The organism is Proteus sp. LHD240705, from assembly GCF_047921555.1.
In the GTDB taxonomy this organism is placed as follows: domain Bacteria; phylum Pseudomonadota; class Gammaproteobacteria; order Enterobacterales; family Enterobacteriaceae; genus Proteus.
Map to the genome: position 1 here is coordinate 634387 of NZ_JBLRMI010000001.1, position 57671 is coordinate 692057.

Consider the following 57671-nt stretch of genomic DNA (forward strand, 5'->3'; position numbering starts at 1 on the left):
AGTAAGCGAAAGTGGCAATGCTCAAGAGGCTGTAACCGCTGCAAAACAGTTAAATCCAGACTTAATTATGATGGATTTAAATCTACAAGGGCGTTCAGGTATCGATATTATTCGAACACTTCGCCGCTCTGGTTTAACATCTTATGTTCTTGTTTTATCCGTTTCTGATTCACGTAATGATGTTTACGCTGCGTTGGATGCTGGCGCAAACGGTTATCTTTTAAAAGAGTGTGAGTTAGACATGCTATTACTTAGCCTACGCAAAGCAGCTGTTGGGCATCCTGTTTATAGTGAGCGAGTGTGGCAATATATTCAACTTAGGCAAAACTATTCTGATCCACTTTCAGCATTGACTAAAAGAGAGTTGGATGTTCTTCATGAAGTGTCTGCTGGAATGAAAAATAAACAAATTGCTGAGAATTTATTTATTTCTGAAGAAACAGTGAAAGTCCACATTCGTAATATTTTAAAGAAACTGCAAGTCACTTCTCGTTTAGCTGCCAGTCTTATTCTTATTAAGCATCAGTACTAAACGCTTTACCCCGACACAAGGTCGGGGTAATCAGAGCTATTATTGAATATTCTGCTTAGTGCTATATTAAATCATCTCTACTCAATAGGAACTGGATAACTTAATACTTTAAAATGGTTATCTGGTAATTTTTCGATATTTAACTGATACAGCTCTCGATTTATTCCATTAATCACAATATCAAGTTCGCTAAAAGCGGATTGTATTTCTTCATTGGTTGCCCATGAAGGAATACCTTTTACACCATAATAAAAATAAATTTTACTTTTGCCTGATCCTATCGGTTGGATCTCTTTAATTTGGCTAATGAACAGGTGACCATAACAGAAGTCTTGATAAGGTTGCCATGCTCTGCGCCCTTTTTCACTGAGATTGAACACCCATTCTTCTCCATTTGCGGTTTGTTCAATCAATCCTGCCTCAACTAATGCATGCATTCTTTCTAGCACCCAAGGTGCATCATCTTCATTGCTGTACACAGGCCATTTCCCTTCGCCCAAACACAATAAATAATCACTGTTAAAAAAAGCCTCTAAGGCTATTTTATACTCATCAACTTTTTGACTGTCATTTTCTTCATCTGCCCAGCTAAAAGAAGAAAGTAAAAGCAATATAAGACTCAGTGAAATACTTTTCATATTCTCTTTTACCAACGGAAATCTTTATTCGTATTTGTATTACTCTACGCTACACAATTCGTTACACTAACGTGACAGTTTAATATCCGATATATTTTATAATGTAAATAGGATTTTTCACTACAACAAAAGCTGTTATTTTGGAATTGTATAACACTCATTCTCATCAATACTAATATTACGTATTGTCATATAAGGAAAATATCATGTCCACGACAAACCTGACATATACCATGTACGGCATAAAAAATTGCGATACAATCAAAAAAGCACGTAAATGGCTAGATGATAATCATGTTCCCTACACGTTTCATGATTACCGCAAAGAGGGTTTGACGGAAGCATTATTACGCACCTTTACAGAAAATTTAGATTGGCAGACACTTGTGAATAAAAGAGGAACAACTTGGCGTCAATTATCTGATGAAGAAAAAAACGCAATCACTGATGTTACCTCTGCAATCTCACTTATGTTAGATAAACCCGCGATCATTAAACGCCCTATTCTTGTGTCATCAGACAACCGCTTTGTTGTTGGTTTTGATGTCAATGATTATTCGTCCTTTACAGGAGCCTAATTTTTATGTCCTGTCCTGTTATTGAGCTTGCACAACAACTGATTTCGCGTCCCTCAATCAGCCCTGATGATCAAGGTTGTCAGCAACTGATTATCGATAGGCTTGCCCCTCTTGGTTTTACGATTGAAAGAATGCCTTTTGGTGAAACTGAAAATCTCTGGGCTTGTCGTGGTGGTGAAGGCGAAACACTAGCTTTTGCTGGTCATACTGATGTTGTACCAACAGGTGATCTTGATTTGTGGGATAACCCGCCTTTTGAACCATCTATTCGTGATGGTATGTTATATGGACGCGGTGCGGCGGATATGAAAGGCTCGCTTGCCGCCATGATTGTCGCTGCTGAACGTTTTGTTCGCTCTTATCCTGATCACCGTGGACGACTAGCCTTTTTAATTACATCGGATGAAGAAGCCAAAGCCGCAGACGGCACAGTTAAAGTCGTACAATCGTTAATGTCACGTGGCGAACGTCTCGACTATTGCCTTGTGGGTGAGCCTTCAAGCCAACATCATTTAGGCGATATGGTAAAAAATGGTCGTCGAGGCTCAATAACAGCAAATTTAATTATTCAAGGTGTGCAAGGTCATGTCGCTTACCCTCACCTTGCAGAAAATCCTATTCATCTTGCCTCCCCTTTTATCCAAGAGCTCGTTAATACTGTTTGGGATGAAGGTAACGAGTTTTTCCCAGCAACCACAATGCAAATTGCTAATATCCATGCAGGTACAGGCAGCAATAATGTGATCCCTGGTGAGCTGTTTATTCAATTTAATTTCCGCTTTAGTACTGCCATTACAGATGAAGAAATTCGCCAACGTACAGAAGCGTTACTACAAAAGCATCAACTTCGCTATCAGTTGGAATGGTCTTTATCTGGTCAGCCTTTTATTACTGGGCAAGGTAAATTACTTGAAGCTGTCCGTTACTCCGTTAAGCATTACACCAATTTAGAGCCAGAGCTTTCCACCAGTGGAGGCACTTCTGATGGTCGATTTATTGCCCAAATGGGCGCGCAAGTTGTCGAATTAGGCCCTGTTAATGCAACAATTCATAAAGTTAATGAGTGTGTTAATGCGGCAGATTTACAACAGCTTAGCCGAATTTATCAGCGGGTTATGGAGCAACTTATTTTATGATAACGCCTTTAATGCTAACTGGCCGTTCTACTGATCATTTAGTCACTTTATCTGGTCAGCATCGCTTACAATTTAATGCCACTAAAGCTTTTTTAGCATTACAACAACAAGCCACAAAAGCAGGCTTTAAATTAATGCCAGCCAGCTCTTTTCGTGATTTTAATCGCCAATTAGCTATATGGAATGGAAAGTTTGAAGGTACTCGTCCTGTTTTAGATGCACAAAGCCAGCCAATAGATATTCATGCATTATCAGATGGTGAGCGCTGTATCGCTATTTTAAAATGGTCAGCATTGCCTGGTGCAAGTCGCCACCATTGGGGCACTGAGATTGATATTTACGATCCTTTTCGTTTACCTGAAGGGCAATCATTACAATTAGAACCTTGGGAATACGAAGATGGTGGCTATTTTGCAGAGCTTAATGAATGGTTAACAGAGAATATGTCAGCGTATGACTTTTATCGCCCTTTTACTCATAAAGAGAGCGATATTGCTTACGAGCCATGGCATATCAGTTATTGGCCTCTTTCCCATGAAGCTTCTCTTGCTTATACACCTGATATTCTAAAATCTGTGTTAGAAGAAGAGAATATTTATGGTAAACAGTGGCTATTAGCTAATCTTGACGAAATATTTGCACGTTACATTGTTTTGCCTGAATAACGTTATTTTTCACATGGGACTTCTTGTTGATCATTAACAGGAAGTCTCCACATAAATATCAACAAACACACTAAGATTATCAGCAATAATATTCTGACCCAAAGCATAGACACTAGCCACAGTGAAATCGCAAAGGTAATTAAGATCACTAAGATAGCTTTAGGTTTCGCCCCTTTAGGCATAGCGTGATAAGTTTGCCAATATCGTAAATAAGGACCAAACCAAGAGCGATAAAGTAACCAATAATGGAAACGCTTCGATGAACGAGAAAAACACCATGCAGCAAGCAATAAGAAAGGTGTAGTGGGTAACACAGGCAAAATAACACCTAATGTAGCTAATCCAACACATAACCAACCTGCTATAATCAATAATATCCGTTTCATGCTGTGCTTTTCCAACCTATGCTTTATTGTGTTATTTTATAGAGTAAATAAAAAAGATCCTCATTCTCAACAACAATTTTAAAATATAAGGCTTATTTATGCACTGGATTGCTGACTATTGGTGGGTAATTTTAATTCTTTTAGTTGGAATTATCATTAACGCTATTAAAGATATGAACAAAATCGATCCCAAGCAATTTCTTAAAAATAAGCGAAAGTTGCCTCCACATCGTGATTTTAATGATAAATGGGATGATGAAGATGATTGGCCTAAACAAAATCAAAACAAGAAGGATGAGAATAAGTAGCTAACCACTGTTGATAACGCGATGTTAATTGAGGATCTTTTTCAGCCATTAATTGCGCACATTGCTCTCTTAATTGCTTAGTTAAGATTTTTTTTCCTGATAAAGAAAACTCAGCCACACACTGCTCGACTGACTTATTGTCTACAAAAAAAGCCACTAATAACGGGTAGTGTTGCTCATAACCTGCTAAAAAATTAGCAACACTCTCATAAACAGTCAGTGCTGGACGATGAGCAAATGCAAAACCCGCCATCACTAACCAACGGTCTTGTGATGTAGCGATATGATTTGGTATTAAATTATCCGCTAAGCAGAGCTTGGTTTGCTGTTCTATCTGCGGATATTGCAAAGCAAAAGCACGTAAAGACGAGCGTAATAACTGTTCGCCTTTTTCTGTTAGTGGATAAATTGCCATTGCAGCGTAGCATCCACTGCTTGCCTCTTTATGTACCCCTAAGCGCACTATTTGAAAGCCACATTGCATCCAAAACTGTGCTAACACTTCGGTATAACCAAAGCTCACCGAAAGATAATCAATAGTCTGTTTTTGACTCTCTTTTACAATATTAGCAATTAAAGTTGCGGCAATTTTTTGGCGTCGATATTGAGGTAAAACAGCAATGCGGCTAATACGCAATGAGTTCAAACACATTGCATCGGGTGTTAAACCATAAGTTACTAATGATTGAGCAACCAGATTACCTCTTGGCCTACGAGTACCTAGCCAAACATCATAAGCAAGTTCGAAAGGTAATCCTCCTTCTTCGATACACCACACAGCACCCACGATTTTTTTATTGATTGATGCTGACCAATAACGCTGTTTTTGACCATCAAGTAAACGTCGTAGATCAAGTGGCGTTGTTCGATAATGCGCACTGGTAAGTAACTGATAAAAATCATGTAGTTGTGAAATATTGTTATGCCAATTTCCTTGAAGCTGGTGGATATCGACTCCACCTTGTTTCTGACGCTCGAAATCAGACTCAAGCTCATCAAGCAATAACAACTGATTAAGCCAATTTTCTAATGGACAATCTTTAGCCCAACGAATTGGTGTTTGTAATTGATAGGTATGCAAATTAGGAATGTTGTCTCCTAATTTCAGCATAAAACCTCGCCCTGTTCCTTCATAGCCTTGTACTGTAGTTGTCATTAAGACATTAGGGAAATAACCACACAGCACTTCTAGTTGTGCAATAGGCAAAGAAGCAGCCTCATCAATAATCAGCCAATCACTTTGGATTTCGTTATTTATACACAGCGCTAATAAATTATCAGGAGAGTAAAATGAAATAGCTTTATTGGTGTGTGAAGATAAAACATCTATACTATTTTTAGCAGGTGCACATACCAGTACATTTCCTTGATATTGATCGATAAACATTCCCGCCAGCGCTGACTTTCCTCTGCCTCTTGGTGCAATAACACTCCAAATACCCGATGTCGATAATAGCAAATTATCTAAAATTACTTGCTGTTCTGCGGTTGGTTTACCTTGTGGAAGTGCCCAAGGTTTAGCCTTTTCAATCAATTTGGGTAATTGAAATGGCGTTGATTGTTGCCAGACAATTGCTTTGTCATCACCTAAAGTGATGTTTTTTAGCCATGCCATAAAATTTGGTGTTGAAAGCACACCTTGAGCATCATTCCATCGCTGACTATCGTTATCGGTATAACTGTCCCAACGTTCAATATCAGGCAAGCACAAAATCAATACACTACCTGCTTTTAATGTGCCCGTTAACATGGCTAAAGCATCAGTATTAAATCCTTCATTAGCATCAAAAACCGCATGTAGGAACTCACGTCCCAATAGGCGAATAGCTTGTTCAGGTAAAATAGCATGGGGTTGATTGGAAGAAATAGTGACCCAATCACCTTGGCATAATTGAGTAATTTGCTGGATCTGTGCCGTTTGCCATACTGGTTCACCCGCTAATAGCAGTAACTGCCGTTGCCCTAATTGAGCTAATTTTTGCTGATATTGATGTAAATGAGACAATGGCACAGCTAGGATTTACCGATTAACAATGAAAGAATACCAGCTGCAATTAATGGTCCAACAGGCACACCTCGGAAAAGTGCGACACCAATGACTGTTCCCACTAATAAGCCAGCAACCGTTGAAGGCTGGTTATTCATTAGAGAAACGCCCCGTGCGCCTAACCAAGAAACCGCGATACCTATCGCAATTGCTAGTAATGATTTCCAGTTTAAAAATGAGTTAAGAACTTCTTGCCCTGAAATACGTCCTGTTGCTATGGGTGTCATTACCCCAATGGTCAAAATTAAGATCCCGATAGTCATGCCATATTTTTCAACAACAGGAAAATATTGATTTAGAGGTGTGATTTTAATCACTAGCAAAGCAAGCATTGCTAACGTTACAGTCATATTATGACTAATAATGCCAAGTCCTGCGAGAACCAGCAAAATTAATAGTGAGGGATCAACGTTACTCATGTTTGTTCCTAAGCCTTTCTCTTTATAGCGTTAATTATCTTTTATTTACCGACAAATGGTATTAGTTCAAAGACGAAGAAGCAAATGTATCGCAAGATTTAATACTGCCACTGTTATAGCCTCTCATAAACCAAGTCTTGCGCTGTTCTGCTGTGCCGTGTGTAAAACTATCGGGCACTACATAACCTTGCTGTTGTTTCTGTAACTTGTCATCACCTATCGCTTGCGCCGTTTTGATCGCAGTTAATAAATCGCTTTCATCAATACGACCTTCACCTGCAATAAAATGTCCCCACATTCCAGCAAAACAGTCTGCTTGCAACTCTAATTTTACAGATAAACGATTTGCCTCTGCTTTTGAACGCGCCATTTGTTGTTTTTCACGCATTTGATTAGTGATACCTAATAAATGCTGAACATGGTGCCCTACTTCATGTGAAATCACATAACCTTGAGCAAATTCACCGCCACCACCTAGGCTATGTTTCATTTCATTATAAAAAGAGAGATCGAGATAAATCTTTCTATCCGCGGGACAATAAAAAGGTCCCATTATTTTTGTACCTGTACCGCATTGCGTTGTGGTGCTGTTGGTATATAAAACAAGTTTAGGATAGCTATATTGTTTGCCTGCTTGTGCAAAAATAGTTTGCCAAAAATCTTCTGTACTGGCTAAAACGACGCTACTAAAATCTGCGGCTTCATTATAAAGGGCACTTTGTTGTTCGTTGCGTTGTGGCGATTGGTCGGTTTCACCCGTTAATGAGTTAAAGTCAAATCCCATAAAACTGGCTATCACTAAAACAATAATAACCACAAACCCATATTTAGTGCGTAACAAAAGTGCAATTAATCCTAATGGGAGATTGCCACCGCCTGATGCGGGAGAAGATTGCCCTCTTCTATCTTCAACATTGTCACTTCTTCGGCGATCATTCCAACGCATAACTTATCCCCACATTTTAAATAGACGACTTTAGATTTATTATGAACAAATTTATCACTTGATTTGAGATAATAACAAATAATTGCAATCTCTATTCCCTATTTTTTAAGAGCAAGATAATAGAGACTATCAGAGTAAGCTAGTACCCGTTGTCACAACGAAAAAAATAAGCATCATAAGGAATTAAAACTGCTTTTTTAACGATTTCATAATAGAATTCTTATTTCTTGCCTTTGTATTTTTTCTTCACTAATAAATAGATAATTTAATGACTCGAACTCAACGTTTACTCACTTTATTGCAGATTTTAAAAGAAAATCGCTATCCGATAACGGCAGAGGTATTAGCAGATAAATTACAAATTAGTGTTAGATCTATTTATCGTGATATTGAGTCTTTACGTAATCAAGGTGCTGAAATTACGGGTGAAGCAGGTATAGGTTATCAGCTAAAATCAGGTTTACTCCTACCGCCATTAACCTTTGATATTAATGAACTTGAAGCACTTATTTTAGGTTTACGTTGGGTAGAAAGTAATACAGATAAAGAGTTAAGTCACTCGGCGTTACGGGCAATTAATAAAATCAATGCTGTAATAACAACACAGCATCAAACATTGCTTGAACAAAATACATTGTTTGTTCCCACTAACCGAATTATTGAAGTTGATCATACCATTGCTAAAGATATGCGTTTTAGTTTACGCGAAGAAAAAAAAGCCAAAATAGATTATAAAGATGCTCAAAAACAATTAAGCACTCGAATTATTTGGCCTATTGCTGTGGGTTACTTTCAAGATTCACAAGTGATTGCTGCATGGTGTGAACTACGCCAAAGCTATCGCCATTTTAGGCTCGATAGAATTATCTCTTATGAAGTATTAAGTGAGAATTTGCCTTACCCTAAAAACTATTTACTCTCTCGATGGAAAAAAGAGATCCTCAAAGAGGCTCCTGACAAAAACTGACGCACCGTTTGCGTAATATCTTCCTTGCTGTTCGCTGTTCTTTGTTTAGCTATAGTTTCAGTTTAAACAACTTCATATTAATCAACACAGTAAGGAAACATTATGAGTGAACTTATTCTTTATACTAATACAATGTCTCGCGGTAACACCGTTGAACTTTTCTTAAAAATATTAGATGTGTCTTATCAGCGTGTTGAATTAGAATATGGCGAACCAATGCGCACCCCTGAATATCTTGCTATTAATCCGATGGCAAAAGTTCCTGCATTAGTCGATGGCGAAACCGTTGTTACAGAGACAGCGGCAATTTGTGCTTATTTAGCAGATAAGTTTATTGAAAAAGGATTTGCTCCTGCCCTTAATTCACCTGAGCGTGCTGCTTATTATCGTTGGTTCTTTTTTACAGCAGGCCCTATTGAATCTGCATTTACGGTGAAAGAGCTTGGTATTGAACTTAATGAAGAACAGCAAAAATCATCTGGTTTTGGTTCTTTTGAACGCGCTTTTCATTGCTTAGAAACGGGCTTAGCCAGCGCCAAACCTTATCTTTGTGGTAAAAATCTGACTGCCGCTGATATTTATGTGGGTTATTTCCTTATATTTTTGTGCAAGTATGCGCTTATCCAGCCTACACCTCTGATTAATCAATATATTGATAGCCTTGCGCTTAATAATGAGATTAAACAATTATTAGAAAGCTTAGGATTACGATAAATTTTCTTATTATTAAACATAATTCAATCAAGCTATCTGCATAGTTACTTAATTATGTTCTTTAATACATTTTCATTTAAAACGTGATATTTAAAACAAAAGGTCAGCTTTTAAGCTGACCTTTTCTAATTACATCTTGTTTAACTTGACGTAATCGTTTGCGTATTTAGTCTAAAGAAACACCGATTCGACGTGCAACTTCTTCGTATGCTTCAATTAATCCGCCTAAGCTTTGACGGAAACGGTCTTTATCCATTTTATCTAAGGTGTTTTTATCCCATAGACGGCTTCCATCAGGAGAGAATTCATCTCCTAATACAACTTTGCCATGAAATAGACCAAACTCAAGTTTAAAATCGACTAAAATAAGTCCTGCTTTATCAAAGAGTTCGCTAAGGACATCGTTTGCTTTATAACTCAAACGTTTCATTTCTGCGAGGTTTTCTTTAGACACCCAACCAAAAGTTTCACAATAAGATTCATTGACCATAGGATCATGACGAGCATCATCTTTCAAGAATAAATCAAAGATTGGTGGATTTAAAAGTGTACCTTCTTCGATACCTAAACGTTTGACTAATGATCCCGCTGCACGATTACGGATAACGCATTCAACAGGTACCATATCGAGTTTTTTTACTAGCACTTCATTATCAGAAAGCAAACGTTCCATCTGCGTTGGGATACCCGCTTCTTCCAGTTTATTCATAATGAAATGGTTAAATTTGTTATTTACCATTCCTTTACGATCAAACTGTTCAATACGTTGGCCATCTAACGCTGATGTATCATTTCTGAATTCAAGGATAAGAAAATCAGAAGATTCAGTGGCGTAGACCGTTTTGGCTTTTCCACGATACAACTCAGCTTTTTTCTGCATCTGACACACTCCAAAGATGTGATAGGTTTAACAAGAAATTTGCTTCCCATACTCTACTCTAGATTAGATAAAAAAGCTTTTAAAACGTGAGTACTATCACTAAAAAATCTCAGCGACAACGCATTGCTCACAACGTTTTTTTGTTGAAAACCACACCATAATTAGAAATCATATTTCAATTAATTCTATTGAATAACTGCGCTAATAACTAAAGTTATCATAATCAATATAAAGAGTGGTTTAGTAAAATTAGGATATATAAAATATAAAAAGTCAGAATAAGAATAATTATAGATTATATCACCTTATTATTTCTATTTTCAGATGATATTCTTAATAGACCTTAGATCTGTTTCAGATTACATCTATTTTGAGTAATCAATAATAAAAAAACCAGATTAATTTCTTTTTATTGAAAATTAATCTGGTTATCAATATTAGCATTAACAAGTTTTAATGATTTATCTCTTATCTATTTTTATATTAAAAAAATTCATGTTATCTCGTAATAACATAATGCTTTATTAAATAATAAAACAGTAGATCTCATAAGCAAACCAACCTAATAAAGCGCCGGCAGGTAAATCAATTAAGTAATGTTGTTTTGTAAACATGCAAGATAATGCAATAAATAATGGGAATAAGAAAACCCATGGTCCTAAAGTTGCATAAGCAAGACACGCTGTGAGTGTTGCAACAGAAACGTGCATACTTGGGAAGCAGTTTGAGGAATCATCAAAATACTGAACAAACTTAAGAAATTTCTCTGACGCTGTTTTTCCTGGGTTTAAGGTACGCCAATGTACTGGGGTTGCAACAGGGAACACAACAAAGAAAAACATTTGCATAACTAACAAAACAATATAACTAAAAACAATCATAATAAATTGTCTTGAGTCTTGAATGATCCAATTGAGATATAAAATTGCGGGATAATATAAAAAGCTATAGATCCATGACCACCATGGCCAGAAAGGGATCTTTTCATCAATCGGTGAATTAATAATTTTCACTTCTCTCAATGTATATCGTTGAGTAAAAAAATAAAATTGATAAACACCTACAATAAGTATCCCACTTAATATCAAGTGAATAATCATATCACCTGCACTCATAAATACTCCTTCATATAGTCAGAGAATGCTTTGTTATTTTTATTTAAGAATAAGAATTGACGCAATATTGCATAAAATTAAGCGTATTGCATTAAGATTAATATTATTAATAAATTTAAATTAAACCCTATCATTAAAAGAGCATTCAATTAATGATGTTTAATTTAAATTAATACAATTAAGTTAAGATCATAAAAAAGCCGCACAACATATATTGTGCGGCTTCTCATATTTTTAAAGAAGAATACTTATTTTACAGGCTTACTGAAAGCAGCTTTCAGTGCAGCAACCATTTGATCATTTTGTGATTGTGTTAATGGTTTACCTTTATCACTGATAAATTGTAAACTACTGCGGTTATTTAAATCGCCGACTTGTAATTTATAATCCGCTTCTTCAACAGTTGGTCTATCAACACCTAACGCACTCCAGTTTGCACTGCTCATTCCTTTATAGGTTACTTCAATTGAACCTTTAGAACGTGTGCGATCGCCCATCTTCATACCAACACTTTCTAATGCAATAGGTAATCTATCCCAAACCACATCAAATGGTGCACGAACGATGATCACTGGAAGGCCAGCATTATCACTGCCGCTTTGGACATCGATAATACCTTGTATGTTGCTGCTTGCCGTATTTTCGCTTAAATTACGCATACGGTTTAAGCCATCAACCAATTCGTTAAGCATTAAAATATTATAACGCTTCACTTCAGCCGGATCAGTCATTTCAGTTTCGCCTTGGCGTAAACCTTCATTAGTCACTGTTAACGAAATAACATTACCTGACTGAGCAATTACTAAACGCTGACGTGTTTGGAAAGGTACGTTTTCATCAGCACGTAACCATGTGATCCAATCAGTATGGAGCTCTTTTTGTCCAGCATCACTTTTAACAATCGCAATACCTTTCTCTTTTAAGATAGAGCTAACTTGTTCATATAGTGTTGTGTTTTCAGGTGAGTTTGGTAATAGCAAACGGCTGTTATCTGCATTATTTTCACTACGAGAACCACTTAATAGATTCAATGCTTGAGTTGGTGGACGAATATCAAGCGCTAAACCAACAGGTTCAGTTCTTTTAGGGGTTGGAATGTCATATTCCCCATTTTGCAAAGGCAACACCATACCCGCCGGAATCGCTAAATTCTTTAGCCCTGCTGTCTCTAAATAAGACTCATCACCACTGACCTGACGTTTATAGCGCTGATCACTTGAACAGGCTGCCAGTAAGACCACCAGCGACAGACCCGCGACTTTCATAATCTTTGATTTATGCAATAGTGTTGCCATTAAAATTCCCTAAGTTTTACAGTATTCCCGCTGTTAACAGCGCTTTCTCAACAATTTGCTGACCTGATGATGTCAACGGAGTCATAGGTAAGCGCAATGTGGCGTCTTCAATCAATCCAATACGTTGACACGCCCATTTAGCTGGGATTGGATTAGGTTCAACAAATAACTGATGATGTAAGTCCATCAGACGTCGGTTAAGTTCACGTGCTTTCGCAAACTCACCCGCATTTGCTAATCGACATAATTCTACCATCTCTGACGCAGCAACGTTAGCAGTAACCGAAATAACACCCTGACCGCCAAGTTGCATAAAGTCTAATGATGATGCGTCATCACCACTTAATAAGATAAAACTATCATCATTAACCAACTCTTGGATTTGACTAACACGACTTAAGTTCCCTGTCGCCTCTTTAATTGCCACAATATTATCCAACTTGGCTAAACGTGCAACAGTTACAGGCAATAAATCGCATCCAGTACGACCCGGTACATTATACAGGATTTGTGGTAACTCGGTGCTTTCAGAAATCGCTTTAAAGTGCTGATATAACCCTTCTTGTGAAGGTTTATTATAATATGGCGTTACACTTAAACAACCTGCAATACCTTTATTTTCAAACTGTTGTGTAAACCAGACTGCTTCAGATGTTGCATTAGCGCCCGTACCGGCAATGACAGGAATACGCCCATCAGCCATATCTAATGTCATTAAAACGACATCAACATGCTCGTCATGACCTAATGTTGCAGATTCTCCAGTTGTACCGACAGAAACAATTGCAGCACTGCCTGCCTTAACATGATAATCAACTAATTTACGTAAACTAACCCGGTCAACGTTGCCTTTTGCGTCCATTGGTGTCACCAATGCCACCATACTGCCTGTAAAATTAAATTCGTTATTCACCATAATCATTGCTCCGAGATAGACGTATACTCAATGGTACTCATTCATTGCTCTATTGAAAACTACTTAACTCTAGGTTTCTAATGAAATTTGCTAATATTCTTTGATATGAATTAAAGAGATATAATAATTGAAGATAGTGAGCAAGGGATCTTGGCAGAAATCGAAATTTGTGTTTACCTGTTAAGAATAAACTGAAAGTCAAAAGGAACCTTATTTTGCCCATACCTGATAAACATTTTCTCGTCATTACTGCATTAGGTGCTGACCGTCCTGGTATTGTTGATACCATTACACAATTAGTCAGCCAATGCGGATGTAATATCGAGGACAGCCGACTTGCGATGTTTGGTCAAGAGTTTACGTTTATCATGCTACTTTCAGGTGGCTGGAACGCTATTGCACAGTTAGAAGCGTTGTTGCCCATTAAAAGTGCGGAACTGGATTTATTGACCGTAATGAAAAGAACGACCAATGGTGCACCAATTACCTATCCTTCAACAATTGCAGCGAAAGTTGATATTGAAGATGCGCCCGGTATTGTAGAACGCTTTACTAATCTATTTAGCCAACATAATTTTAATCTTGCTGAATTAATATCTAAAACACATCCATCAGAAGATGGCTCACCTGCCCGTTTAGAAATACAGATTACGGCGCATAATCCATTAGATGATCATGGTATTGTTATTAATGAGAAATTTAATCAATTATGTACAGAGCTGAACGCTCAAGGCACAATAAGTATCGTAAATAGTCTGATGATGAAACAGTAAAAAATGGAGAATGACCTAATGAACCCATTAAAAGCCGGTGAAAAGGCGCCTCAATTCAGTCTGCCCGACCAAGATGGAGAAACGATTAATTTATCTGATTTCGCTGGCCAACGTGTGCTCGTTTATTTTTACCCTAAAGCAATGACACCAGGTTGTACAACCCAAGCTTGTGGCTTACGTGATGAAATGGATGCACTAAAAAAAGCCAAAGTTGAAGTATTAGGTATCAGTACAGATAAATCAGAAAAACTTTCCCGTTTCGCTGAAAAAGAGATGTTAAATTTTACGTTGCTTTCAGATGAAGATCATAAGATCGCAGAAGAGTTTGGTATCTGGGGAGAAAAGCAATTTATGGGAAAAACTTACGATGGTATTCATCGTACAACATTCTTAATTGATAAAAATGGTGTTATCGAACACGTATTTGATAACTTTAAAACCAGTAACCACCATCAAGTCGTTCTCGACTATCTCGCTCAACATCCATAATTAATACTTCGAATTGATAAGATAACAGACAGCTTACACTGTCTGTTTTTTTATCTGTTTTTTATTAATATATTCAATGAGGTACTTAGCTTTTCTTTATATTTTGCTCATTCGCAATTTCATCGGGTAATGCATGCAATACTGCTTTTATCAGCGTTGCTAATGGAATAGCAAAGAAAACGCCCCAAAATCCCCACATTCCACCGAATATAATCACTGATAATATAATGACTAACGGGTGCATATTTACGGCTTCAGAATACAGAATTGGTACTAATAAATTACTATCTAATCCTTGAACAACAAGATAAGCGATAAATAACGCCCAGAAATCAGAGCCTAATCCCCACTGCGATAATGCAATCACAATAACTGGGATCGTTGCTAAAACAGCACCAACGTAAGGAACTAAAACAGAAACACCGACAATAACAGCAAGTAATACAGAGTAGCGTAAGTCAAAGAAAGCAAATACAAAATAAGTGAAAATACCCACAATTATCATTTCAGTGACTTTACCGCGAATATAATTGGTAATTTGCTGATTAACTTCAATCCAAACTTGTGCTGCCAATATTCTGTTTTTCGGCAAAACACGACGAACCGCATTAAGCATCTGTTGCTTATCTTTAAGTAAGAAGAAAGTCATTAAAGGAACAAGAATAAGATAAATCGACAGTGTAATAATTCCGATTAACGAAGCTAAAGATACTTTTAATACAGATTCAGCCACCGTTGAGAACTTGCTGCGTAAATTTTCTGCCATCATATCAACGATGCCAGCATCCATTAATGCAGGGAAGCGATCGGGTAATTCATGTGCAAATGCATTGAACTTATTGATCATATTTGGGATATCTGAAATCAGTGTCATCCCTTGTTGCCACACCGTTGGCGCTAAAATCAAAATAACAATGGCACTAATACCGATAAAGAGTGTCAGAATTATCGATACTGCCCATATACGGGCACATCCTAATTTTTCAAGTAAATGAGTTGGCCACTCTAAAAGATAAGCAAGCACAATTGCCACCAATAAAGGAGCAAGTATGCCACTGAAAAAATACAGAATTGAAAAGCCGGCAATCAAAATGACCACAAGGGCGATAACTTGTGGATCAGCAAATCGGCGTTTGTACCATTGAACAAGCAAGTCCAGCATGAAAATAAAGATCCTTTATAATAATCAGAACAATAGAGCTATATGTATTCATTTACATAAGCAATAATCTTTTGACAGATTTTACGTTAGGTTTTGCTATCATACATCATTAATTATTAATTATTCGTTAAGATAGCCATCAGGATACAGTTGTATGAAACTCAGACTTAAAAAACCCTTAGTCGCGCTTCTTGTTTCTGCGTTGCTATCAACATCAGTAGTGCCAGCGAATGCTGCGATTGATATTGAAGACTCTTTACCTGATATGGGAACGACCGCAGGTTCAACATTAAGCATCAATCAAGAAATTGCTATGGGTGATTACTATACTCGCCAACTGCGAAATAGTGCACCATTAGTTTTTGACCCATTACTCTCTAACTATATTAATAATTTGGGACAAAAACTGGTTTCTAACGCCAGCTCAGTCAAAACCCCTTTTCACTTCTACTTAGTTAACAACCCCAATATTAACGCCTTTGCTTATTTTGGGGGAAACATTGTTTTGCATTCTGCCCTCTTTCGATATAGCCAAACAGAAAGTGAATTAGCTTCTGTTATGGCTCACGAAATCACACACGTTACTCAACGACATCTAGCGAGAATGCTTGAAGATCAGGCTAAAACAACACCTCTTGCTCTTGCAGGTGTATTAGGTTCTATTTTGATATTTATGGCAAACCCGAATGCAGGTCTTGCAACCTTTACGGGAAGTATGGCGGGTATGCAGCAAAATATGATCACATTTACACAAATGAACGAGCAAGAAGCAGACCGTATCGGAATACAGACACTCTATCGAGCAGGATTTGATCCCAAAGGGATGCCTGACTTTATGCAAATTCTTGCTGACCAAGTACGATATAGCTCTAAACCGCCTGAAATGTTATTAACGCACCCCTTACCTGATAGCCGTTTATCCGATGCAAGAAGCCGAGCCAGTCAATTTCCTGCTCGGCAGGTTCCACAGTCAGCTGACTTTCTGTTTGCTAAAATGCGTGTATTAACCATGCTGACGAAAAACCCAACATCAGAGAATGCATTACAAACGATACTTGATCAGTTTAAGCAAGGTACTGCTCTTGAAAAGTCAGCCGCAAATTATGCGCTAATACTGCTCTATTCTCGTGATCGCAAATTTGATGACGCAAGAAAATTGCTCACTCCGATGTTAGAAAAAGAACCTAACAATATTTGGCTTATTGATGCCATGACAGATATCGATTTAGAACAAAACCGTGCAGGTGATGCGGTTGCAAGATTACAACTCGCATTAAAGCAAAGGCCCAATAACAATGTCCTTATTGCCAACTTAGCGAACTCATATATGCATAATAAGCAATATAACGAAGCTAATCGCCTACTTTATCGTTATACCTTTGATAACCCAAACGATCCTATCGGCTGGCAATTAATGGCAGAAAATTCAGCCAAACAAGGTGATAGAGCTCATGAATTAGCTGCTTATGCGGAAGATTTAGCACTCAGAGGTGACTTTGAAACAGCGATCCGTTACTTAGGTGATGCAAGCAGACAAGTTAAGCTGGGTAGCAATGATCAAGCTCGCTTTGATGCTCGCATAGACCAATTAAGAAAAATTCAGCAAAGAGACAGCCAATTTAAATAAGGGACAATCATGACCAAAAAAGTGACGATTTATCATAATCCACGCTGTTCAAAAAGCCGTGAAACCTTACATTTACTCGAAGAAATGCAAATAACGCCTAATGTTATTCACTATCTAGATACAGCACCTTCAGTAACGGAGCTTAAAACACTGCTCAAAGCATTAGGTTTTAATGATGCAAGAGAGTTAATGCGCACAAAAGAAGAAATTTATAAAACGCTAAAACTGGCTGATGAAACATCACAAGATGCATTAATTCAAGCAATGCATGAAAACCCTAAACTTATTGAACGCCCTATTGTGGTTGTCGGTAATAAAGCCCGTTTAGGCCGTCCACCAGAGCAAGTAAAAGAACTGTTTATTTAATTTTCAAAATTTAAAGCCCATATTTATGTTCTTACATATATGGGCTTCTCTCTATTTACTTCACTATTAATCCCGCAACCGTTTACTCTCTTTTCTCAATTAATAAATAAATTATTAAATGTTGTTAAATTGTAAACATTACAATTAGCAAAGTGTTTCTTATTTCCACAATAGAAAAAAACCAATCGTTTTATGCTTTCAAAATTTTTCATCTCAACCTCATATTTTTTATGAGTAAGAAATCGCCATTTTTGAAAACTTCTATCGAGATCACACGACATCGTATAAACTCACAATTATAAGAAAAAAATAATCATGTGTTTCATTTATATTGTGACTCAAGTCTCTTTACACAAATGCATTCCTACATATCATGGATATCAGAAAATATGATAGCAGAATTGATAAACAATAAATTCTCGCCAAAATATTTTTTCATTATCATCCAAGAAAGAAATTAACAAAAAATACACATTTAAAACAATACTGCAACACAGCAATAAGCTTTCAATTTGTTATTTACTCTATCTCTTCTTTTATTGTTGTTTTTTTAACTTGATAACAATTAGTCAGTGTGAAACGAAGTTGTAGATGTATATGAAATAAACAACGTTATAGCCAACATTATGGGCAATTAAAACTAACCAATCGCCATTATTGGTGTCGGGTGATTGCTAGGCTAATAGGAAAACAGATGAATATCGTACTTAGATTAAAACTTGTCTCATTCCTCCAGTTCTTTATATGGGGATCTTGGCTTGTAACATTTGCCTCGTATCTCTTTGGAGAGCTGCATTTTAAAGGTAGTGATGTTGGGCTTATTTTCAGTGCTCTTGGACTTGCCTCACTTATCGCACCCGTCATCATGGGATTTATTGCAGATAAAATAAACAACCGCAAATTGGTGTTTATTACCCTGCATATTTTTTCTGCATTAGCATTAGTGTTAATGTCGCAAATGACGACAGTAACCACACTATTTTTTGCAACTTTATTACATTTATTGTTCTTTATGCCAAGTATCTCAATGGCAAACAGCATCATTTTCGAACTGTTAGAACAAAAACATTTAGAGCCTAATAACTATTTCCCTAAAATTCGTGTTTACGGCACTGTTGGTTTTATTGCAGCCATGTGGGTTATTAGCTTCTTAGGTTTAGGTAATAGTTACCACCAGCTCTTCGTTGCAGCGATCGCTTCTATTGTTTTAGCTGTATTTGCAATGTTCTTACCTGCAACTAAAGCAGCTGACAAAAATGAAACTAAAGCCGAAGAAGTGGCATTTAGTATCACTAATATCTTGCAAGTATTTAAAAAGAAAAATGTCGTTGTTTTCTTATTCTTCGCAACACTGTTAGGATCTGTACTGCAAATTACCAATACCTTTGGTGTGCCATTCCTACAAGATATCGCACAATCTCCAAATGCAGATGATTCATTCTTTGCACGTTATCCTTCTGTGTTCTTATCTATTTCACAGATTTCAGAAGTCGTATTTATTCTGTTTCTGCCACTGTTATTAAAACGTGTAAGAATCGAAACGATCGTTTTATTCAGTATGGTTGCTTGGATCTTACGTTTCGGCTTCTTTGCCTACGGTGACTACACATCACTAGGTCAAATCGTCTTATTGTTATCAATGATTGTGTATGGTTGTGCATTCGACTTCTTTAATATCTCTGGTTCACTGTTCTTAGAAAAAGAGATCCCTTTACAATATCGTTCAACAGCACAAGGTATGTTTATGACCTTAGTGAACGGTTTTGGTACTTATTTAGGTGCAATGTTAAGTGGCTGGGTCATTGATTTATATACCACCAATGGTGCGGTTGATTGGAAATCATTCTGGTTAATCTTCACTGGCTACACGGTTGCAATCACTGCACTTTATCTGATTTTCTTACTGGTTCCTCAGAAGAAAGCCAAAGTAGTAGAAGCAAACTAATTATTTAACCCTCCTCCTTTATTGTTTGTGTCTCTCGCCGCTTGCCTTGTATAAAGACAAGCGGTTTTTTTATCTTGTGTTTTTATTAGAAAAGACAAAAATAGAAAATTCATCCTTAATAAATAACAAATATTTGTTACCTTCAATGGGTGTTGAATTTGAAAAAGAGAGGTAGGATTGAGATTATTCGCCTCACCTAACGAGATGAGTGAGGCTATTTAAAGTTTGAGTATATCTTTCACAAATGGGATGGTCAGTTTACGTTGAGCAACAATAGAAGCGTGATCAAGTTCATCAAGCATTTCAAATAAGGTGCGCATTTTTCTATCTAAACGTTTTAATACAAAACGACCCACATCTTCAGGTAATTCAAACCCACGAAGTTTTGCTCTTAATTGCAGCGCCTGAATTTTTTCTTCGTCACTTAAAGGTTGCAAACGGTAGATTTGCCCCCAATCAAGGCGAGATGCTAAATCAGGAAGTTGTAACTCTATTTGGCGAGGCGGTCTATCCCCTGTAATTAATAAACAGGTTCGTCCATGCTCTAAAACACGGTTATAAAGGTTAAATAAGGCGAGTTCCCACTCTTCATCACCAGCAATACACTGAACATTATCAATACAAACTAAGGATAAATGTTCCATGCCTTCAAGAACATCGGGAACAAAATAGGCACGTTTATCAAGGGGAACATACCCAACAGCATCACCTTTTAATGAAAGCTCAGCACAAGCGGCATGTAATAGATGGCTCTTTCCACCTCCGTCACGGGACCAGAAATAGATATAACTGCCATGAGATTGATGAATGGCGGTTCGAATTGCCGCGACTAACGACGCGTTTTCCCCTGCATAAAAGCTATCGAATGTCTCATCATCGGGCAGAGATAGTGGTAATGATAGCTGTGACGGCGTATTCAGAAGCACCTCACCTGAATAGTTTAATAAACGTGGTGATTCTAACACAAATTCTCACAAGGTCAGAACCAATATTAAAAAAGCACATTGCACTGATTAAGATAACAGCAAGATCACCGAGATAAGCCTATTTTATATACTCCTATCACCTCATTGAAGGGTTTCCTAACTGTACCTCGAGTTATTTAGAGCCAAATCAGAAAGCATTCCGTGTTTAATTAGTTTTACTTTATTATCTGAATTTTAATTTCGCAACATCATTACCAGAAGGTTGCTGATAAATGTCGAGCTTAAAATATTTGGCTGATGCATTTATATACTCAAAAATTTCAGATTGAGTTTCTTCATATTCAACCCAAGTGGTTGCACGAGTAAAACAATATAACTCTACAGGTAGTCCCATTGGTGTAGGTGGCATTGTTCTGATCACTAAATACATATCAGGCCGAACATCACCACGCATTTTTATCCAATTTAGCATGTACTTACGAAATAACTGTAAGTTAGTCACGCCTTTTGTTTCTAACCACTCATTAATATCACCAATTTCTTCTTCTTTTCCTTCAAGCATCGTTTCTATGCTTTTACGAAGCGGCGCTGTATTTTTTAATTTTAATACTAACTCTTGCGTTGCAAATGAAATCGAAGATTGGTCAATATAAAAACTACGTTTAATCCGACGCCCTCCCGATGAAAACATCGGTTGCCAGTTAGTATATTTTTCGGTCAAAAAGTCTTTGGTTGGAATACGGGAAATTGTATTATCCCAATTACGTACAGTGATCGTATGTAATGCGATATCAATAACCTCACCGCTGATATTACTACTGGGTAATTCAATCCAATCATAAAGCTTTAATACTTTTCCGTTAGAGATAAGAATATTGGCAACAAAAGAGATAAGTGTATGCTGAAAAACAAACATTAACACCGCAGCAATGGCACCAAAGCTTGAGATAATAATAAGTGGTGATTGCTCAGTAAATAACGCAATGATCAGGATAAAAGAGATAATCCAGACCACAATTTTGGCAATTTCAATATAGCCTTTGATGGAATTATTTCGATGCCACGCTTTTTTAGCGTGCCTAATATTGAAGATATCAAGAGCATTATTAAGTAATGAAGCGATATTGATGATAATAAAGGCGCGAGCAACCGTTTCAAAGATAATATTCATTTCAGCTGAAAAAGACGGTAGTAGCTGATTAATATAGAGAACAAGTGTAACTGCAACAATAGATGCGCTCTTTTTAGCAATATCTTCTATGGTTTCTTCATCTGAAAGCTCAGTAAATAAAAAAAGTAAACGCTTTGCTATTCGGCGGAAAATCATTTTGGCGAGAAACCACACCACCAGCAACACAATAACTAAAAATATTGTGGTAAAAATCTGCTTTGATGTAATGAAATCATAAATTTCAATCAGCTTTTCCATAAATTACGTTATACCTTTTTTGAAACACCCCAACCTTAAAACGAATATCACTTAAATAGCAGATAAAATGCCTATTTCGCATAAGAACAGACCCCCATTGTCTCATTTATTTTATTTAAATAAACATCATGATTGAATTAATCATGCTTTTCTAAGTTTTTAATACTTAAAATATCAAAAATCTTAGTTTTTAATATGACATAAAAATAAAACACAATAAAAAAGGTGGAGATCATCCACCTTTTTTATTAATTTCAGCATATTGCTTTAGATTTTCTTAATCGATTACTTTTTGTTTGCTGTACCACTAACCGATTCAATGGTGTTATCCACTAATTCTGTTTCAGGGCGAACAACACTCACTAATTTAAAGATCAAGCTTAAAACAATACCCACGATGGTTGCTAATGCCATGCCTTTTAATTCAGCAGCACCAATTTGAATGGAAGCACCACTCACACCGACAATCAGAATAATGGCAGTTAATATCAAGTTTTGCGGTTTATTATAATCCACTTTTGAATCTAACAAGACACGAATACCTGATGCACCAATAACACCGTAAAGCAGTAATGAAACCCCACCCATAACAGGAACAGGTACAGCAGCGATAGCCGCAGCCAGTTTACCGACACAAGATAATAAGATAGCGAGAATTGCCGCACCACCAATAACCCATGAGCTGTAAACCTTAGTGATAGCCATAACACCAATGTTTTCACCATAAGTGGTATTAGGTGTTGAACCAAAGAAACCCGAAATAATGGTAGAGAAACCGTTTGCGAACATAGAACGATGTAAACCTGGGTTTTTCATTAAATCGCGTTGTACAATATTTGCTGTAACAACAAGGTGCCCAACGTGCTCAGCAATAACAACTAATGCGGCAGGTAGAATAATAAAAATAGCACTCCATTCAAAACGCGGTGAATAGAATGTCGGTAGTGCAAACCAGTTAGCTTCTTTAATTGGTGTAATATCAACAACGCCCAAGAAGAAAGAGAGTGCATAACCTGCTAATACCCCAATAAGAATAGGAATAATAGCAAGGAATCCTCTAAACATCACAGAGCCTAAGATAGTCACACCTAAAGTCACCATAGAAATAAGCAGTGTCTGACTATCAACTGGTGCATCTGCACTTGGTAATAATCCTGCCATTCCCGCCGCGGTTCCTGCTAATTCAAGCCCGATGACGGCAACGATTGCGCCCATTGCCGCAGGCGGGAACATCACATTAATCCAGCCTCGCCCTGCTATTTTGACAATACCAGCAACGATACAAAATAACACACCACAGACGATGAATCCCCCAAGTGCTAATTCATACCCTAAAGGTAACAACAAAAGCACAGGTGAGATAAACGCAAAACTTGAACCTAAATAAGCAGGAATGCGTCCTTTACAAATAAAGAGATAAAGCAGGGTTCCGATCCCGTTAAATAACAATATTGTTGCCGGATTAACTTTAAATAAAATTGGCACAAGTACGGTGGCGCCAAACATTGCAAACAGATGCTGAAGACTCAACGGGATTGTTTGTAATAATGGTGGGCGCTCTTCTACCCCGATTGCACGACGAGTCATGCTTACGACCTCTCTTTAATATGAATGTGAAATTGGTTTGTATATTTCTAACTATAGAACAAGATAATTAGGTTCAAAAAAAAGCCGACTATCAAAGTCGGCTTAATTATTATTTTGTACCAAATATCTTATCACCAGCATCGCCAAGACCTGGAACGATGTACCCGTGCTCATTAAGATGGCTATCAATAGATGCAGTATATAATTCCACATCTGGATGAGCTTCTTCTAATGCCTTAATACCTTCTGGAGCAGCAACCAGTACTAATACTTTAATTGAAGTACAACCCGCATTTTTTAATAAATCAATTGTGGCAATCATAGAGCCGCCTGTTGCTAACATAGGGTCAACAACAAGAGCCATACGCTCTTCAATATTGGATGCTAATTTCTGGAAGTAAGGGACAGGTTTTAATGTTTCTTCATCGCGGTAAACGCCAACTACACTGATTCGGGCACTAGGAATATTTTCTAATACTCCGTCCATCATCCCGATACCTGCACGGAGGATAGGAACTACTGTGATTTTTTTTCCTTTAATCTGTTCTATCTCTACCGAACCACACCAACCTTCTATTGTTACCGTCTCTGTTTCTAAATCGGCGGTAGCTTCATACGTCAGTAGACTGGAAACTTCTGAAGCCAGTTCACGAAAGCGTTTAGTGCTTATATCATGATCTCGCATCAGCCCCAATTTATGTTGAATGAGTGGGTGTTTTACCTCAACGATCTTCATAATTTCTCCTAATGTACGACGCAGCCTGACAAAAAAATCGCGAGATTATACCGCTTTTTTGCCAACATTCCATCGTTTTTCTATTGATATTGATCAAGCGCACAGCTTTTAACCACACCAACATGAATAATTGTGACCTATAAAGAAGATCCTCGCAAACGTTTGCTTTGCCTGTTAGAATAGCGCTCGCACACATTTTTTCTTAACAGCAACTTGCCGTGAGGGCTCTACGTGACTAACAAATCCTCTCTCAGCTATAAAGATGCCGGTGTCGATATTGATGCAGGTAATGCTTTAGTCGATCGTATCAAAGGTGTAGTAAAAGAAACCCGCCGTCCTGAAGTTATGGGGGGTTTAGGTGGCTTTGGCGCACTTTGTGCAATTCCATCTAAATACCGCGAACCTATTTTAGTTTCAGGCACAGATGGCGTAGGAACTAAACTTCGCCTTGCGATGGATTTAAATCGCCATGATGACATCGGGATTGATTTAGTCGCAATGTGTGTCAACGATTTAATTGTTCAAGGTGCAGAACCCCTTTTCTTCCTTGACTACTATGCCACAGGAAAATTAGATGTCGATACCGCAACACGCGTAGTAACAGGTATTGCAGAAGGTTGTAAGCAATCTGGTTGTGCATTAGTCGGTGGTGAAACTGCTGAAATGCCAGGAATGTATCACGGTAATGATTATGATATCGCAGGCTTTTGTGTCGGCGTGGTTGAAAAATCAGAAATTATCGATGGCAGCAAAGTTAAAGCTGGCGATGCTCTAATCGCTTTAGCATCAAGTGGTCCTCATTCTAATGGTTATTCATTAGTCAGAAAAATTCTTGAAGTCAGCAATACACAAGCTGAAAACACATCCTTAGGCAATAAATCATTAGCTGATCACCTATTAGCCCCTACTCGTATTTATGTAAAGTCACTACTTTCATTAATTGAAAATGTGGATATCCATGCTGTGGCACATATTACAGGTGGCGGATTCTGGGAAAATATTCCTCGTGTATTACCTGAAAATACGCAAGCGCGTATTGATAGTAAAAGCTGGGAATGGCCACTGGTTTTTAAATGGTTACAAGATGCGGGACAAGTCAGCACACATGAAATGTATCGCACCTTTAACTGTGGTGTTGGATTGTTAATTGCCGTTAACCCAAATGACGTTGAAAAAACATTAGCACATCTTGCTGAGTGTGGTGAAAACGCATGGTTAATTGGTGAAATTGCGCCACAAGCTGCGGGTGAAGCACAAGTTATTATTAACTAATGAAAACATGTGAATGAAAAATATTGTCGTCCTCATCTCAGGAAACGGCAGCAACCTACAGGCGATTATTGACGCCTGTAGGGCAAATAAAATCACGGGTAATGTGGTTGCTGTCTTAAGTAATAAAGCTAATGCGTATGGTCTTGAACGGGCAAAACTTGCTGATATTCCAGCATATTTTGTTGATCCAACTCTATATAATGACAGAGCTGATTACGATAAAGCATTAATTGAAAAAATCGATGCTTATCAGCCCGACATTGTGGTTTTAGCCGGTTTTATGCGTATTTTATCGCCTGATTTTGTGACTCATTATCAGCATAAATTATTAAATATTCATCCTTCTTTACTTCCTAAATATCCCGGATTACACACTCATCGCCAAGTTTTAGCGAATAAAGACTCTTTTCATGGCGTTACCGTCCATTTTGTTACAGAAGAACTTGATGGTGGTCCCATGATTATTCAAGCTCGCATTCCTGTTTTACCAGATGATACTGAACAATCATTACAAACAAGAATACAAGCAGAAGAGTATCGTATTTATCCATTAGCGATCGGTTGGTTAGCTGACGAGCGATTAAAAATGCAGAATAATCAAGCCGTTCTCGATGATATTGCGCTTTTCGACAACCTTGATTGACTATTTCGTTTAAGATAAAAAGTCACATTGTGCTACACTGTAGCCCGCGTGACTTTTTTTATGTCACCCTTTTCTCTTTTTATTCAATGCATTCACCGAGGTGCTTATGTCCGGTGGTAAGAAAGTTCCACCTATAAAATTACGTCCTCTCGAACGAGAAGATCTCTCTTTTGTCCATCAACTTGATAATAACGCCAGCGTTATGCGCTATTGGTTTGAAGAGCCTTATGAGGCTTTTATCGAGTTAAGCGACCTTTATGAAAAACATATTCACGACCAAAGTGAACGCCGTTTTATTGCCGAAAGTGACGGCACTAAAGTTGGACTTGTCGAGTTGGTTGAAATTGATTATGTTCACCGTCGTGCTGAATTCCAAATTATCATCGCTCCTGCGCACCAAGGCCATGGATATGCTGCACGCGCGGCGAAACTTGCGATGGATTATGCATTTTCTGTACTTAATTTATACAAACTCTATTTAATCGTCGATAAAGAGAATGCTAAAGCGATTCATATTTATGAAAAGCTTGGCTTTAAAAAAGAAGGTGATTTAATAGATGAGTTTTTTGTTAACGGTGCCTACCGTTCTGCGATTAGAATGTGTACTTTCCAAGCACCTTATTTTGAACAAAAAGCCAAAGAGGCAAAACCCGAGAATTTTGTTAAACCGGGTGCGACTATTAAGCAACACGTCTGATTTATTCAGATATTAAGTTTTAACTTTAACCCTTGTTGGAGTTCAGATGTCCCAGGAACGACTCTATATTGATAAAGAGATCAGTTGGCTTGCGTTTAATGAACGTGTATTACAAGAAGCGGCTGATAAAAGAAACCCGTTAATTGAAAGAGTCAGGTTTCTGGGGATCTATTCAAATAATCTTGATGAGTTTTACAAGGTTCGTTTTGCCGATGTAAAACGCCGTATTTTGATTAATGAAGAACGTGGCTCACGCTCTGCGTCAAGCCATGCTCGTCATCTTATAAAGAAAATTCAATCAAAAGTAGCTAAAGCCGACCAAGAGTTTGATGCTTTATATAATGATTTGTTACTTGAAATGGCGCGAAACCAAATCTTTTTAATTAATGAACGCCAAATCTCGCCTAATCAACAAATCTGGTTACGCCAATATTTTCGTCAAAATTTAAGAAAACACATCACGCCTATTTTAATTAATCCTGAAACAGACTTGGTTGAGTTTCTTAAAGATGACTACACCTATTTAGCGGTTGAAATTGTGCAAGGGCAAATTATTCATTATGCCCTGTTAGAAATTCCGTCAGATAAAGTACCTCGTTTTGTTATTCTGCCGACAGACCAAGGGCGTAGTAAGAAAAAATCCATGATTTTATTGGATAATATTTTACGCTACTGTCTTGATGAGGTGTTTAAAGGCTTCTTTGATTATGACTCATTAAGTGCTTATTCCATGAAAATGACGCGAGATGCAGAATACGATCTTGCAACAGAAATGGAATCAAGTTTACTTGAAATGATGTCATCAACATTAAAACAACGCCTTACCGCAGAGCCTGTCCGTTTTGTTTATCAACGTGATATGCCTGATGAAATGGTGGCGTTGCTGCGCAGTAAATTAGGTTTATCGAATAATGACTCCGTCATTGCTGGTGGTCGTTATCATAATTTTAAAGATTTTATTAACTTCCCAAATGAGGGGAGTAAATTTCTATTAAATAAGCCTATTCCACGTTTACGCCATATTTGGTTTGATAACTTCCGTAATGGCTTTGATGCGATACGTGAGCGTGATGTTTTGCTCTATTATCCTTATCATACCTTTGAGCATGTGTTGGAATTGTTGCGCCAAGCCTCTTTTGACCCAAGTGTTATCTCAATCAAAATCAATATTTACCGTGTTGCTAAAGACTCTCGAATTATTGATTCGATGATCCACGCTGCGCATAACGGCAAACGTGTCACGGTAGTTGTTGAGTTACAAGCACGTTTTGATGAAGCAGCGAATATCCACTGGGCAAAACGCCTGACTGAAGCGGGCGTTCACGTTATTTTCTCTGCACCGGGTTTAAAAATTCACGCGAAGTTATTTATCATTTCACGTTTAGAAAATGGTGAAATCATTCGCTATGCTCATATCGGTACGGGGAACTTTAACGAAAAAACAGCGCGTCTTTATACTGACTATTCACTATTAACGGCTAACACTGAAATTACCAATGAAGTACGTCGCGTTTTTAGCTTTATTGAAAACCCTTATCGCCCTGTCACCTTTGAGCATTTAATGGTTTCGCCACAAAACTCGCGCACCCTTTTAAATCAATTAATCACCAATGAAATTCACAGTGCACAAGCAGGGCATCCTGCGGGTATTACATTAAAAGTGAATAATTTAGTTGATGAAGAATTAGTTAATCGCCTTTATGACGCTTCAGAAGCAGGCGTAAAAGTACGACTGTTAGTTCGAGGAATGTGTTCTTTAGTGCCTAATCAGCCGGGATTTAGTGAAAACATTCAAGTAACCAGTATTGTTGACCGCTTTTTAGAGCATGATCGTGTTTATGTTTTCACCAATAAAGGGGATGAAAAAATCTTTCTCTCCTCTGCCGATTGGATGACGCGAAATCTTGATTATCGCATTGAAGTTGCAGTAGCTTTGCTTGATCCTCAACTTAAACAGCGCGTTCTTGATATACTGGATATTCAATTTAATGACACCGTAAAAGCGCGTTATATCGATAAAGATTTAACAAATAGCTATGTTCCTCGTGGAAATAAACGTAAAATCCGTTCCCAGCTTGCTGTCTATGAGTATATTAAATTGTTAGAACAACCCGGTTCACGAGCGTAATTTTATGCCTTTATCACAAGATGACTCTTCACCACGTCCTTTAGAAATTGCGGCTATTGACCTCGGTTCTAATAGTTTTCATATGATAATTGCGCGTGTTGTTAATGGCGCATTACAAGTCTTAAGTCGTTTAAAACAGCGAGTTTATCTTGCTGATGGACTTGATGATGATAACGAATTAAGCGAAGAGGCTATGTTACGTGGGCTCTCCGCCCTTTCCCTTTTTGCTGAAAGGTTACAGGGTTTTCCCGCAGAAAATGTCACCGTCGTGGGAACACACACTTTGCGTGTCGCCACTAATGCGAAAGTCTTTCTTCAACGAGCCAAAGAAGTTATTCCTTATCCTATTGAAATTATTTCAGGGCATGAAGAAGCTCGACTTATTTTTATGGGAGTTGAGCACACTCAATCTGAAAAAGGTCGAAAGCTCGTTATCGATATCGGTGGTGGCTCAACAGAATTGGTTATTGGTGAAAATTTTGAGCCAATTTTAATCGAAAGCCAACGCATGGGTTGTGTTAGTTTTAGCCGTCAATTTTTCCCAGAACAAAAAATTAGCGAATCTGCTTTTCGCAAAGCGCGAGAAAAGGCAGCGCGTAAAATGGAAAAAATTGCATGGCAATACAAAATGACTGGCTGGGATGTGGCTTTAGGGGCATCAGGAACAATTAAAGCGGCTCATGAGATCTTAGTTGAGTTTGGTGAAAAAGACGGTGTTATTACTCCAGAACGCCTACTTATGCTCACTAAACAAGTTTTACGATTTAAGAAATTTAAAGATATCGCCCTTCCAGGTTTATCCGATGAACGTAAACATGTTTTTGTGCCAGGTTTGGCGATTTTATGCGGTATTTTTGATTCATTAGGATTAAAAGCTCTACACCTATCTGACGGTGCATTACGTGAAGGTGTGCTTTATGAAATGGAAGGCAGATTTCGCCATCAAGATATCCGCCAGCGCACAGCTAAAAGCCTTGCAGAACACTATAATATCGATAGAGAACAAGCAAAACGTGTTCTTGAAACTATGCAATCTCTTTACGCTCAGTGGGCACAGCAAAATCCTAAGCTAGTTCGCCCTGATTTAGAGGCTATTTTAGTTTGGGCTGTTATGTTACATGAAGTGGGATTAAGTATTAATTTAAGTGGATTACATCGCCATTCTGCTTATATTCTTTCAAATACTGATTTACCTGGCTTTAATCAAGAGCAACAACTGTTATTAACAACTCTCGTTCGCTATCACCGAAAGGGGATCAAGTTAGATGAGTTACCTAAATTTAATCTTTATAAAAAGAAACAGTATTTTCCACTCGTACAAATACTAAGATTAGCAACTTTACTTAATAATCAGCGACAATCGACGACAAAACCTGCATCTTTGCGTTTAGTTACAGATGAAAATCATTGGACGCTTTATTTTCCTGCAAATTATCTTTCTGATAACACATTGATGGAATTGGATTTAGAAAAAGAACAAGAACATTGGCAGTCAGTTCCGGGGTGGAAACTGGATATAAAAGAGGAATCTGCTTAACAATATGATATTATACAGAAAAAGACGCTAGTCAATGCGTCTTTTGTTGCATCTATCATACAACAACTATCACATAACAACATAGGTTTGATTTGTGACGATAATATGAACATCACCAACGCAATATTGTTCAAGATTCATATTTTTTATACGGAGAAGACCGATAATCATCCTAAAATGGAATAATTAGTGTCAATGGTTATCTCCCTCGTAAGAATTAAAAAGGAATAACATGTCTCAACCAGCTATCAACAATGATACTGCGGCTGCCATCAATCCGTATTCACAAAAAGTGGCACACCTGCGTCAGCAAATTTTGAGCATCTTTCTCGAAGATGATCATTTTGTTGAAACCGTTTTAGGTGAAGCAAGTGAAAATGATAGGCTGAGCCACCATGAACTTCATGAAAAAATCACCACTGTTAGAGAATTACTACAAGATCTACACGCGGCAGATATTGCAGATATTCTTGAAGCCCTTCCCTATGACGAACGTCTCGCATTGTGGCATTTGGTTGATAATAATGAACGTGGTGCTGTTTTAGTCGAAGCTTCTGTCGCCGTTTGGGACAGCTTAATTAAAGATATGACTGACCGTGAATTATTACGATCGGTCGCCACATTACATGTGGATGAGCAAGCGTACATCGCAGAGCACTTACCTCGCGATACGATGCGTCGACTTCTTACCTATTTAGAACCAAGTCTGCGTAATAGAATAAGAGAAGTTCTTCAATATCCAAAAGACAGCGTCGGCCAGATGATGGATTTTGAGTTCGTCACTGTGCGAGGTAATGTTACGTTAAAAACGGTACAGCGCTATCTACGCCAACGGGGTTCTATTCCTGAAGCAACGGATAAAATTTTCGTTATTGATAATAAAAATCATCTGTTGGGCGAGCTTCCATTAACCACTGTTTTGACGCAATCTCCTGATAAGCTTGTCTCTGATGTAATGAAAACAGACACCGTGAGCTTTATGCCAGAAGAAAAAGGCGAAGACGCGGCGGGTGCGTTCGAACGTTACGACTTAATTTCTGCGGCTGTTGTTGATAGTAATGGTCTTCTAATGGGGCGATTAACTGTTGAAGATATCGTTGATAACATGCATGAAGAGAGCGATACCAATCTTCGTCGTATGGGTGGTTTGAGCCCAGAAGAAGACGTCTTTGCACCAGTCGGACAAGCGGTTAAAACACGTTGGACTTGGCTTGCTATCAACTTATGTACTGCTTTCGTTGCCTCTCGTGTTATTGGCGTGTTTGAACACACCATTTCCCAATTAGTCGCTTTAGCAACACTGATGCCAATTGTTGCTGGTATTGGGGGAAATACAGGTAATCAGACTATCACAATGATTGTCCGTGCATTAGCTCTACACCAAATTCAAACTGGAAGCTTTTCTTTCTTAATTTTAAGAGAACTTGGTGTTGCCTTTATCAATGGTATTGTGTGGGGAGGGATCATGGGAATTGTCACCTTCCTTCTCTATGGTGACCTTGCAATGGGTGCCGTGATGACAATGGCAATGGTGCTCAACCTGTTAATGGCTGCCATTATGGGCGTATTAATACCAATGACGATGATAAAATTCGGTAAAGATCCTGCCATTGGTTCAAGCGTTATGATAACCGCTATTACGGATACAGGTGGTTTCTTTATCTTCTTAGGTTTAGCAACTATCTTCTTAGTTTAAGACATTTTCTCATTACACTAACGCCACTGATAATAAAATGCAGTGGCGTTTTTTATATCAATCAAACAAATATTAAGCCGTTGTTGATAGGTAATAATAGACAAGCAACAATGCAATAACCAATGAAGTAATAAAAGTCTTTTTAACAGAGGCACTTAATAGATAACTGCCATTTTGATTGGCGTCATTAAGCATGGCTTTTAGTACTAAACCACCACCTAATGCAACGATAGAAAGTGATGCGAACAAAATAATTGCAGCTAAAAGAACAGCACTCATTGAAATAGAGACCATAAATCCTCCGACAGTTCAATTTGACTTACTGATGTAATTATAACCAACAATCACTTTTTTGACGCTTATTTTTGTTTTTATTTCTAATTCGACAATAAAATTCAAAAAAATCACACAATGCATAAAAACACAAAAATATGATTATACACACAAGATTTATTGGCATTGAATTTCAATTTCATTGATATTTTTGAAATTTAAGTTTATCAAAAATATTTTTAACATATAGCAGAATATTCTAGTAATCTATTTTCTATCAGATCATATCTTTCATTATTGATGAGAATAACTTTCTTAATTATCTAATAATTACTTTATTAACGAAAAATAATAAATTAAATTATGACTGAATTTATTATTCAATTTATAATTTAAATCGTAATAAATATATTCAATATAATATCTATTTTATTTGATAATATCGAAATTTCACTTATTAATAAGCATTGTAATATTTTTACAATATATCAACAAAGAAAATAAAATAAGAGTTTAATATTAAGTATCCACAATTAAACCACATAAAAACACAAGAAATGATAATAATAAAGTTCATTTCGTTGTTTTAATTTCATCTATTTACATTATTAAGAGCTTCCTGTTATAACTTAAACCATCATCACAACATTATTCTTTCTCGCATAAATAGCCTATAAATAACCATTCGATGTTATTTATTTTCACCCTATTTTATTCGTTAATTTTCAAAGAATTTACTTGTGATCTTATTACGCATTATTTTTTTATCACGATGATTATTATAGGTTGTAATTATGACATCACAATCACACTCCACTCAGCCGTTGAGTCAACCTACGGCAAGACCATTGAACCGCAACGACTATAAAACGTTGGGTTTATCCTCGCTAGGGGGAACGTTGGAGTTCTATGATTTCGTGATCTTCGTATTCTTTACGAAAACATTGAGCCACTTGTTCTTTCCCGGTGATAACGCCTTTATTGCACAAATGCAGACATTAGGTATTTTTGCTGCTGGTTACCTTGCCCGCCCTTTGGGTGGCATTATTATGGCACACTACGGAGATATTATTGGACGTAAACGCATGTTTACCTTAAGTATCTTCTTAATGGCTGTACCAACATTAGTTATTGGTTTATTACCAACTTATGCCAGTATTGGTGTTGCTGCACCATTATTGTTGTTATTAATGCGCATTATGCAAGGTGCGGCTATTGGTGGTGAAATGCCAGGTGCTTGGGTGTTTATCGCAGAGCACACGCCAAAACAACGTTATGGCTTAGGTGTAGGAACATTAACCTCAGGCATTACAGGCGGTATTTTATTAGGTTCAATCGTGGCAATTATCGTTCAACGTAGCTATACCAGCCAAGAAGTAAATGACTTTGCATGGCGTATACCGTTTATTTTAGGTGGCGTATTCGGTTTGATTTCTGTCTACTTACGTCGCTTCTTACAAGAAACACCTATCTTTAAAGAGATGGCTGCAAAAAAAGCCTTAGCACAAGAAATGCCTGTGGTTTCAGTTATTAAAAATCACAAGCAAGCGTGCTTAATTACTGCTGCATTAACATGGTCTTTATCAACAGCTATTGTTGTCACCATTTTGATGACCCCCGGTGTCATTGTTGAAGGGATCTACAAAATTGATAGAACGACATCATTAGAAGCGAACTGCGTTGCAACATTAACCTTAACCTTAGGTTGCATATTCTGGGGTTGGATTAGTGACAAATTAGGAACACGCGCGTCAATGACATTATCATGGGGTGGTTTGATTGTTACTGCATTCCATTTCTATGGCAGTTTAGATGCAGCAATGTCAGGTTTTCAGTTAGCGTTTAACTATGGTTTGATGGGCTTTTTTGTCGGGGCGATTGCAACTACACCTATCGTTAGCACAAGAGCATTTCCACCATCAATTCGTTTTTCTGGTTTGTCTTTTGCTTACAATATGGCTTATGCCTTATTCGGTGGATTAACGCCGATGTTAACAGGAATATGGTTAGAAAAAACTGCAATGGCAGGTGCATATTATGTTGCAGGCGTATCATTATTAGCTATTGCAGTCGCTTTCTTACCTTTAGCTTATAAAGGTTGGACGGCTGTAAAACCCACCACAAGAGAAAAAGATGTTGCATTGCAGATTGATAAAGTGATCAGTTAAGCCTTTATCAATATCACAAAATCGTTCTACCAGTCCCCTTATACAATACCGCCCTTAATCAGGGCGGTATTTTTTTCTTAAAATTTTATTTTTAAGAGCACAAATTACTGTGTCATTTTACTTAGCATCGGTGCGGTGATCAGCATTAGAACTGCGATAACACCTGTTACAATACCAATTTGTAAGAAGACACTGCTATAAATTTCTAATGAAGCATGAGCACTTTGTACGTCTTCTGGTACTGCCATTAAACTCGCAACTTTACCTGCAATAATTGCAGCGGCTGCCGAAGTTAAGAACCAAGCGCCCATAATAAAGCCCATTAAACGCTGTGGTACAAGTTGAGCAACCATCGCAAGACCTAAGCCAGAAATCATCAGCTCACCAATACTTTGGAAACCATAACTTGCGACCAACCACCATGAAGACACAATACCTGCTTCATTTGCCATGCTAGCACCTAATGGCAGAACTAAGAATGCGGTCGCACTCAAGAACATACCCACAGTGAATTTATATGGCATAGGTAGTTTATCACCCATAAAGTTATATACAGCCGCTAGTAGCGGGCTTGCTAACATGATCCAGAATGGATTAAGTGATTGGAATTGTTCAGGTTCAACGCTGAAACCTAAGATTGAGTGCTCAACGTTATGGATCGCGAAGAAGTTTAAAGAAGTTGGCATTTGATCGTAAAGAACGAAGAATACAACCGCTTCAACCATCAGCAAGAATGCAACAATCATCTTACGGCGAGCCGCACCCTTCATCATGAACGTTTCACGCGCAAAAATCAGGATGATACCTAATGAGATGATTGCTAAAGACCAACTTGCCACTTCATTATTATGTAGCAACCAAGTGGATACAGCGACCAGTGCAACAATACCCACCAGCGTTAATAATAATTTTGAATAGTTAAGCGGTTCAAAGTCAGGTCTAGAACCTTTATCTTTTATCCAACCACGACAAACAACAAAGTTTGCTAGTGTGATCAGCATACCCACAACACTCAGTGCAAATGCAACATCCCAGCCATAATTAGCCGCCAACCACGGTGTCGCTAACATGGAGAAGAAAGAACCCACATTGATAGACATGTAGTACATGGTAAATGCACCGTCTAATTGCGGATCATCTTTCTCATAACAGGTTGCTAATAATGAAGATGGGTTAGCTTTAAATAAACCATTACCTACTGCAATCGTTGCAAGTCCCCAATAAATCACGTCTTTATCGTGATCAGAGAATGCCACCATTGCATAACCAATTGCCAGTACGATTGCACCAAGAATAATAACCCTTTTAGTACCAAGGACTTTATCCCCAAGCCATCCACCGATAGCAACAAAACCATAGACCAACGCGGTAAATGCAGCAAAAACAGTGATAGCTTCCGCTTCACCCATGCCCAGCATTTTAACCAAGTAAACGGCCATGATCCCTTGAAGACCGTAATAGCCGAAACGTTCCCATAACTCGATTGAGAAGATAAGATAAAACGCGCGAGGCTGTTTAAATGCATTCAGGCTCGGTTTTTGTCCATCGTCAGGTGTGTTTGCAGTTGACACTAAAAACCTCTAATTATTCTATTACGCCTTTATATTTAGGCTAATTTTTTACAAAAATTTCGTTATTTAAGACAGAGTTAAAGCTCGGTGAATTTCATACTGGATTGTTATTCTTTGAAAAGAGTTCAACGCAGAGAAAAACAAGGTTGGCATTCTATCACTGGAAAGCATAATTATCTAAGAATTATAACTAACTATTGCGTTTTATCATAGTTACAGGCATTTGTACAAAATAGTTATGCGATTAAAAAAACATCAAACAAAATAACTCACTGATAATCAATAATTTATTTTTCACTTAATTATCCCTATATAAACAATTAAGCTACGCTACTATTTACCTATATTTTGCTAAATTAGTTCTTATTGAATAACAACGGTAAAATAATGCCAGTAGCAATTTGTTTTAACTGATTAAAATAACGCCAACAAAACACATTCCTTGACTTAATTTCCATATTTCCTCCATTTTTAACTGTGAAGAAACAGGTAGAATGTCACCATTCCAGATTTTCATTTCAGTATTTCTGATTAGCTAGTTGCCAGTGGGATCACAAAAGTAATGAATAAAAACAAAAATGCTAAAAAAAGAGTTTCTCTCATTATCGCTTTAATCGTCGTAATCGCAGGTGGTTACGCCTATTGGCAATTTAATGCAGCAAAAACAGCATCGCCCGAAAATAAAGGGACTCAAGCAACAAACACCCAGAGTCGAGGTACATCTGGATCTCGTCGTCCTCCTTTGCCGCCTGTTCAAGTTGCAACATCAACACAAGAAGATGTCCCTCAATTTTTATCTGCTTTAGGTACAGTAAAAGCCACTAACAGCGTGACCGTCACTAGCCGTGTTGAAGGTCAATTAATGGCGCTACATTTCACCGAAGGCCAACAAGTTCAAAAAGGCGATCTCTTAGCTGAAATTGACTCGCGCCCTTTTGAAGTACAATTAGCCCAAGCCAAAGGACAGCTAGCAAAAGATCAAGCCACATTAGCAAATGCACGCCTTGATTTAGTGCGTTATCAGAAATTAGCGAAAACTAACTTAGTCTCACAACAAGAGTTAGATAACCAGCAAGCTTTAGTAAAACAATCTGAAGCCAGTATTCGTATTGATGAAGCCACTATCAGCAATGCACAACTGCAATTAACCTACAGCAAAATCACGGCACCTATTTCAGGCCGAGTGGGTTTAAAGCAAGTTGATGTAGGAAACTATATTTCTGGCGGTTCATCCACGCCTATCGTTGTTATCAATCAAATGGACCCTGTTGATGTGCTTTTTACTTTGCCAGAACAAGATTTAGCGAATGTTATTCAAGCACGTAAAAACAATGCAGATTTGCCTGTTACGGCGTTAGATAGAAATAATCAATTTGAATTAGCACAAGGCACACTATTTAGTGTTGATAATCAAATTGATGCAGCGACAGGCACCATAAAGTTAAAAGCCCGTTTCCCTCAACAAGAAAATACACTATTCCCTAATCAATTCGTGAATGTACGCCTTTACGTCACCACGTTAGAAAAGGCAGTGGTTATTCCTAATGCAGCATTGCAAATGGGGAATGAAGGTCACTTTGTCTGGGTTGTTGATAGCGAAGATAAAGTGAGCAAATTACGTGTTGAAGTTGCATTACAAAATGCAGAAAAAGTGGTTATCGCTTCGGGTTTATCAGCAAATCAACGTGTTGTAACCGATGGTGTGGATAGATTAACACAAGGTGCAAAAGTCGATATCGTGACACCAACAGCACCAAAAAATAAAGAAAATGACCGTGTTGTCGCGGAGAAAGCGTAATGACAGAAAAAACACACGGTACAGGTGGCGGTCCTTCTCGCTTATTTATTCTGCGCCCTGTTGCAACAACTTTATTTATGGTTGCCATACTGTTAGCGGGTATTGTTGGCTATCGTATGTTGCCAGTGTCTGCATTGCCAGAAGTCGATTACCCAACAATTCAAGTTGTTACACTCTATCCTGGTGCAAGCCCTGATGTAATGACATCCGCGGTTACCGCGCCATTAGAGCGTCAATTTGGGCAGATGTCTGGATTAAAACAGATGTCGTCACAAAGCTCTGGTGGTGCATCAGTGATCACACTGATGTTTCAACTCACATTACCATTAGATGTTGCAGAGCAAGAGGTACAAGCTGCGATAAATGCAGCGACTAATCTGCTACCATCCGATTTACCTTATCCTCCGATTTACAGCAAAGTCAATCCGGCTGATCCGCCTATTTTAACCTTGGCGGTTACTAGCTCAACATTACCAATGACACAGTTGCAAGATATGGTTGAAACCCGTATTTCGCAAAAAATCTCACAAGTTAATGGCGTGGGTTTGGTGGCACTAGCGGGTGGTCAGCGCCCCGCTGTTAGAGTCAAACTCAATGCACAAGCCGCAGCATCTTACGGTTTAGATAGCGAAAAAATTCGTGTAGCAATCAATAATGCGAACGTTAACTCAGCGAAAGGGAGCCTTGATGGGCCAACTCGCTCTGTGACGTTATCTGCTAATGATCAGATGAAATCATTAGAAGATTACCGCCAATTAATCGTTACCTATAAAAATGACGCACCAATCCGTTTATCTGATATTGCCACTATTGAACAAGCACCTGAAAACAATCAATTAGGGGCATGGGCGAATAATGAGCAAGCGATTATTATTAATGTTCAACGACAACCTGGTGTTAACGTTATTGATACCACTGATAATATTCGTAATTTATTGCCGGATTTAGTATCTAATTTACCAAAATCCGTTAATGTTGAGATCTTAACAGACAGAACGACAACGATCCGCGCTTCAGTTAAAGATGTGCAGTTTGAACTTGGTTTAGCTATCGCCCTTGTGGTAATGGTCATTTATCTCTTTTTACGTAATGGTGTCGCAACCTTAATCCCAAGTATTGCCGTACCGCTTTCATTAGTAGGTACGTTTGCGGTGATGTATTTTTGTGGATTCTCTGTCAACAACCTCACTTTAATGGCATTAACCATTGCCACAGGCTTTGTTGTCGATGATGCCATTGTTGTGATTGAAAATATTTCCCGTTATCTCGAACGTGGTGATAAACCGTTAACAGCCGCTTTAAAAGGAGCTGGCGAGATTGGCTTTACCATTATTTCACTCACTTTCTCTCTGATTGCCGTACTGATCCCCCTATTATTTATGGGAGATATTGTTGGTCGTCTATTTAGAGAGTTTGCAATCACCCTTGCTGTTGCCATTCTAATCTCTGCGGTGGTTTCGCTCACATTAACGCCAATGATGTGTGCTCGATTGCTAAAACCTGAAAATGAAATCAAACACAACCGTTTTGAAATGGCGTGCGAGCGTTTTTTTGAAAAAATGATTGCAGTGTATGCAGTTTGGCTCAAACGTGTTTTAAACCATCAATGGATAATGCTTGGCGTAGCACTTAGCACATTAGTACTAACCGTATTGCTATATATGTTTATTCCTAAAGGCTTCTTCCCATTACAAGATAACGGGCTATTGCAAGGCACCATTGAAACCTCACAATCTATTTCTTACCAAGCAATGGTAGAAAAACAGCAACAGGTCGTTGATAAATTAATTGATGATCCTGCTATTGATAATATTGCTAGTTTCGTGGGTATTGATGGAAGCAACGCAACCTTAAACACTGGTCGTTTACAAATTACGTTGAAGCCTCTTGATCAGCGTGAAGATCGGATAGATGTGATTATTCCTCGTTTACAAGAGCGTATTGCTTCTATTTCAGGAATGACTCTCTATCTACAACCAACTCAAGATTTAACGATTGATACGCAAGTTTCTCGTACTCAGTATCAATTTACGCTACAAGCAACATCATTAGATGAATTGGCCTCTTGGGTACCAAAACTCTCTCAAGCATTAAAAGATAGCCCTGAATTGACTGATATTAGCAGTGATTGGCAAGATAACGGCATGATGGCGTATATCAAAGTGGATAGAGACTCAGCAAGCCGTTTAGGTATTTCAATGAGTGATATTGATAATGCACTTTATAATGCGTTTGGTCAGCGTTTAATTTCCACTATCTACACTCAAGCAAATCAGTATCGCGTGGTATTAGAACAAAATATTCGCAACGGAGATGGATTACAGGCACTTTCAGCCGTGCATTTAACGGGTAAAGATGGTGCGATGGTACCTTTATTATCTATTGCATCCGTAGAGCAACGCTTGGCACCGCTCTCTATTAATCATCAAGAACAATTTCCTTCAGCCACATTCTCATTTAATGTCGCTGAACAATCCTCTCTTGAAGAAGCGGTGAATGCAGTGAAATTGGCTGAAGAGCAGATTTCTATGCCAAAAGATATTACCACCCAATTCCAAGGGGCGACACTGGCATTTGAAAGCGCGCTTTCGAGTACTTTGTGGCTGATTATCGCGGCAATTGTAGCAATGTATATTGTATTAGGCGTGCTATATGAGAGTTTTATTCACCCTATTACGATTTTATCTACACTGCCAACAGCGGGTGTTGGGGCATTACTTGCTTTAATGGCAGCAGGCAATGAGCTTGATATTATTGCGATTATTGGGATCATCTTGCTTATCGGGATCGTAAAGAAAAATGCAATCATGATGATAGACTTTGCCCTTGCCGCTGAACGAGAACAAGGTTTAACGCCTTACGAAGCTATTTATCAAGCGTGTTTATTACGTTTCCGCCCAATCTTAATGACCACAATGGCGGCGCTTTTAGGTGCTTTACCTTTAATGTTGAGTACAGGTGTAGGGGCAGAATTACGTCAACCATTAGGGGTTTGTATGGTTGGAGGCTTAATTATGAGCCAGATCTTAACCCTATTTACGACACCGGTAATTTATCTGTTATTTGATAAATTATCGCTCTATATCAACCGCAATAAACACGTTGAAAATAATAACGGGGCTGTATCATGAAGTTCTTCGCCCTCTTTATTCAACGACCTGTAGCAACCACGTTGCTCAGTTTAGCGATTTCACTTTGCGGTGTATTGGGCTTTATGTTACTTCCTGTGGCGCCTTTGCCACAGGTGGATTACCCCGTTATTAATATCAATGCCTCATTGCCTGGGGCATCTCCTGAAACGATGGCATCCTCTGTTGCTACGCCGCTTGAGCGCTCTTTAGGGCGTATCGCGGGGATTGATGAGATGACATCAAGCAGTTCGCTAGGGAGTACCAATATCACACTGGTTTTCGATTTAAATAAAGATATCAATACGGCGGCACGAGATGTACAGGCGGCATTAAATGCATCACAAAGCTTGCTACCTTCAGGGATGCCAAGCCGCCCACGTTATTATAAATCGAATCCTTCTGATGCACCGATTATGATTTTAACGCTCACCTCTGACACACAAAACACGGGTGAGCTTTACGATTTAGCATCAACACGATTGGCACAAAAAATCTCACAAATTGAAGGCGTCAGTGAAGTTTCTGTCGGTGGCGGTTCACTACCTGCGGTTCGTGTCGCCCTTAATCCTGATGCATTGTTCAATCAAAACGTAAGCCTAGATGATGTCAGAAAAGCCATAAACCAAGCTAATGTGCGACGACCTCAAGGCTTTGTGAATAATGATGATAATCGTTGGCAAATTCAAACCAATGATGAACTAAGCAAAGCCGCTGAATATCGCCCAATTATTGTGCATTACAATCAAGATGCGGTTGTGCGTCTAAGTGATGTGGCACAAGTGACTGATTCCGTACAAAACGCACGCGCTGCGGGTATGAGTGGCGGTGAGCCTGCTATCTTGTTGGTTATTCGCCGTGAAGCAGGTGCAAATATTATTGAAACCGTTAATCGTATTCGTGATGAACTTCCTGAATTGCGTGAGCTTATTCCTGCCAGTGTTGATTTAAAAGTTGCACAAGATAGAACACCGACTATTCGCGCATCCCTAGCTGAAGTTGAACGTGCGTTAGCCATTGCGGTGGCGTTAGTCATTTTAGTGGTGTTCTTATTTTTACGCTCAGGTCGCGCCACTCTGATCCCTGCTGTTGCTGTACCCGTTTCATTAATTGGTACTTTTTCAGCGATGTATCTCTGTGGCTTTAGCTTAAACAACCTTTCATTAATGGCATTAACGGTTGCTACAGGTTTTGTGGTTGATGATGCGATTGTCGTACTTGAAAACATCTCTCGTCATATCGAAAATGGTTTAAAGCCTAAACAAGCCGCACTAAAAGGTGTCGGTGAAGTGGGTTTTACCGTACTTTCGATGAGCATTTCTCTTGTTGCCGTTTTTATTCCATTACTGTTAATGGATGGTCTTGTTGGACGATTATTTAAAGAATTTGCCATTACGTTAACGACAGCAATCGCTATCTCTTTGTTTGTTTCGTTAACGCTAACCCCCATGATGTGCGCACATTTATTAAAAGGAATGAAACCGAAAGCACAGTCGCATTTACGAGGTTTTGGTAAGTTACTTTTCCGCGCCCAACAAGGTTACAGCGTCACATTACAAGCTGCATTGCGCCATAAACGCTGGGTTATGACGATTTTTCTCGCAACCTTAGGCTTAAATGTTTATTTATATATTAGCGCGCCCAAAACCTTTTTCCCCGATCAAGATACAGGTCGATTAATGGGATTTGTGCGAGCGGATCAGAGCATTTCATTCCAGTCGATGAAAGAAAAAATGGCTCGCTTTATGCAGGAAATTAATGCGGATAAAGACGTGGATAGCGTGACTGGTTTTACTGGTGGCGGTCGCATTAACAGTGGGTTTATGTTTATCTCCCTCAATCCGTTGTCAGAAAGAACTGACAGTGCGAATCAAGTTATTAATCGTTTACGCACAAAATTAGCGAATGAACCCGGAGCTAACCTCTTTTTAATGCCCGTACAGGATGTAAGAGCGGGTGGGCGTCAAGCCAATGCCAGTTATCAATTTACATTATTAGCCGATGATTTAAGCGAGTTGCGTAAATGGGAGCCTATTGTACGTAAAGCCTTAGGCGAATTACCTGAGCTTGTGGATGTTAACTCAGATAAAGAAGACAAAGGCGCTGAAATGGCTCTGACTTATGATCGCGATACGATGTCGCAATTAGGTATTAATGTCAGTGATGTGAATAATCTGCTTAACAATGCCTTTGGTCAACGCCAGATCTCCACCATTTATGCGCCATTAAATCAGTATAAAGTGGTGATGGAAGTGTCTGAACAATATACCCAAGATGTCTCTGCATTAGATAAAATGTATGTGGTCAATTCACAAGGTGAACGTATTCCATTATCCGCATTCGCCAGTTGGTATCCTGCTAACGCACCATTAAGTGTGAATCACCAAGGATTATCCGCAGCGTCAACTATTGCTTTTAATATACCTGAAGGCTATACGTTAGCTGATGCCATTAATTCTATTGAACGCACAATGACTGAATTGGGTGTACCCAATACGGTAAGAGGCACATTTGCGGGCACTGCACAGGTTTTCCAAGAAACCATAAAGTCACAGCTTATTCTTATCTTGGCAGCAATAGTCACGGTGTATTTAGTGTTAGGTGTGCTGTATGAAAGCTATATTCATCCGCTAACCATTTTATCTACCCTGCCGTCTGCGGGCGTAGGTGCGTTATTGGCGTTACAGCTTTTTAATACACCTTTTAGTCTGATTGCACTTATTGGCATTATGTTGCTTATTGGTATTGTGAAGAAAAACGCCATTATTATGGTGGATTTTGCAATTACCGCACAGCGTGAAGGTAAATTGTCTGCCAAAGAGGCGATTATTCAAGCCAGCTTATTGCGTTTTCGTCCTATTATTATGACGACACTTGCGGCGTTATTTGGTGCTTTGCCGTTAATGTTAGGCAGTGGTGATGGTGCAGAATTAAGACAACCTTTGGGTATTACCATCGTCGGTGGCTTATTAATGAGCCAGCTATTAACGCTCTATACCACCCCTGTTATTTATCTATTTTTTGATGGATTGCGTGAACGTTGGCAACAACGACGTATCAGCAAAAAAGAGGCAAATGCATGAAATTGAGAAGCAAGCTGTTTCTGGTGATTTTCGCAACGTGCATGGTGGTTGTCTTTGCTATGCATATTGGTATTCGTAGTAGCTTTCAACAAGGCTTTATTGGCTATATCAAGAAAAACAGTGAACAGCGAGCAACTCATATTGCAGAAGCCTTAACTGAACAATATGAATTAGCTGGTGATTGGCATTTTTTATACAAAGATGAACATTCTGTCTATCAAATATTAAGAACCATTGATCAGATAAGCCAAAGTGGTGATGGCCCTCCACCTCGCGGTTGGCGTACACAGTTTTGGATTGTAGATAAAGACATGAAGCGCTTATTTGGACATGACAATCAATTTCCCGCAGAGACATTTAAAAAGCCTATTACCTTTCACGATGAAATTGTTGGATGGGTGATTGTCAGTGCCGCAGATAAAATCAGTAGTGAAGCCGATATCAGTTTTGATAAGCAACAACTGCGTACCAGTTGGATTATTGCAGGTGCAACTGTTCTGTTTGCACTGCTAATCACATTGGTTCTTTCTCGCAGCATGATACGCCCTGTTAAGCGTTTGGTTGAAGCCACCCATAAACTGGCTGCTGGCGATTTCTCTGTTCGGGTTCATCCTACTAGTAAAGATGAAATCAGCCAACTCGCCACTGATTTTAACCAACTTGCCAGTACATTAGAAAAAAATGAGCAAATTCGCCGTGATTATATGGCCGACATCTCTCATGAATTGCGAACACCACTGGCTATCTTAAAAGGTGAGCTTGAAGCATTACAAGATGGTGTGAGAAAACCTACAGCCGAAACCTTAAATTCTCTGTTATTTGAAGTGACGAATCTGACTAAACTCGTCAATGATCTCCACCAGCTTTCATTATCAGATAGAGGCTCTTTAACCTATCGCAAAGACTTTGTTGATATTAATGAAGTAATTTTATTAGCGGTAGCCTCTTATCGTCACACTTACCAAACCAAAGATATTGCCCTATTCACCGAGTTAGATGATTTATCGTCGCTGATTGTACAAGCCGATCCAGATAGGCTTATCCAGCTTTTTCACAATCTGTTAGAAAATAGCGTTCGTTATACCTATTCTGGAGGTCAATTACATATCAGTACCAAGAAAGGCCATAATAGTGTGCTAATTTCATTAGAAGATAGCGCACCAGGGCTTGATGAATCGCAATATAAAGCGGTTTTTCAGCGTTTTTATCGTGCTGAAAGTTCACGAAATCGAGCAAGTGGTGGATCTGGATTAGGACTTGCGATTTGCGAAAATATTATTGAAGCTCATAATGGTAAGATAAGTTCCATGCCTTCCTCTTTAGGTGGTATGAAAATCCTTATAGAATTACCTGCATATTCTGATGATAATTAAGCCTTATCATTTTGCGCTAATAATTATTGAGCTGATAAATGACAACGACTGAATCACCCTATTCAATCCTAATTGTTGAAGATGAACCCAAACTTGCACAATTGCTCATTGATTATCTGCAAGCATCAGGTTATCAAACACATTGGTTAGCCGATGGCGCGGAAGTCAGCCATTGTGTAAAACAGCAGCACTATGATTTAGTTTTGTTAGATCTTATGTTACCTGTAAAAGATGGCATCACAATTTGTAAAGAGTTGCGCCAATTCTCCGACATTCCCATTATTATGGTCACTGCCAAAACAGAAGAAGTCGATAGATTATTAGGTCTTGAAATTGGTGCTGATGATTATATTTGCAAACCATATAGCCCAAGAGAAGTGGTCGCCAGAGTCAAAACGTTATTGCGTCGTTTTTATCGTCCTCAAGATATTGTTCAGAGCGATAAGTTAGTTGTGATTGATGAACAGGCTTATCAAATCCAATACAATAATAAAATTCTCGATTTAACCACCGCTGAATTTCGCCTATTAAAGGCCTTAGCCACACAACCAGGCAAGATATTAACGCGAGATCAGCTTATGGATCATCTTTATGATGATTACCGCATTGTGACGGATAGAACCATTGATAGTCATATTAAAAACTTACGACGTAAACTTGAGCAACTTAACGATCAAATTGAATTTATTCGCTCAATTTATGGTCAAGGTTATCGTTGGGAAACCCAAGCTTACCGTTTTCGATGATATTTTTTCAGGAATACATTGAACCTCGCTACACTTAAGCGCTAGAATCCACCCCTTTATGATATACCCCTACCCAATGTGTGGGGGGACTGACTTGAAATCAGAACCAGGAAATTAACCATGTTTACACCCGAATTGCTCTCTCCTGCTGGCTCATTAAAAAATATGCGCTATGCATTTGCTTATGGCGCAGACGCCGTTTATGCAGGTCAGCCACGTTATAGCTTACGTGTGCGTAATAATGAGTTTAACCACGAAAACCTTGCTAAAGGTATTCAAGAAGCCCACGAATTAGGTAAGCGCTTCTATGTTGTGGTTAATATCGCACCTCATAATGCTAAATTAAAAACCTTTATCCGTGACTTAAAACCCGTCATTGATATGGGCCCTGATGCGCTGATTATGTCTGATCCGGGTTTGATCATGATGGTACGAGAAGCCTTCCCTGAAATGGATATCCACCTTTCAGTGCAAGCCAATGCCGTTAACTGGGCAACCGTAAAATTTTGGCGTCAAATGGGATTAACTCGCGTGATCCTTTCTCGTGAACTCTCTATTGATGAAATTGCTGAAATTCGTAAGCAAGTTCCTGATATGGAATTAGAAGTTTTCGTTCACGGTGCATTATGTATGGCTTACTCAGGCCGTTGCCTGTTATCTGGTTACATCAATAAGCGTGACCCGAACCAAGGTACATGTACTAATGCTTGCCGTTGGGAATATAAAGTCGAAGAAGGCAAAGAAGACGAGGTTGGTAATATCGTTGAAAAATACACACCAATCCCAGTTAAAAACGTTGAGCCTACTTTAGGTGTTGGCGCGCCAACAGACAAAGTTTACTTAATCGAAGAAGCAAAACGCCCTGGTGAATATATGACTGCGTTCGAAGATGAACACGGTACTTATATCATGAACTCTAAAGACTTACGCGCGATTGAACACGTTGAGCAATTAACTCAAATGGGTGTACATTCGCTGAAAATTGAAGGTCGTACTAAATCCTTCTATTACTGTGCCCGTACTGCACAAATGTATCGTCGTGCAATTGATGATGCAGTTGCCGGTAAACCTTTTGATCCAACGTTGCTAACTACATTAGAAGGCTTAGCACACCGCGGTTATACAGAAGGTTTCTTACGTCGTCATACCCATGATGCGTACCAAACTTATGAATATGGTTATTCTGTCTCTGACACTCAACAATTTGTCGGTGAATTTACAGGTAAACGCGTAAACGGTTTAGCTGAAGTTGATGTTAAAAATAAATTTGTTTTAGGTGATAGCCTAGAATTAATGACACCAACGGGAAATATTCAATTTACGCTAGAAGCGCTGTTTAACAAAAAACAGCAGCCAACGGATGTTGCACCAGGTAATGGTCACATGGTTTATTTATCTGTTCCTGAAGATGTTGATTTAGATTTTGCACTGCTGATCCGCAACCTACAAGGTACAACAACACGTCAACCACATAAAATTGATGCGGTAGAAGTGAAGTAAAGCGTCATAATCTGATTTAAAGTGGTCAATTTCAAATACAGATCACATCAATAATGATTTGTTTACCGTATCATCAGTTCCGAAAAATAAAGAACTAGAATGAATACAGTAAGACTAGGAACCACCTCCTTGGCAAATCCAATCTCCCTTGGATTTGCCTTTTCTTTTTGTCCCCTTCTTATCAATCCCCCTTTTGTATAAAACCACACTCCTTTTTTCGTTATCATTTGTAAAAAACATAGTAATTTTCTCGATATCCATTACCTTTAAAAGAGTGATTCAATTAAAGGAACTCATCAATGAGTAAAATTAGTTTGCTAATCATTAATGGAAAAAGCGCGAATAATAGCGCATTGAGAAAAGCCGTTTGCCAATTACGTGATGAAGGTTTTGATCTCCAAGTGAGAGTGACTTGGGAATCGAGTGATGTGCAACGTTTTGTACAAGAAGCTATTGATATAAATGCTGAAACTGTTATTGCAGCTGGTGGTGACGGTACAATTAATCGTGTTGCATCTGAATTAATTCATCTTTCACCTTCATCTCCTCCCACTCTAGGTATTATTCCATTAGGCACAGCAAATGATTTTGCGATCAGCGCACAAATCCCTCGTGATATGGAAAATGCACTTAATTTAGCCGTTAAAGGTCGCGCTGTACCAATTGATGTTATCGCTGTGAATAAGACTCACTATTTTATCAATATGGCATCAGGCGGCTTTGGAACAAAAATCACAACAGAAACCCCTGAAGCCTTAAAATCAGCATTAGGTGGGGTCGCCTATTTTATTAATGGCCTTTTAAGTATTGACTCTTTAAAAGCGGATCATTGCACAATTGAAGCTGAAAATTTTCACTGGGAAGGTGAATCACTGATTTTAGGTATTGGTAATGGTCGTCAAGCAGGAGGAGGACAACAACTCTGCCCCGAAGCATTAATTAACGACAATAAACTCAATATCACCATTGTTGAAGCACACGAATTACTCCCTTCTCTTTTGAATAGCCTGTTTGATCGTAAAAAAAACGACAAGATTATCGAGCGCGACAGTCGCTGGGTAAACATTAGTGCTTCTCATGAAATGGTATTTAATTTAGATGGAGAACCACTTTTAGGGAATAAATTTGAATTTATTGTGTTACCTGAAGCGATCCACTGCCGGTTACCGCCTCAATGTGACTTGTTATCTTAGTGTAGATAAATGACAATCACTCTCATCTCATCATGAACTGGAGTATGTAATGACTGATATAGTAAGTTTGTTAGGTGCTGATGCAAAATCATTATTAGAACATCGTTGCCAAACCATCCCAAGCGAAAATCTCTACCTGCCAGGTTCTGACTTTGTTGATCGTGTTATGATTGATAACAATCGCCCTAATAGCGTGTTACGTTCAATGCAAACCCTGTTTAATCACGGACGTTTAGCGGGAACGGGCTATCTGTCTATTCTACCTGTTGACCAAGGTGTTGAGCACTCTGCCGCGGCCTCTTTTGCCGCAAACCCACTCTATTTTGATCCAAAAAATATTGTTGAGTTGGCTATTGAAGCGGGTTGTAACTGTGTTGCCTCTACTTATGGTGTTCTTGCTTCTGTTTCTCGTCGTTATGCACACAAAATTCCTTTCCTTGTGAAGTTAAACCACAATGAAACCTTAAGCTACCCAGCGCAATATGACCAAACACTGTATGCCAGTGTAGAACAAGCCTTTGAAATGGGTGCTGTTGCAGTGGGTGCGACCATTTACTTTGGTTCACAAGAAAGCCGTCGCCAAATTGAAGAGATTTCAATGGCCTTTGAACGTGCTCATGAATTAGGTATGGTCACCGTATTGTGGGCCTATTTACGTAACCCTGCATTTAAAAAAGACGGTGTTGATTACCATGCAAGTGCAGACTTAACAGGTCAAGCGAACCATTTAGCCGCTACAATTGGTGCGGATATCGTTAAACAAAAAATGGCTGAAAATAACGGTGGCTTTAAAGCGATTGGTTTTGGTCATACTGATGAACGTGTTTACACCAAACTCACCACTGAAAACCCAATTGATTTAGTTCGTTATCAATTAGCAAACTGCTATATGGGTCGTGCAGGGTTAATTAACTCTGGTGGCGCTTCAGGTAATAATGACCTTGAAGATGCTGTACGCACTGCGGTTATCAATAAACGTGCGGGTGGTATGGGTTTAATTTTAGGTCGTAAAGCCTTCAAAAAATCAATGAAAGATGGCGTTGCGCTAATTAATGCAGTACAAGATGTTTATCTAAATAAATCTGTCACTATTGCTTAAAAAAACAATTCTGCGACACGCTAAAGCCCCTTTTATAGGGGCTTTTTTACATCACCACCAGCGATGAAAATGGTGTACAGGACCAAAACCTTGTCCAACCTCTAAACTGTCGGCATGTTCTAATGCTTGTTGTAAATAGGCTTTTGCTTGTTCAACACAAATTTGCCAGTTAGAAACTTGAGGACGAATAGCGGCCAAAGCGGCTGAAAGTGTGCATCCTGTCCCATGCGTATTTTTTGTATTAACGCGTTTTGAGGTAAATCGCCACTCACCTTCTTGAGTAAACAACCAATCAGGGCTTTCATTTTCGGTTAAATGCCCGCCTTTCATCAACACGGCTTTGCATCCTTGTTTTAGCAATGCATAGCCTTGTTGCTTCATCATTATTTCATCTTGAGCAACTTCACAACCTAGCAGTGCTGCCGCTTCAGGTAAATTAGGCGTGATCAAATCAACCAGAGGCAAAAGCTGAGTAACCATTTTATTAACCGCATCAGGCTGTAATAGAGGATCACCACTTTTTGCAATCATCACGGTATCAAGTACAACAAAAGGGATCGCATATTGCTGAAGTTTGTCGCAAACCACATCAATAATTGAGGCATTAGAGAGCATGCCAATTTTGGCACTATCAATTCGAACATCAGACAAGACAGCATCTAATTGAGCTGCAACAAAATCAGGGGATAAATCATAGACACTACGGACACCACAGGTATTTTGGGCAACCAGTGCCGTCATTACGGTTGTGCCATATACACCCAGTGCGGAAAATGTTTTCAGATCGGCCTGAATACCTGCACCACCACTAGGGTCGGTGCCTGCGATAGACAATGCATTGAATCTCACTGATTAACTCCTCCTTTCACCAGTTACAGAAAAGTCGGACTCTGTTAATCAGCAGAGTTACCTTGACTTCCCTACGCTGGCATTATCCAGATCAGGTTATACGGGTTCATCTCAGCCATAAGGCGCCCCGAGCCAAAGCCTGTAAATTCAGGCGATAAGGAGTATCGCATGCTCAAGATAAAGAAGCTAGTTTGATAGCTCATCTCAATCTATCGATTCTCTATTGTTGAGAGTTGTGATTCAGTAAGATAAATCAGCTAAGGTTGTATATAATAAATACTAAGCCGATGGCTTCTATTGCATGACACATCAATTTAAGGAATATATTTCAGCTATATTTAAATAATAAGAATAAAATAAATTATTTTGTTCGTTTTAACGACAATCGATATATTATCTGCTAGATGAGGTATTTATAATGCATTTCTGGACAATCACACAATGCGGAGGGGCTAAATGAAAAATGAACCATCGCAACAGAATAATGGACAATCAATGCCTTATCTTATTCCTGATGCAGATTTTAATGAAAAGTTGAAACTACCAGCTAAAAATATTGAACATACACTTCAGTTTCTCACTCAAGGTGTAAAAGATGTTGATTTGGAAGGTTTTGACATTCCAATAGGATACCGTTTAGTTAAATCATTACGTAAAGATCAGTACAGGCTTGTCACTACAGACAAAGAAAGTGAAACAGCCTATCTTGTTGAGCTTAGATTCCGACAAGACATAGTTTATGGAAAAACAACATGCACTCAAATAAAAGTGTGGCGTTCCCGTATACCTAAACATCGTAATGCTATAAGAGAATTACCTCGTACTTTTTTCTGTAATCTTTTAAAAGTTCATAATATCGTTGTTACTGATGAAGAACAAACCTCTGATGGTAAAGGTTTTTGGATTGATATGATTTTATGGGCTTTTAGTAAAGGTCATTATATTTATGCCTCAGATGGAACAGAAGAAGATAGACCATTACACTTAATTAACAGTATTGAAGATTTCTACAATAAGTGGGACGCTTTCTGCTGGGGTAAGGATCGTGATACTCATACTCACCGACTCCTTGTTATTAGCCAAGAAAAATTATCTCAATAAATGCTTTCTTCACGTTGAGAGAGTGTAAGCAACAATTCTTTAATTTGCACTCTTTCAACATAGGATTGTCTGTATAAAAAACAGACAACACTCCTGTTGTTAGCGCTTAAACCTAAACGTTTTATAAACCAACCTCTGTTTTTTTCTTTTTTTTATTTAACTCTTCTTATTCGTTACTCTATTATCCGCTGGAAATTAATCTCTTTTTATAACCTAATGTTATTGATATTAAATTTATCTCAATATTTTCATTAAGTCATAAAAATAGCTATTTTATGGAATTTTGCTGTTGAAAATGACCAACCTAAAATTATTTCTCTTTAACCTTATTTATCAGCTATTTATTAGCAATCTAATAAAAACTTAATTTTTCATTAAAAACAATACATTATTATAAAGATAAACAGCATTTAATATCAGACAAAATTACATCCATAAATATAATAAATCTATTTATTTTCTTTATAACCGATTCTTATCCCTTAAGATTTTATTTAAGAAGTAAAGTTTCAGATACCTCTTATCTTAAATACTTGTCGATTAAATAACACTATTAATAATGTTTATTTGTCATCACCAGAATCACTGTTTATGCCGTACTCGGAGTTATATTATGTCATCATCCTATTTTCACCCTAGCGTATTAGCCACAACGCTGTTGTCTCTTGCATTAACAACGTCTGCTTTCGCTTCTGAAAATAATTCCAATACCCATCAGATTATTACGACAGAAAACCAACAAATCACCAGTAATCCATCTCAATCTAATAATGAAGAAAGCTACTGGGGAAAATTCAAACGTAATGTCAATCAAACTTGGGACAATGACCAATATAACTACTATTTGCCTGTATGGACTTGGCATAATCGTTTTACTTACGATAAAGAAAAAACGGATCGCTATAACGAAACACCTTGGGGCTTTGGTATGGGTAAATATCGTTATGACAACGATGGTGATTGGCACTCTCTTTATGCGATGGCATTTATGGACTCAAATAACCGTGTACAGCCTATTATGGGTTATGGTTTTGAGAAAATGTGGTATCCCGGTGATAAAGGCGGGTTTCGTATGGGCGCAGGTTTTACACTAAGTATTACAGCGCGCCATGAATACAACTATATTCCTATGCCACTCCCGTTACCGTTAGTTTCTGTCGGTTACGGACATCTTTCATTACAAGCCACTTATGTGCCTGGTACTTATAACAATGGTAACGTGTTATTTGCTTGGTTACGTTGGCAGTAATTTTTTATTTTTTCCGTTCAGAATAATTGCAAATGATAAAAATAGAACATAAAAAACGCATCTTAATGATGCGTTTTTTATTATCCAAATAAGTCAGTAATATTTAAATATCTTGGCTTACTTGAGTGCTATTAGGTGTTTTCTTCATGCGGGAAATCTTAAATCCAACCCATAAGAACGCAATCCAGAATGGCATTAAAATCACCGAAATATTCACTTGTGGCATAAATAAGATAATCACTAAAATCATGCATAAGAAAGCCAGGCAGATATAGTTACCATATGGATACCAAAGTGCTTTAAAGAAAGGCTCTACACCCTCTTTTGTTTTTGCCGCTCTGAATTTTAAATTCGCTAAACAGATCATGATCCAGTTAAGTACTAACGTGGTTACAACCAACGCCATTAATAGTTCTAGTGCCTGATCAGGTAATAAATAGTTAACTAAGATACCTAATGAAGTCGCAATTGCTGACAATAGTAACGACACTACCGGTACACCACGTTTATTAATGCGAGAAAGCGCATGTGGCGCATTACCTTGTTTTGCCAAACCATAAAGCATACGACTATTAGAATAAACACCACTGTTATAAACAGACAGTGCAGCAGTTAATACCACGGCATTTAAAATATTCGCGATTAAGAAATTATCCAAGTTATGGAAAATCAGAACAAATGGGCTTTCACCTTTTACAACTTGAGTCCAAGGATAAAGTGAAAGTAACACTAACAATGAACCGATATAGAAAATTAAAATACGATAAACAACTTGGTTAGTCGCTTTTGGGATGCTCACTTTTGGGTTTTCAGCTTCAGCCGCAGTGATCCCCACCAGCTCAAGTCCACCAAAAGAGAACATCACAATGGCTAATGCAGACATGAACCCCGTAAAACCATGAGGGAAAAAGCCTAGCTCCCATAAATTGCTAACCGAAGCTTGAGGGCCACCATTACCACTTGCCAGTAAGTAACTCCCAAATAAAATCATACCAACAATCGCTAATACTTTAATAATGGCAAACCAGAACTCTGTTTCACCATACATCTTAACGTTGATCAAATTGATTAAGTTGATTGCCACAAAGAAGATAGCAACAGAAACCCAAACAGGAATATCAGGTAACCAATAGTTAATGTATTTACCTGCTGCTGTTAATTCTGCCATACCGACAAGAATAAACATCACCCAATAGTTCCAGCCAGATAAGAAGCCAGCAAATGGGCTCCAATATTTATTAGCAAAGTGACTAAACGAACCCGCAACTGGCTCTTCGGCAACCATTTCGCCTAATTGGCGCATGATCATAAACGCAATAAAACCACCAATAGCATATCCTAATATTACTGATGGGCCTGTCATATTAATAGTTTGCGCTATACCAAGAAACAGACCAGCGCCGACAGCACCACCCAGCGCAATTAGCTGGATATGTCGATTTTTCAGACCGCGCTTAAGTTCTGTCTGTTGCGACTCTCTCGCCATACATCCTCTTCTCTTTATTATTTTATCAACTTAACGTGTAAACTAATATTTACGATTTTGTTTATTTCAAGCCACCATTAAAACACTATTCTGACTTGAATAACAAATACATTTTATGCTAGGCGAAAAATAATAAGAAAAGCTATCTTTTAGTGATGCTTAGAGGGGAATAATGTGGTAAGGCGACAAAGACCTTGTTGGAAATCCTCTCCTCGATCGCAAAAATTATCTAAAGCCACAAGATAGAGGCCAAAGGTAATGACTAATGCAATAATTAAGCTAATAATTATTTTCTTTGCGTTCAATTTAAAATCCTTTAAATACATTTTGTTAGTATGACTTATCACATTATAAGCATTCGCTTAAATACGATAACAAGACAGGGAGTTGTTGTTATAAAATTCGCAATCAATTATCTCTATGAGTAAATTTAGCATAACTTTCATTATGAAAGGTAAACGCTTCCTCGACAGACTTCAGATAATTTGCATTATTTCGCTCTAAACTGTATGTAAAATGACCTTATATTATTTAAGTACACATTTTGCCAACGATTAGAGATAGCTATCCATTAATATGGATTTCTCTGTCTGCTATTTTTTGTATAAGATTAGGGAGTTAATTTTGATTTTTACCTTAACTTCATTGATAGAATGGAACTGTAATGCCACAAGATAATCATCTCGCATTGGTTTGCGCCCTAAGTAAATGGATTGAGGAGCATTTAGGCCGTGTTATCCATCTTGAAGAATTGGCGGCTTATTCTGGGTATTCTCTTTGGCACATGCAGAAAATCTTTAAAGAAGTCACGGGCACCTCTTTAGGAAAGTATATCCGTCAGCGTAGATTAGCTGGTGCTATTCACTTATTACGTACCAGTGAGCGCTCTATCTTCGATATCGCCCTTGATTTCGGCTTTGGTTCACAATCTCACTTTACTTATATGTTCCGTAAAGAGTATGGCATCACGCCTTTCGACTTTCGGCAAAATCAAGAGATCGTTTTAGAAACCAAACAGCCTTTACATTTACAATCACCTTGTTGTAATTAACCCTTCCATTTATGTGGCATTATACAGATAGCCTTTAATGTCACATAAATAATACTCAAGCTATGTGATGATAGACCGCTTCGCCCTTCCTTTATCATAATTGCTTTTATTTAATATGGGGATGCTAATGAGTATTAAGCTTATCGCGATTGATTTAGATGGAACCTTGCTTAACAAACAACACGAAATTACGCCAGAAGTAAAACAAGCAGTTCAGCGAGCAAAAGAGGCGGGAGTTAAGATCGTATTAGCTTCAGGACGCTCCTTCAATGGCATCTATCCCTATTTAAAAATACTCGGTCTTGATACCTCTGATTGTTACTGCATCAGCAATAATGGTAGCCAAATCCATCAAGCAGATAATGGTGAAGTGATTATTCAAGATCTGCTCAATTTTGAAGATTATCTCTATTTTGAAAACCTTGCTCGTGAGATTGGCGTCCATTTTCACGTTATCAGCGATAATAAGATTTATACTACCAACAGTCATATTAGCCATTTCACCTGCCAAGAAGCCTTTTTATCTTGGACTCCGCTTTATTATCGTCCACTGAATGAAATGCAAACTGATATGTATTTTAGTAAGTTTATGATTGTTGATGCACCTGCCGTTTTGGATAATGCTATTCAATATCTTCCTACTAATATTTATGAACAATACAGCATATTACGTAGTGCCCCTTATTTTATTGAAGTATTAAATACCAATGTCAATAAAGGGAGTGCGGTTAAAAAAGTTGCTGAACATTTGAAAATCACACCAGAAAAAATCATGTGTATTGGTGATCAAGGTAATGATTTGGCAATGCTAAAATATGCGGGTTTAGGTGTTGCGATGGGAAATGCGCCTGAAGAAGTGAAGAAAGTCGCTAAATTCGTCACACTTTCTAATGAAGAGCACGGTGTTGCAGTAGCTATCGATAAATTTATTTAAACACGATCTTTTTTGTGTTTTATCGCGAATGTCTACAAAATTATATAGCAATTGTGATCCTCAGCAGAGGATCACACTGCTTTTCGACCAAAAACATAGCCTTTTATTATTCTATAATTACTGTTAAATGAGCGTTAAATCTGCCTTTCTTCTTACATATCCTTCAGAATTTGTTACTATCAATTCACTTTTCGTTATTCAAACTGCATTTTCACAACATATTAAGCTGTTAATTAGGCTAGATATAGAATAACAAATATAAATCATTAATATATTTTCTTCACAGACAGGTAGTTTTAGTTATGCTTTCTACAAAAGACATGCTCGTTCTTGGGATGATGGTTTTCGCACTCTTCCTTGGCGCTGGCAATATTATTTTCCCTCCTATGGCGGGTTTCCAATCAGGAAGCCTCTGGTTTAGTACATCTTTAGGTTTCCTGGTTACAGGTGTCTTACTCCCTTTTCTTACCTTGGTTATCGTCGCAATTCGTGGACGTGGAGAGCGCCTTTCTGT

The 57671-nt window shown here is 38.2% G+C and carries 51 protein-coding genes and 1 riboswitch (2 of these 52 only partly in view); of the genes, 32 read left to right on the top strand and 19 right to left on the bottom strand.

Features of this window, described 5'->3' with window-relative positions:
* Positions 1-532, top strand: partial view of a response regulator gene (locus ACNART_RS02970; protein WP_069368881.1) — the 3' portion only. Its footprint begins 92 nt before the window's first position; only the last 532 of its 624 coding nucleotides appear in the window; its start codon lies beyond the left edge, outside the window; it ends in the stop codon at positions 530-532.
* A 77-nt stretch (positions 533-609) separates the two neighbouring features.
* On the opposite strand, the gene ACNART_RS02975 is transcribed toward ACNART_RS02970, so the two are convergent.
* A complete protein-coding gene (locus tag ACNART_RS02975; protein ID WP_100160343.1) occupies positions 610-1170 on the bottom strand; it encodes a hypothetical protein in 561 nt (186 codons plus the stop codon).
* 206 nt (positions 1171-1376) lie between these two features.
* Between ACNART_RS02975 and ACNART_RS02980 the strand changes: the two genes are divergently transcribed.
* Genes ACNART_RS02980 through ACNART_RS02990 form a run of 3 tightly spaced genes read left to right on the top strand, consistent with a single transcriptional unit; the run spans position 1377 to position 3549 of the window.
* On the top strand, positions 1377-1748 hold the full coding sequence (locus ACNART_RS02980) for an ArsC family reductase (protein WP_109373644.1): 372 nt from the start codon (positions 1377-1379) through the stop codon (positions 1746-1748).
* A gap of 5 nt (positions 1749-1753) precedes the next feature.
* Positions 1754-2884, top strand: a complete 1131-nt coding sequence (gene dapE, locus ACNART_RS02985; RefSeq protein ID WP_109373645.1) for a succinyl-diaminopimelate desuccinylase — start codon at positions 1754-1756, stop codon at positions 2882-2884.
* The gene (locus ACNART_RS02990; RefSeq protein ID WP_109373646.1) at positions 2881-3549 is read left to right on the top strand and encodes a M15 family metallopeptidase; all 669 of its coding nucleotides are present in this window, start codon (positions 2881-2883) and stop codon (positions 3547-3549) included. The genes dapE and ACNART_RS02990 overlap by 4 nt, the downstream gene beginning before the upstream one ends.
* A gap of 2 nt (positions 3550-3551) precedes the next feature.
* Here ACNART_RS02990 and ACNART_RS02995 read toward each other — a convergent pair whose 3' ends face one another.
* A complete protein-coding gene (locus ACNART_RS02995; RefSeq protein WP_109373647.1) occupies positions 3552-3935 on the bottom strand; it encodes a DUF454 family protein in 384 nt (127 codons plus the stop codon).
* A gap of 98 nt (positions 3936-4033) precedes the next feature.
* Between ACNART_RS02995 and ACNART_RS03000 the strand changes: the two genes are divergently transcribed.
* On the top strand, positions 4034-4243 hold the full coding sequence (locus tag ACNART_RS03000; protein WP_109373648.1) for a YpfN family protein: 210 nt from the start codon (positions 4034-4036) through the stop codon (positions 4241-4243).
* On the opposite strand, the gene ACNART_RS03005 is transcribed toward ACNART_RS03000, so the two are convergent.
* The 3 genes from ACNART_RS03005 to ACNART_RS03015 all read right to left on the bottom strand — a co-directional run bounded on the left by ACNART_RS03005 (position 4206) and on the right by ACNART_RS03015 (position 7655).
* Entirely contained in the window at positions 4206-6254 is a 2049-nt protein-coding gene (locus ACNART_RS03005) for a tRNA(Met) cytidine acetyltransferase TmcA (RefSeq protein ID WP_416303432.1), read from the bottom strand. The genes ACNART_RS03000 and ACNART_RS03005 overlap by 38 nt on opposite strands.
* Positions 6255-6256: 2 nt before the next feature.
* Entirely contained in the window at positions 6257-6709 is a 453-nt protein-coding gene (locus ACNART_RS03010) for a DUF441 domain-containing protein (protein WP_006533030.1), read from the bottom strand.
* 61 nt (positions 6710-6770) lie between these two features.
* Positions 6771-7655, bottom strand: a complete 885-nt coding sequence (locus ACNART_RS03015) for a neutral zinc metallopeptidase (RefSeq protein WP_198619858.1) — start codon at positions 7653-7655, stop codon at positions 6771-6773.
* 268 nt (positions 7656-7923) lie between these two features.
* On the opposite strand from ACNART_RS03015, the gene ACNART_RS03020 reads away from it, so the two are divergent.
* The gene (locus ACNART_RS03020) at positions 7924-8622 is read left to right on the top strand and encodes a helix-turn-helix transcriptional regulator (RefSeq protein WP_198619857.1); all 699 of its coding nucleotides are present in this window, start codon (positions 7924-7926) and stop codon (positions 8620-8622) included.
* Between the two features lie 102 nt (positions 8623-8724).
* On the top strand, positions 8725-9336 hold the full coding sequence (locus ACNART_RS03025; protein ID WP_198619856.1) for a glutathione S-transferase family protein: 612 nt from the start codon (positions 8725-8727) through the stop codon (positions 9334-9336).
* Between the two features lie 166 nt (positions 9337-9502).
* Here the strand turns inward: ACNART_RS03025 and purC are convergent, their stop codons facing one another.
* The 4 genes from purC to dapA form a co-directional block, all read right to left on the bottom strand.
* Positions 9503-10216: a phosphoribosylaminoimidazolesuccinocarboxamide synthase gene (gene purC / locus ACNART_RS03030; protein WP_088495303.1), complete on the bottom strand. Its 714-nt coding sequence runs from the start codon at positions 10214-10216 to the stop codon at positions 9503-9505.
* 524 nt (positions 10217-10740) lie between these two features.
* Entirely contained in the window at positions 10741-11331 is a 591-nt protein-coding gene (locus ACNART_RS03035; protein WP_349443323.1) for a phosphatase PAP2 family protein, read from the bottom strand.
* A gap of 248 nt (positions 11332-11579) precedes the next feature.
* Complete coding sequence (bamC, locus tag ACNART_RS03040) at positions 11580-12626, bottom strand: outer membrane protein assembly factor BamC (protein WP_109373653.1); 1047 nt, start codon at positions 12624-12626, stop codon at positions 11580-11582.
* Positions 12627-12642: 16 nt separating this feature from the next.
* Complete coding sequence (gene dapA, locus ACNART_RS03045) at positions 12643-13542, bottom strand: 4-hydroxy-tetrahydrodipicolinate synthase (protein ID WP_198619854.1); 900 nt, start codon at positions 13540-13542, stop codon at positions 12643-12645.
* A gap of 215 nt (positions 13543-13757) precedes the next feature.
* On the opposite strand from dapA, the gene ACNART_RS03050 reads away from it, so the two are divergent.
* On the top strand, positions 13758-14315 hold the full coding sequence (locus tag ACNART_RS03050; protein WP_088495300.1) for a glycine cleavage system transcriptional repressor: 558 nt from the start codon (positions 13758-13760) through the stop codon (positions 14313-14315).
* Between the two features lie 18 nt (positions 14316-14333).
* Positions 14334-14804: a thioredoxin-dependent thiol peroxidase gene (gene bcp, locus ACNART_RS03055; protein ID WP_151435413.1), complete on the top strand. Its 471-nt coding sequence runs from the start codon at positions 14334-14336 to the stop codon at positions 14802-14804.
* A gap of 85 nt (positions 14805-14889) precedes the next feature.
* Here bcp and ACNART_RS03060 read toward each other — a convergent pair whose 3' ends face one another.
* Positions 14890-15966, bottom strand: a complete 1077-nt coding sequence (locus ACNART_RS03060; protein ID WP_109373655.1) for an AI-2E family transporter — start codon at positions 15964-15966, stop codon at positions 14890-14892.
* Between the two features lie 154 nt (positions 15967-16120).
* Here ACNART_RS03060 and ACNART_RS03065 point away from each other — a divergent pair, with 154 nt between their 5' ends.
* From ACNART_RS03065 to ACNART_RS03075, 3 genes are all read left to right on the top strand, one after another.
* The gene (locus tag ACNART_RS03065) at positions 16121-17593 is read left to right on the top strand and encodes a M48 family metalloprotease (protein WP_198619853.1); all 1473 of its coding nucleotides are present in this window, start codon (positions 16121-16123) and stop codon (positions 17591-17593) included.
* Positions 17594-17602: 9 nt separating this feature from the next.
* Positions 17603-17959 carry an arsenate reductase (glutaredoxin) gene (arsC, locus tag ACNART_RS03070; RefSeq protein WP_109373657.1) on the top strand — a complete coding sequence of 119 codons (357 nt, stop codon included), beginning with the start codon at positions 17603-17605 and terminating at the stop codon, positions 17957-17959.
* A 694-nt stretch (positions 17960-18653) separates the two neighbouring features.
* Positions 18654-19904, top strand: coding sequence for an MFS transporter (locus ACNART_RS03075; protein ID WP_109373658.1), 1251 nt, complete (start codon positions 18654-18656; stop codon positions 19902-19904).
* A 218-nt stretch (positions 19905-20122) separates the two neighbouring features.
* Here the strand turns inward: ACNART_RS03075 and hda are convergent, their stop codons facing one another.
* The 4 genes from hda to upp all read right to left on the bottom strand — a co-directional run bounded on the left by hda (position 20123) and on the right by upp (position 24582).
* A complete protein-coding gene (gene hda / locus ACNART_RS03080) occupies positions 20123-20830 on the bottom strand; it encodes a DnaA inactivator Hda (protein ID WP_006533048.1) in 708 nt (235 codons plus the stop codon).
* A 223-nt stretch (positions 20831-21053) separates the two neighbouring features.
* Positions 21054-22259 carry a mechanosensitive ion channel family protein gene (locus ACNART_RS03085; protein WP_198632204.1) on the bottom strand — a complete coding sequence of 402 codons (1206 nt, stop codon included), beginning with the start codon at positions 22257-22259 and terminating at the stop codon, positions 21054-21056.
* Between the two features lie 285 nt (positions 22260-22544).
* On the bottom strand, positions 22545-23846 hold the full coding sequence (gene uraA / locus ACNART_RS03090) for a uracil permease (protein WP_109373660.1): 1302 nt from the start codon (positions 23844-23846) through the stop codon (positions 22545-22547).
* Between the two features lie 109 nt (positions 23847-23955).
* Complete coding sequence (gene upp, locus ACNART_RS03095; protein ID WP_023581896.1) at positions 23956-24582, bottom strand: uracil phosphoribosyltransferase; 627 nt, start codon at positions 24580-24582, stop codon at positions 23956-23958.
* A gap of 231 nt (positions 24583-24813) precedes the next feature.
* Here upp and purM point away from each other — a divergent pair, with 231 nt between their 5' ends.
* The 6 genes from purM to mgtE all read left to right on the top strand — a co-directional run bounded on the left by purM (position 24814) and on the right by mgtE (position 32555).
* Positions 24814-25854: a phosphoribosylformylglycinamidine cyclo-ligase gene (gene purM / locus ACNART_RS03100; protein ID WP_368926574.1), complete on the top strand. Its 1041-nt coding sequence runs from the start codon at positions 24814-24816 to the stop codon at positions 25852-25854.
* A 13-nt stretch (positions 25855-25867) separates the two neighbouring features.
* Positions 25868-26497: a phosphoribosylglycinamide formyltransferase gene (purN, locus tag ACNART_RS03105; protein WP_198619851.1), complete on the top strand. Its 630-nt coding sequence runs from the start codon at positions 25868-25870 to the stop codon at positions 26495-26497.
* Between the two features lie 106 nt (positions 26498-26603).
* Positions 26604-27194 (top strand): spermidine N1-acetyltransferase, encoded by a 591-nt coding sequence (speG, locus tag ACNART_RS03110; protein ID WP_088495291.1) that lies wholly within the window; start codon positions 26604-26606, stop codon positions 27192-27194.
* A 46-nt stretch (positions 27195-27240) separates the two neighbouring features.
* On the top strand, positions 27241-29322 hold the full coding sequence (gene ppk1, locus ACNART_RS03115; RefSeq protein ID WP_196532480.1) for a polyphosphate kinase 1: 2082 nt from the start codon (positions 27241-27243) through the stop codon (positions 29320-29322).
* Positions 29323-29326: 4 nt separating this feature from the next.
* Positions 29327-30859: an exopolyphosphatase gene (gene ppx, locus ACNART_RS03120; RefSeq protein ID WP_196532479.1), complete on the top strand. Its 1533-nt coding sequence runs from the start codon at positions 29327-29329 to the stop codon at positions 30857-30859.
* A 232-nt stretch (positions 30860-31091) separates the two neighbouring features.
* Positions 31092-32555, top strand: coding sequence for a magnesium transporter (mgtE, locus tag ACNART_RS03125; RefSeq protein ID WP_109373665.1), 1464 nt, complete (start codon positions 31092-31094; stop codon positions 32553-32555).
* A 72-nt stretch (positions 32556-32627) separates the two neighbouring features.
* On the opposite strand, the gene ACNART_RS03130 is transcribed toward mgtE, so the two are convergent.
* Complete coding sequence (locus tag ACNART_RS03130) at positions 32628-32849, bottom strand: hypothetical protein (protein ID WP_198619849.1); 222 nt, start codon at positions 32847-32849, stop codon at positions 32628-32630.
* A 773-nt stretch (positions 32850-33622) separates the two neighbouring features.
* On the opposite strand from ACNART_RS03130, the gene ACNART_RS03135 reads away from it, so the two are divergent.
* Positions 33623-34996: an MFS transporter gene (locus ACNART_RS03135; RefSeq protein WP_109373667.1), complete on the top strand. Its 1374-nt coding sequence runs from the start codon at positions 33623-33625 to the stop codon at positions 34994-34996.
* A 104-nt stretch (positions 34997-35100) separates the two neighbouring features.
* Here ACNART_RS03135 and dtpA read toward each other — a convergent pair whose 3' ends face one another.
* Positions 35101-36567 (bottom strand): dipeptide/tripeptide permease DtpA, encoded by a 1467-nt coding sequence (dtpA, locus tag ACNART_RS03140; RefSeq protein ID WP_109374225.1) that lies wholly within the window; start codon positions 36565-36567, stop codon positions 35101-35103.
* Between the two features lie 562 nt (positions 36568-37129).
* Between dtpA and ACNART_RS03145 the strand changes: the two genes are divergently transcribed.
* From ACNART_RS03145 to fbaB, 8 genes are all read left to right on the top strand, one after another.
* A complete protein-coding gene (locus ACNART_RS03145; RefSeq protein ID WP_198630533.1) occupies positions 37130-38365 on the top strand; it encodes an MdtA/MuxA family multidrug efflux RND transporter periplasmic adaptor subunit in 1236 nt (411 codons plus the stop codon).
* Positions 38365-41496, top strand: a complete 3132-nt coding sequence (locus tag ACNART_RS03150; protein WP_368926571.1) for an MdtB/MuxB family multidrug efflux RND transporter permease subunit — start codon at positions 38365-38367, stop codon at positions 41494-41496. The genes ACNART_RS03145 and ACNART_RS03150 overlap by 1 nt, the downstream gene beginning before the upstream one ends.
* Positions 41493-44576: a multidrug efflux RND transporter permease subunit MdtC gene (mdtC, locus tag ACNART_RS03155; protein ID WP_368926569.1), complete on the top strand. Its 3084-nt coding sequence runs from the start codon at positions 41493-41495 to the stop codon at positions 44574-44576. The genes ACNART_RS03150 and mdtC overlap by 4 nt, the downstream gene beginning before the upstream one ends.
* Positions 44573-45949, top strand: a complete 1377-nt coding sequence (gene baeS / locus ACNART_RS03160; RefSeq protein WP_198625730.1) for a two-component system sensor histidine kinase BaeS — start codon at positions 44573-44575, stop codon at positions 45947-45949. Before mdtC ends, baeS begins: the two co-directional genes overlap by 4 nt.
* 38 nt (positions 45950-45987) lie before the next feature.
* Positions 45988-46695, top strand: coding sequence for a two-component system response regulator BaeR (gene baeR / locus ACNART_RS03165; protein ID WP_198621022.1), 708 nt, complete (start codon positions 45988-45990; stop codon positions 46693-46695).
* Between the two features lie 120 nt (positions 46696-46815).
* Positions 46816-48195: a tRNA 5-hydroxyuridine modification protein YegQ gene (yegQ, locus tag ACNART_RS03170; RefSeq protein WP_109374219.1), complete on the top strand. Its 1380-nt coding sequence runs from the start codon at positions 46816-46818 to the stop codon at positions 48193-48195.
* Positions 48196-48494: 299 nt separating this feature from the next.
* Positions 48495-49388 (top strand): lipid kinase YegS, encoded by an 894-nt coding sequence (gene yegS, locus ACNART_RS03175; protein ID WP_349443326.1) that lies wholly within the window; start codon positions 48495-48497, stop codon positions 49386-49388.
* A gap of 49 nt (positions 49389-49437) precedes the next feature.
* Complete coding sequence (fbaB, locus tag ACNART_RS03180) at positions 49438-50487, top strand: class I fructose-bisphosphate aldolase (protein ID WP_006533078.1); 1050 nt, start codon at positions 49438-49440, stop codon at positions 50485-50487.
* A gap of 51 nt (positions 50488-50538) precedes the next feature.
* Here fbaB and thiD read toward each other — a convergent pair whose 3' ends face one another.
* Complete coding sequence (gene thiD / locus ACNART_RS03185) at positions 50539-51336, bottom strand: bifunctional hydroxymethylpyrimidine kinase/phosphomethylpyrimidine kinase (RefSeq protein WP_109374217.1); 798 nt, start codon at positions 51334-51336, stop codon at positions 50539-50541.
* A gap of 51 nt (positions 51337-51387) precedes the next feature.
* Positions 51388-51476, bottom strand: a riboswitch (TPP riboswitch).
* A 316-nt stretch (positions 51477-51792) separates the two neighbouring features.
* On the opposite strand from thiD, the gene ACNART_RS03190 reads away from it, so the two are divergent.
* Together ACNART_RS03190 and pagP are read left to right on the top strand one after the other, a co-directional pair.
* Positions 51793-52437: a hypothetical protein gene (locus ACNART_RS03190; RefSeq protein ID WP_196573928.1), complete on the top strand. Its 645-nt coding sequence runs from the start codon at positions 51793-51795 to the stop codon at positions 52435-52437.
* 613 nt (positions 52438-53050) lie between these two features.
* On the top strand, positions 53051-53686 hold the full coding sequence (gene pagP / locus ACNART_RS03195; protein ID WP_368926566.1) for a lipid IV(A) palmitoyltransferase PagP: 636 nt from the start codon (positions 53051-53053) through the stop codon (positions 53684-53686).
* A gap of 103 nt (positions 53687-53789) precedes the next feature.
* Here pagP and ACNART_RS03200 read toward each other — a convergent pair whose 3' ends face one another.
* On the bottom strand, positions 53790-55172 hold the full coding sequence (locus ACNART_RS03200; RefSeq protein ID WP_109374214.1) for an amino acid permease: 1383 nt from the start codon (positions 55170-55172) through the stop codon (positions 53790-53792).
* A 149-nt stretch (positions 55173-55321) separates the two neighbouring features.
* Positions 55322-55498, bottom strand: coding sequence for a PhoP/PhoQ regulator MgrB (mgrB, locus tag ACNART_RS03205; protein ID WP_368926904.1), 177 nt, complete (start codon positions 55496-55498; stop codon positions 55322-55324).
* A 338-nt stretch (positions 55499-55836) separates the two neighbouring features.
* Between mgrB and ACNART_RS03210 the strand changes: the two genes are divergently transcribed.
* The 3 genes from ACNART_RS03210 to brnQ all read left to right on the top strand — a co-directional run.
* Complete coding sequence (locus ACNART_RS03210) at positions 55837-56223, top strand: helix-turn-helix domain-containing protein (protein ID WP_368926564.1); 387 nt, start codon at positions 55837-55839, stop codon at positions 56221-56223.
* Positions 56224-56350: 127 nt separating this feature from the next.
* Entirely contained in the window at positions 56351-57157 is an 807-nt protein-coding gene (yidA, locus tag ACNART_RS03215) for a sugar-phosphatase (RefSeq protein ID WP_198621017.1), read from the top strand.
* 302 nt (positions 57158-57459) lie between these two features.
* A protein-coding gene (gene brnQ / locus ACNART_RS03220) for a branched-chain amino acid transport system II carrier protein (protein WP_198621016.1) crosses the window boundary here: on the top strand, positions 57460-57671 show its 5' end (the start). Its footprint extends 1135 nt past the window's final position; the window shows 212 of its 1347 coding nt (coding positions 1-212); it begins with the start codon at positions 57460-57462; the stop codon falls past the right edge of the window.

Excerpts from the sequence above, each read along its gene's own strand:
- ACNART_RS02975 (WP_100160343.1), bottom strand. The coding sequence starts at position 1,170 with ATGAAAAGTATTTCACTGAGTCTTATATTGCTTTTACTTTCTTCTTTT.
- ACNART_RS02980 (WP_109373644.1), top strand. The coding sequence starts at position 1,377 with ATGTCCACGACAAACCTGACATATACCATGTACGGCATAAAAAATTGC.
- dapE (WP_109373645.1), top strand. The coding sequence starts at position 1,754 with ATGTCCTGTCCTGTTATTGAGCTTGCACAACAACTGATTTCGCGTCCC.
- ACNART_RS02990 (WP_109373646.1), top strand. The coding sequence starts at position 2,881 with ATGATAACGCCTTTAATGCTAACTGGCCGTTCTACTGATCATTTAGTC.
- ACNART_RS02995 (WP_109373647.1), bottom strand. The coding sequence starts at position 3,935 with ATGAAACGGATATTATTGATTATAGCAGGTTGGTTATGTGTTGGATTA.
- ACNART_RS03000 (WP_109373648.1), top strand. The coding sequence starts at position 4,034 with ATGCACTGGATTGCTGACTATTGGTGGGTAATTTTAATTCTTTTAGTT.
- ACNART_RS03010 (WP_006533030.1), bottom strand. The coding sequence starts at position 6,709 with ATGAGTAACGTTGATCCCTCACTATTAATTTTGCTGGTTCTCGCAGGA.
- ACNART_RS03015 (WP_198619858.1), bottom strand. The coding sequence starts at position 7,655 with ATGCGTTGGAATGATCGCCGAAGAAGTGACAATGTTGAAGATAGAAGA.
- ACNART_RS03020 (WP_198619857.1), top strand. The coding sequence starts at position 7,924 with ATGACTCGAACTCAACGTTTACTCACTTTATTGCAGATTTTAAAAGAA.
- ACNART_RS03025 (WP_198619856.1), top strand. The coding sequence starts at position 8,725 with ATGAGTGAACTTATTCTTTATACTAATACAATGTCTCGCGGTAACACC.
- purC (WP_088495303.1), bottom strand. The coding sequence starts at position 10,216 with ATGCAGAAAAAAGCTGAGTTGTATCGTGGAAAAGCCAAAACGGTCTAC.
- ACNART_RS03035 (WP_349443323.1), bottom strand. The coding sequence starts at position 11,331 with ATGAGTGCAGGTGATATGATTATTCACTTGATATTAAGTGGGATACTT.
- bamC (WP_109373653.1), bottom strand. The coding sequence starts at position 12,626 with ATGGCAACACTATTGCATAAATCAAAGATTATGAAAGTCGCGGGTCTG.
- dapA (WP_198619854.1), bottom strand. The coding sequence starts at position 13,542 with ATGGTGAATAACGAATTTAATTTTACAGGCAGTATGGTGGCATTGGTG.
- bcp (WP_151435413.1), top strand. The coding sequence starts at position 14,334 with ATGAACCCATTAAAAGCCGGTGAAAAGGCGCCTCAATTCAGTCTGCCC.
- ACNART_RS03060 (WP_109373655.1), bottom strand. The coding sequence starts at position 15,966 with ATGCTGGACTTGCTTGTTCAATGGTACAAACGCCGATTTGCTGATCCA.
- ACNART_RS03065 (WP_198619853.1), top strand. The coding sequence starts at position 16,121 with ATGAAACTCAGACTTAAAAAACCCTTAGTCGCGCTTCTTGTTTCTGCG.
- arsC (WP_109373657.1), top strand. The coding sequence starts at position 17,603 with ATGACCAAAAAAGTGACGATTTATCATAATCCACGCTGTTCAAAAAGC.
- ACNART_RS03075 (WP_109373658.1), top strand. The coding sequence starts at position 18,654 with ATGAATATCGTACTTAGATTAAAACTTGTCTCATTCCTCCAGTTCTTT.
- ACNART_RS03085 (WP_198632204.1), bottom strand. The coding sequence starts at position 22,259 with ATGGAAAAGCTGATTGAAATTTATGATTTCATTACATCAAAGCAGATT.
- uraA (WP_109373660.1), bottom strand. The coding sequence starts at position 23,846 with ATGACTCGTCGTGCAATCGGGGTAGAAGAGCGCCCACCATTATTACAA.
- upp (WP_023581896.1), bottom strand. The coding sequence starts at position 24,582 with ATGAAGATCGTTGAGGTAAAACACCCACTCATTCAACATAAATTGGGG.
- purN (WP_198619851.1), top strand. The coding sequence starts at position 25,868 with ATGAAAAATATTGTCGTCCTCATCTCAGGAAACGGCAGCAACCTACAG.
- speG (WP_088495291.1), top strand. The coding sequence starts at position 26,604 with ATGTCCGGTGGTAAGAAAGTTCCACCTATAAAATTACGTCCTCTCGAA.
- ppk1 (WP_196532480.1), top strand. The coding sequence starts at position 27,241 with ATGTCCCAGGAACGACTCTATATTGATAAAGAGATCAGTTGGCTTGCG.
- ppx (WP_196532479.1), top strand. The coding sequence starts at position 29,327 with ATGCCTTTATCACAAGATGACTCTTCACCACGTCCTTTAGAAATTGCG.
- mgtE (WP_109373665.1), top strand. The coding sequence starts at position 31,092 with ATGTCTCAACCAGCTATCAACAATGATACTGCGGCTGCCATCAATCCG.
- ACNART_RS03130 (WP_198619849.1), bottom strand. The coding sequence starts at position 32,849 with ATGGTCTCTATTTCAATGAGTGCTGTTCTTTTAGCTGCAATTATTTTG.
- ACNART_RS03135 (WP_109373667.1), top strand. The coding sequence starts at position 33,623 with ATGACATCACAATCACACTCCACTCAGCCGTTGAGTCAACCTACGGCA.
- ACNART_RS03145 (WP_198630533.1), top strand. The coding sequence starts at position 37,130 with ATGAATAAAAACAAAAATGCTAAAAAAAGAGTTTCTCTCATTATCGCT.
- ACNART_RS03150 (WP_368926571.1), top strand. The coding sequence starts at position 38,365 with ATGACAGAAAAAACACACGGTACAGGTGGCGGTCCTTCTCGCTTATTT.
- mdtC (WP_368926569.1), top strand. The coding sequence starts at position 41,493 with ATGAAGTTCTTCGCCCTCTTTATTCAACGACCTGTAGCAACCACGTTG.
- baeS (WP_198625730.1), top strand. The coding sequence starts at position 44,573 with ATGAAATTGAGAAGCAAGCTGTTTCTGGTGATTTTCGCAACGTGCATG.
- baeR (WP_198621022.1), top strand. The coding sequence starts at position 45,988 with ATGACAACGACTGAATCACCCTATTCAATCCTAATTGTTGAAGATGAA.
- yegQ (WP_109374219.1), top strand. The coding sequence starts at position 46,816 with ATGTTTACACCCGAATTGCTCTCTCCTGCTGGCTCATTAAAAAATATG.
- yegS (WP_349443326.1), top strand. The coding sequence starts at position 48,495 with ATGAGTAAAATTAGTTTGCTAATCATTAATGGAAAAAGCGCGAATAAT.
- fbaB (WP_006533078.1), top strand. The coding sequence starts at position 49,438 with ATGACTGATATAGTAAGTTTGTTAGGTGCTGATGCAAAATCATTATTA.
- ACNART_RS03190 (WP_196573928.1), top strand. The coding sequence starts at position 51,793 with ATGAAAAATGAACCATCGCAACAGAATAATGGACAATCAATGCCTTAT.
- pagP (WP_368926566.1), top strand. The coding sequence starts at position 53,051 with ATGTCATCATCCTATTTTCACCCTAGCGTATTAGCCACAACGCTGTTG.
- ACNART_RS03200 (WP_109374214.1), bottom strand. The coding sequence starts at position 55,172 with ATGGCGAGAGAGTCGCAACAGACAGAACTTAAGCGCGGTCTGAAAAAT.
- mgrB (WP_368926904.1), bottom strand. The coding sequence starts at position 55,498 with ATGTATTTAAAGGATTTTAAATTGAACGCAAAGAAAATAATTATTAGC.
- ACNART_RS03210 (WP_368926564.1), top strand. The coding sequence starts at position 55,837 with ATGCCACAAGATAATCATCTCGCATTGGTTTGCGCCCTAAGTAAATGG.
- yidA (WP_198621017.1), top strand. The coding sequence starts at position 56,351 with ATGAGTATTAAGCTTATCGCGATTGATTTAGATGGAACCTTGCTTAAC.